This window comes from Acinetobacter entericus, from assembly GCF_026168575.1.
Classification (GTDB): domain Bacteria; phylum Pseudomonadota; class Gammaproteobacteria; order Pseudomonadales; family Moraxellaceae; genus Acinetobacter; species Acinetobacter bouvetii.
Genome location: NZ_JAPEQW010000004.1, coordinates 1 through 57305, shown reverse-complemented (window position 1 = coordinate 57305; position 57305 = coordinate 1). Strand labels below are relative to the sequence as shown.

The 57305-nt window shown below is 47.3% G+C and carries 56 protein-coding genes (1 of these 56 running past the window's edge); 32 read left to right on the top strand and 24 right to left on the bottom strand.

What is annotated here, in order from left to right:
* The 4 genes from OKC24_RS04385 to OKC24_RS04370 all read right to left on the bottom strand — a co-directional run.
* Positions 1-513: the 5' portion of a sulfurtransferase gene (locus OKC24_RS04385; protein ID WP_130144523.1), read on the bottom strand. It extends 336 nt beyond the left edge of the window; only the first 513 of its 849 coding nucleotides appear in the window; its start codon is at positions 511-513; its stop codon lies off the left edge, out of view.
* Positions 514-660: 147 nt separating this feature from the next.
* Positions 661-1869 (bottom strand): nicotinate phosphoribosyltransferase, encoded by a 1209-nt coding sequence (gene pncB, locus OKC24_RS04380; RefSeq protein WP_005006638.1) that lies wholly within the window; start codon positions 1867-1869, stop codon positions 661-663.
* A 115-nt stretch (positions 1870-1984) separates the two neighbouring features.
* Complete coding sequence (locus OKC24_RS04375; RefSeq protein WP_131277591.1) at positions 1985-2515, bottom strand: ankyrin repeat domain-containing protein; 531 nt, start codon at positions 2513-2515, stop codon at positions 1985-1987.
* Between the two features lie 170 nt (positions 2516-2685).
* Positions 2686-4203 (bottom strand): catalase, encoded by a 1518-nt coding sequence (locus OKC24_RS04370; RefSeq protein ID WP_265464841.1) that lies wholly within the window; start codon positions 4201-4203, stop codon positions 2686-2688.
* 226 nt (positions 4204-4429) lie between these two features.
* Here OKC24_RS04370 and dtd point away from each other — a divergent pair, with 226 nt between their 5' ends.
* Positions 4430-4870, top strand: coding sequence for a D-aminoacyl-tRNA deacylase (dtd, locus tag OKC24_RS04365; protein ID WP_265464840.1), 441 nt, complete (start codon positions 4430-4432; stop codon positions 4868-4870).
* A 93-nt stretch (positions 4871-4963) separates the two neighbouring features.
* Here the strand turns inward: dtd and OKC24_RS04360 are convergent, their stop codons facing one another.
* The 3 genes from OKC24_RS04360 to serB all read right to left on the bottom strand — a co-directional run bounded on the left by OKC24_RS04360 (position 4964) and on the right by serB (position 7560).
* Positions 4964-5443 carry an SCP2 sterol-binding domain-containing protein gene (locus OKC24_RS04360; RefSeq protein ID WP_005006630.1) on the bottom strand — a complete coding sequence of 160 codons (480 nt, stop codon included), beginning with the start codon at positions 5441-5443 and terminating at the stop codon, positions 4964-4966.
* Positions 5444-5596: 153 nt separating this feature from the next.
* Complete coding sequence (gene aciT / locus OKC24_RS04355; protein ID WP_005006628.1) at positions 5597-5929, bottom strand: AciT family ciprofloxacin tolerance protein; 333 nt, start codon at positions 5927-5929, stop codon at positions 5597-5599.
* A 410-nt stretch (positions 5930-6339) separates the two neighbouring features.
* The gene (gene serB / locus OKC24_RS04350; RefSeq protein ID WP_130144316.1) at positions 6340-7560 is read right to left on the bottom strand and encodes a phosphoserine phosphatase SerB; all 1221 of its coding nucleotides are present in this window, start codon (positions 7558-7560) and stop codon (positions 6340-6342) included.
* Between the two features lie 77 nt (positions 7561-7637).
* Here serB and OKC24_RS04345 point away from each other — a divergent pair, with 77 nt between their 5' ends.
* On the top strand, positions 7638-8891 hold the full coding sequence (locus OKC24_RS04345) for a hypothetical protein (RefSeq protein WP_265464868.1): 1254 nt from the start codon (positions 7638-7640) through the stop codon (positions 8889-8891).
* A 73-nt stretch (positions 8892-8964) separates the two neighbouring features.
* Here OKC24_RS04345 and ppk1 read toward each other — a convergent pair whose 3' ends face one another.
* The 4 genes from ppk1 to mhpT all read right to left on the bottom strand — a co-directional run bounded on the left by ppk1 (position 8965) and on the right by mhpT (position 14320).
* Positions 8965-11028 carry a polyphosphate kinase 1 gene (gene ppk1 / locus OKC24_RS04340; RefSeq protein WP_265464839.1) on the bottom strand — a complete coding sequence of 688 codons (2064 nt, stop codon included), beginning with the start codon at positions 11026-11028 and terminating at the stop codon, positions 8965-8967.
* A gap of 145 nt (positions 11029-11173) precedes the next feature.
* Positions 11174-12154: a bile acid:sodium symporter family protein gene (locus OKC24_RS04335; protein ID WP_265464838.1), complete on the bottom strand. Its 981-nt coding sequence runs from the start codon at positions 12152-12154 to the stop codon at positions 11174-11176.
* A gap of 81 nt (positions 12155-12235) precedes the next feature.
* A complete protein-coding gene (pncA, locus tag OKC24_RS04330) occupies positions 12236-12874 on the bottom strand; it encodes a bifunctional nicotinamidase/pyrazinamidase (protein WP_130144313.1) in 639 nt (212 codons plus the stop codon).
* Positions 12875-13108: 234 nt separating this feature from the next.
* On the bottom strand, positions 13109-14320 hold the full coding sequence (mhpT, locus tag OKC24_RS04325) for a 3-(3-hydroxy-phenyl)propionate transporter MhpT (protein ID WP_130144312.1): 1212 nt from the start codon (positions 14318-14320) through the stop codon (positions 13109-13111).
* Between the two features lie 731 nt (positions 14321-15051).
* On the opposite strand from mhpT, the gene dapA reads away from it, so the two are divergent.
* From dapA to purC, 3 genes are read left to right on the top strand one after another with little or no spacing between them, the layout of a single operon-like run.
* Positions 15052-15951: a 4-hydroxy-tetrahydrodipicolinate synthase gene (gene dapA, locus OKC24_RS04320; protein WP_005006616.1), complete on the top strand. Its 900-nt coding sequence runs from the start codon at positions 15052-15054 to the stop codon at positions 15949-15951.
* Positions 15952-15964: 13 nt separating this feature from the next.
* Positions 15965-16573, top strand: coding sequence for a lipoprotein-34 precursor (NlpB) (locus tag OKC24_RS04315; protein ID WP_130144311.1), 609 nt, complete (start codon positions 15965-15967; stop codon positions 16571-16573).
* Positions 16574-16610: 37 nt separating this feature from the next.
* Positions 16611-17330: a phosphoribosylaminoimidazolesuccinocarboxamide synthase gene (gene purC, locus OKC24_RS04310; RefSeq protein WP_005006614.1), complete on the top strand. Its 720-nt coding sequence runs from the start codon at positions 16611-16613 to the stop codon at positions 17328-17330.
* A 147-nt stretch (positions 17331-17477) separates the two neighbouring features.
* Here the strand turns inward: purC and OKC24_RS04305 are convergent, their stop codons facing one another.
* Positions 17478-18755: a replication-associated recombination protein A gene (locus OKC24_RS04305; protein ID WP_131277805.1), complete on the bottom strand. Its 1278-nt coding sequence runs from the start codon at positions 18753-18755 to the stop codon at positions 17478-17480.
* A 265-nt stretch (positions 18756-19020) separates the two neighbouring features.
* Here OKC24_RS04305 and OKC24_RS04300 point away from each other — a divergent pair, with 265 nt between their 5' ends.
* Positions 19021-21159: an EAL domain-containing protein gene (locus tag OKC24_RS04300; RefSeq protein ID WP_130144309.1), complete on the top strand. Its 2139-nt coding sequence runs from the start codon at positions 19021-19023 to the stop codon at positions 21157-21159.
* 23 nt (positions 21160-21182) lie between these two features.
* Positions 21183-21674, top strand: a complete 492-nt coding sequence (locus OKC24_RS04295) for a 2-thiouracil desulfurase family protein (RefSeq protein ID WP_130144308.1) — start codon at positions 21183-21185, stop codon at positions 21672-21674.
* A 79-nt stretch (positions 21675-21753) separates the two neighbouring features.
* Here OKC24_RS04295 and OKC24_RS04290 read toward each other — a convergent pair whose 3' ends face one another.
* Positions 21754-22206, bottom strand: a complete 453-nt coding sequence (locus OKC24_RS04290) for a YcgN family cysteine cluster protein (RefSeq protein ID WP_130144307.1) — start codon at positions 22204-22206, stop codon at positions 21754-21756.
* 192 nt (positions 22207-22398) lie between these two features.
* Between OKC24_RS04290 and OKC24_RS04285 the strand changes: the two genes are divergently transcribed.
* The gene (locus OKC24_RS04285) at positions 22399-22557 is read left to right on the top strand and encodes a DUF1328 domain-containing protein (protein WP_005006601.1); all 159 of its coding nucleotides are present in this window, start codon (positions 22399-22401) and stop codon (positions 22555-22557) included.
* Between the two features lie 72 nt (positions 22558-22629).
* Here the strand turns inward: OKC24_RS04285 and murJ are convergent, their stop codons facing one another.
* Complete coding sequence (gene murJ / locus OKC24_RS04280) at positions 22630-24180, bottom strand: murein biosynthesis integral membrane protein MurJ (protein WP_171458893.1); 1551 nt, start codon at positions 24178-24180, stop codon at positions 22630-22632.
* A gap of 77 nt (positions 24181-24257) precedes the next feature.
* Complete coding sequence (gene ampD / locus OKC24_RS04275) at positions 24258-24830, bottom strand: 1,6-anhydro-N-acetylmuramyl-L-alanine amidase AmpD (protein ID WP_130144305.1); 573 nt, start codon at positions 24828-24830, stop codon at positions 24258-24260.
* Between the two features lie 178 nt (positions 24831-25008).
* On the opposite strand from ampD, the gene nadC reads away from it, so the two are divergent.
* Complete coding sequence (gene nadC / locus OKC24_RS04270) at positions 25009-25854, top strand: carboxylating nicotinate-nucleotide diphosphorylase (protein ID WP_265464837.1); 846 nt, start codon at positions 25009-25011, stop codon at positions 25852-25854.
* 63 nt (positions 25855-25917) lie between these two features.
* Here nadC and OKC24_RS04265 read toward each other — a convergent pair whose 3' ends face one another.
* Complete coding sequence (locus OKC24_RS04265) at positions 25918-28128, bottom strand: phosphocholine-specific phospholipase C (protein WP_130144303.1); 2211 nt, start codon at positions 28126-28128, stop codon at positions 25918-25920.
* A gap of 33 nt (positions 28129-28161) precedes the next feature.
* Between OKC24_RS04265 and OKC24_RS04260 the strand changes: the two genes are divergently transcribed.
* Positions 28162-28413 (top strand): hypothetical protein, encoded by a 252-nt coding sequence (locus OKC24_RS04260; protein WP_165499152.1) that lies wholly within the window; start codon positions 28162-28164, stop codon positions 28411-28413.
* A gap of 11 nt (positions 28414-28424) precedes the next feature.
* Here the strand turns inward: OKC24_RS04260 and rph are convergent, their stop codons facing one another.
* Positions 28425-29141, bottom strand: a complete 717-nt coding sequence (rph, locus tag OKC24_RS04255) for a ribonuclease PH (RefSeq protein ID WP_067670418.1) — start codon at positions 29139-29141, stop codon at positions 28425-28427.
* 183 nt (positions 29142-29324) lie between these two features.
* Here rph and OKC24_RS04250 point away from each other — a divergent pair, with 183 nt between their 5' ends.
* Positions 29325-30008, top strand: a complete 684-nt coding sequence (locus OKC24_RS04250; protein ID WP_265464836.1) for a TetR family transcriptional regulator — start codon at positions 29325-29327, stop codon at positions 30006-30008.
* 56 nt (positions 30009-30064) lie between these two features.
* Here OKC24_RS04250 and OKC24_RS04245 read toward each other — a convergent pair whose 3' ends face one another.
* Complete coding sequence (locus OKC24_RS04245; RefSeq protein ID WP_005006582.1) at positions 30065-30682, bottom strand: thiol:disulfide interchange protein DsbA/DsbL; 618 nt, start codon at positions 30680-30682, stop codon at positions 30065-30067.
* Positions 30683-30864: 182 nt separating this feature from the next.
* On the opposite strand from OKC24_RS04245, the gene ubiG reads away from it, so the two are divergent.
* The 14 genes from ubiG to OKC24_RS04175 all read left to right on the top strand — a co-directional run bounded on the left by ubiG (position 30865) and on the right by OKC24_RS04175 (position 42888).
* Complete coding sequence (ubiG, locus tag OKC24_RS04240; protein ID WP_265464835.1) at positions 30865-31581, top strand: bifunctional 2-polyprenyl-6-hydroxyphenol methylase/3-demethylubiquinol 3-O-methyltransferase UbiG; 717 nt, start codon at positions 30865-30867, stop codon at positions 31579-31581.
* Positions 31578-32285, top strand: a complete 708-nt coding sequence (locus tag OKC24_RS04235) for an HAD family hydrolase (RefSeq protein WP_265464834.1) — start codon at positions 31578-31580, stop codon at positions 32283-32285. The genes ubiG and OKC24_RS04235 overlap by 4 nt, the downstream gene beginning before the upstream one ends.
* A 49-nt stretch (positions 32286-32334) precedes the next feature.
* Positions 32335-33081, top strand: coding sequence for a YciK family oxidoreductase (locus OKC24_RS04230; protein WP_265464833.1), 747 nt, complete (start codon positions 32335-32337; stop codon positions 33079-33081).
* Positions 33082-33223: 142 nt separating this feature from the next.
* Positions 33224-33643, top strand: a complete 420-nt coding sequence (locus OKC24_RS04225) for a hypothetical protein (RefSeq protein WP_130144297.1) — start codon at positions 33224-33226, stop codon at positions 33641-33643.
* 190 nt (positions 33644-33833) lie between these two features.
* On the top strand, positions 33834-33989 hold the full coding sequence (locus tag OKC24_RS04220) for a hypothetical protein (protein WP_165381141.1): 156 nt from the start codon (positions 33834-33836) through the stop codon (positions 33987-33989).
* Between the two features lie 275 nt (positions 33990-34264).
* Complete coding sequence (locus OKC24_RS04215) at positions 34265-34666, top strand: RcnB family protein (RefSeq protein WP_130144296.1); 402 nt, start codon at positions 34265-34267, stop codon at positions 34664-34666.
* Positions 34667-34892: 226 nt separating this feature from the next.
* Positions 34893-35264 (top strand): RcnB family protein, encoded by a 372-nt coding sequence (locus tag OKC24_RS04210; RefSeq protein ID WP_130144295.1) that lies wholly within the window; start codon positions 34893-34895, stop codon positions 35262-35264.
* Between the two features lie 138 nt (positions 35265-35402).
* Positions 35403-36755, top strand: a complete 1353-nt coding sequence (gene argA, locus OKC24_RS04205; protein WP_130144294.1) for an amino-acid N-acetyltransferase — start codon at positions 35403-35405, stop codon at positions 36753-36755.
* Positions 36756-37084: 329 nt separating this feature from the next.
* Positions 37085-38032 carry a sulfonate ABC transporter substrate-binding protein gene (locus tag OKC24_RS04200; RefSeq protein ID WP_130144293.1) on the top strand — a complete coding sequence of 316 codons (948 nt, stop codon included), beginning with the start codon at positions 37085-37087 and terminating at the stop codon, positions 38030-38032.
* Positions 38033-38063: 31 nt separating this feature from the next.
* Positions 38064-39056, top strand: coding sequence for an aliphatic sulfonate ABC transporter substrate-binding protein (locus OKC24_RS04195; protein WP_130144292.1), 993 nt, complete (start codon positions 38064-38066; stop codon positions 39054-39056).
* A 37-nt stretch (positions 39057-39093) separates the two neighbouring features.
* Entirely contained in the window at positions 39094-40263 is a 1170-nt protein-coding gene (gene ssuD / locus OKC24_RS04190; protein WP_130144291.1) for an FMNH2-dependent alkanesulfonate monooxygenase, read from the top strand.
* Positions 40263-41078 carry an aliphatic sulfonate ABC transporter permease SsuC gene (ssuC, locus tag OKC24_RS04185; protein WP_130144290.1) on the top strand — a complete coding sequence of 272 codons (816 nt, stop codon included), beginning with the start codon at positions 40263-40265 and terminating at the stop codon, positions 41076-41078. The genes ssuD and ssuC overlap by 1 nt, the downstream gene beginning before the upstream one ends.
* Before the next feature lie 14 nt (positions 41079-41092).
* Positions 41093-41896 (top strand): ABC transporter ATP-binding protein, encoded by an 804-nt coding sequence (locus OKC24_RS04180; RefSeq protein WP_130144289.1) that lies wholly within the window; start codon positions 41093-41095, stop codon positions 41894-41896.
* A gap of 371 nt (positions 41897-42267) precedes the next feature.
* Entirely contained in the window at positions 42268-42888 is a 621-nt protein-coding gene (locus tag OKC24_RS04175) for a TetR family transcriptional regulator C-terminal domain-containing protein (RefSeq protein ID WP_130144288.1), read from the top strand.
* A gap of 74 nt (positions 42889-42962) precedes the next feature.
* Here OKC24_RS04175 and OKC24_RS04170 read toward each other — a convergent pair whose 3' ends face one another.
* A complete protein-coding gene (locus tag OKC24_RS04170; RefSeq protein WP_130144287.1) occupies positions 42963-43529 on the bottom strand; it encodes a 5'-methylthioadenosine/S-adenosylhomocysteine nucleosidase family protein in 567 nt (188 codons plus the stop codon).
* A gap of 167 nt (positions 43530-43696) precedes the next feature.
* Between OKC24_RS04170 and OKC24_RS04165 the strand changes: the two genes are divergently transcribed.
* On the top strand, positions 43697-43840 hold the full coding sequence (locus OKC24_RS04165; protein ID WP_171458874.1) for a hypothetical protein: 144 nt from the start codon (positions 43697-43699) through the stop codon (positions 43838-43840).
* A 300-nt stretch (positions 43841-44140) separates the two neighbouring features.
* Here the strand turns inward: OKC24_RS04165 and OKC24_RS04160 are convergent, their stop codons facing one another.
* Complete coding sequence (locus OKC24_RS04160; protein ID WP_130144286.1) at positions 44141-45271, bottom strand: TDT family transporter; 1131 nt, start codon at positions 45269-45271, stop codon at positions 44141-44143.
* 208 nt (positions 45272-45479) lie between these two features.
* On the opposite strand from OKC24_RS04160, the gene ribF reads away from it, so the two are divergent.
* From ribF to OKC24_RS04130, 6 genes are all read left to right on the top strand, one after another.
* Complete coding sequence (ribF, locus tag OKC24_RS04155) at positions 45480-46481, top strand: riboflavin biosynthesis protein RibF (protein WP_130144285.1); 1002 nt, start codon at positions 45480-45482, stop codon at positions 46479-46481.
* A 64-nt stretch (positions 46482-46545) separates the two neighbouring features.
* Positions 46546-49392 (top strand): isoleucine--tRNA ligase, encoded by a 2847-nt coding sequence (ileS, locus tag OKC24_RS04150; RefSeq protein WP_265464832.1) that lies wholly within the window; start codon positions 46546-46548, stop codon positions 49390-49392.
* Positions 49385-49927, top strand: coding sequence for a signal peptidase II (lspA, locus tag OKC24_RS04145; protein ID WP_130144283.1), 543 nt, complete (start codon positions 49385-49387; stop codon positions 49925-49927). Before ileS ends, lspA begins: the two co-directional genes overlap by 8 nt.
* Positions 49920-50402, top strand: coding sequence for an FKBP-type peptidyl-prolyl cis-trans isomerase (locus OKC24_RS04140; protein WP_265464831.1), 483 nt, complete (start codon positions 49920-49922; stop codon positions 50400-50402). The genes lspA and OKC24_RS04140 overlap by 8 nt, the downstream gene beginning before the upstream one ends.
* A 156-nt stretch (positions 50403-50558) precedes the next feature.
* The gene (locus tag OKC24_RS04135; RefSeq protein WP_265464830.1) at positions 50559-51098 is read left to right on the top strand and encodes an NADPH-dependent FMN reductase; all 540 of its coding nucleotides are present in this window, start codon (positions 50559-50561) and stop codon (positions 51096-51098) included.
* A gap of 989 nt (positions 51099-52087) precedes the next feature.
* Complete coding sequence (locus OKC24_RS04130; RefSeq protein ID WP_265464829.1) at positions 52088-53128, top strand: TauD/TfdA family dioxygenase; 1041 nt, start codon at positions 52088-52090, stop codon at positions 53126-53128.
* 271 nt (positions 53129-53399) lie between these two features.
* Here OKC24_RS04130 and OKC24_RS04125 read toward each other — a convergent pair whose 3' ends face one another.
* From OKC24_RS04125 to OKC24_RS04110, 4 genes are all read right to left on the bottom strand, one after another.
* Entirely contained in the window at positions 53400-53711 is a 312-nt protein-coding gene (locus OKC24_RS04125) for an ankyrin repeat domain-containing protein (RefSeq protein WP_265464828.1), read from the bottom strand.
* A 68-nt stretch (positions 53712-53779) separates the two neighbouring features.
* Positions 53780-54595, bottom strand: a complete 816-nt coding sequence (locus OKC24_RS04120) for a hypothetical protein (RefSeq protein WP_265464827.1) — start codon at positions 54593-54595, stop codon at positions 53780-53782.
* A gap of 97 nt (positions 54596-54692) precedes the next feature.
* Positions 54693-56042 (bottom strand): MFS transporter, encoded by a 1350-nt coding sequence (locus tag OKC24_RS04115; protein ID WP_265464826.1) that lies wholly within the window; start codon positions 56040-56042, stop codon positions 54693-54695.
* Between the two features lie 377 nt (positions 56043-56419).
* The gene (locus OKC24_RS04110; protein WP_265464825.1) at positions 56420-57133 is read right to left on the bottom strand and encodes a tetratricopeptide repeat protein; all 714 of its coding nucleotides are present in this window, start codon (positions 57131-57133) and stop codon (positions 56420-56422) included.
* Positions 57134-57305 lie beyond the last annotated feature (172 nt).

The window sequence follows — 57305 nt, the reverse complement described above, 5'->3', positions numbered from 1 at the left end:
CCAGACTTGCACCGCATTTTGGCTGACCTTTTCCAGAAGCTGATCATAGCTTGTATGATACTGATTCTTATATTTTAAGTTAACAGAAACCAGATTTTCTACAGGCGGCGCCGTTCCAGCATCAGAAGAAGTCGGCAGGCCTGCGCCCAGCCATGCATGAATGCCGCCATTCAGTAAACTGGTATTTTCAAAGCCTAAGCAATGCAAATTCCAAATCAGGCGCCCTGCCCATGCACCGCCTTCGTCGTCATAGGCCACGACATGATGATCTGGGCTGATGTTTAAATGGCGGATCAGCGCCTCCAAGCCCGCCTGATCCGGCAATAGGCCTGTCGCCTGCTCTTCCTGGCGCACCAGCAGACTGGGCTTGACATGAACGGCCTGCGGGATATGCAGCTGTTCATATACCGAACGGCGGCACAAATCGATGATCCTTAATTTTTCATGGCCCAAATAGGGCGCCAGCTCTTCTGCTTCAATGAGCAATCCTAAATTTAATACAGCATCAGCCATCGCGATTCGACTATTCATCCATCTACTGAGCTTCGATCTTAGCATAACTGCATTTCACTATTATTCTGAATTTTTGCATTCCTTTTGCAAAATTTCAGATATAAAAAAAGCCGAACCGCAGTTCAGCTTTTGCGGAAATTGCAGCGCTTAAGCCTGCTCTTCCTGAATATCAAAGACCTGGCGCAAATACGCCAGAAAGGTATCGTTATCGGTCATGGTTTTGCCTGGACTGTCCGAGATTTTAGCGACAGACTGGCCATTGCATTCCACCAGCTTCAATACGATATTCAGCGGGGTTTGCCCCATGTCATTGGTCAAATTGGTGCCGATGCCAAAGCTGACCTGAAAACGGCCTTTGAAATAGTGATGCAGATCCCAGGCTTTTTCCAGATTCAAGCCGTCACTGAACGTCAGCATTTTGGTTTTGCTATCAATTTTTAATTTTTTATAATGCGCATAGGCTTTATCGCCCCATTCATAGGGATCGCCGCTGTCATGGCGCAGGCCGTCAAACAGTTTGGCAAAATACAGGTCAAAATCGCGCAGGAACGCATCCATGCCGACCACATCCGTCAATGCAATGCCCAGATCGCCCCGGTATTCCTGCACCCAAGTTTCCAGCGCCGATTTTTGAAAATTGCGCAGCCGCACATCCAGCGCCTGGAAGGCTTGTAAAAATTCATGCGCCATGGTGCCGATCGGCGTAATGTTCAAATCTTTCGCAATCAAAACATTGCTGGTGCCGCGGAAAATATACGGCGAGGCTTGGTTAAATTCTTCAATCACATGCTTTTGCCACTCAAAACTATAGCGGCGGCGTGTTCCAAAATCAGACACTAAAAATGGCGGATCATTGGGGTTTTGTGCCGCTTCATATTGTTTCAGCAGCTCAATCTTGGCGGCAAGGCGGCGCTCGCCTTCAGCCAATACGCCCTCTGTACGGATGCGGCGGAAATACAGTTCATTGACGATCGCCAAAACAAAAATTTCAAACATCATGGCCTGCACCATTGGGCCTTCCACCCAGATGTCCAAACGCCCTTCGCTGTCTATGCCGGCTTTAATAAAGCGGCGCTTCAGCTGGAACAGTTCCAGATAATCGACAAAGTCGCTTTTAATAAAGCGCAGGCTGCGCAAATACAGCAGTTCATCTTCTTTAAATTTTAATTGGCACAGATGGTCCAGCTGTTCATTCAAATCATCCAGAATATCCGCCAGCGGATAAACGGTGTCTTCAAGGTTGCGGCAACGGAAATGATAAACACTGTGGGTTTGCGGAAATTTATGCAGCACCACCTGAAGCATGGTGAATTTGTACAAGTCAGTGTCTAGCAAGGATTGAATGATTGGAGCCATATCTCTGGAAATTTCGCTGTGCTTTTTGCATTAAAGCATACTTTGCCCGGCGATATTGCAAGTTTTACGTACAGCTAATTGAATTCTAGACCAAAGTTTCAGCGCGCCTGCAAGATCATTTCATGCCTTTCGCTGAATCTTTTTCCAGGGACGCAATAATTTGCCACAGCTGTTTTTCCTGTCCAATTACCTGCGCGAATTCAGCTGCGGTTTTCTGCCCGCTCTTTTGCGCATTGGCGTCACAGTCGACTTTGCGCAGCTGCTTGGCAATGGAAAATTCCATCTTGAATAAAGCGCCCATCAGTGCGGTATTGCCTTTGCTGTCTCGGGCGCAGCGGTCTGCGCCATGCGCCAATAGCGAGGTGACAGTACTCTGATGGCCATAATACGTCGCCATCATTAAGGGCGTGAACCCAGCAGCATTGCGCACATCAACAGGGAAACCATGCTTAAGGAACTCATTGATAACCTCTTGATTGCCTGTTTTGGCCGCGGCAAAGAAGATGTCAATCAATTCCTGTTGTGAGGTCATCTGATCGCTTGCAGCAGGTTTAGCGGGGGAGATATCTTCCGCGATTGCCACGTTTGCGAATGCGGAGCCAAACGCGAGAAGACTGGCTAAAGTCAAATGCTGCACAGCTTTCATGATGAACTCCAACAGAAATCAAATCTTAATTAAAAACTAGGCTCAAATGCAGTCAATCATATTGAGCGCCTGTAAAACTCCCCCTAGGGTGCAGGAAAGGTTTGGAGTTCTACAGGACTTTTCGGAGGTGATTGCGAGACCCTAGTCACCAATTCAAAGGCCGATCAGAATCAGTCTTGAAGTTTTGCCGCTTTGGCTTTAACCATGGCCATGTCGCCCTTCACCGCTTTAGTCATGCGCATGCCGTAGTCTGCGTCTGCTTTATAGAAATAAGACAGCATGATGTGCTTGGTTTCAGAATCTTTCACATTGCCCAGATCTGCAGCCAGGTTCATGATTAAATCGTCTTTTTCTTTGGCCGCGTATGAACGGTAAAGCTCGCCCGCTTGCTTGAAGTTTTGCTCTTTCGTGCCGATTTGCTGCACTGTGCCAGTCAATGGTGTTTGCACTGCACGCGCTTTCTCAGTTGCTGCTTTAGGCTCTTTATGGCTTGGCTCATAGTTCACATCAGAATCACGCATGCCAGTGTTCATATAGCCGTCCTGGTTGTTGTTGCTGACTGCAACTACTGGACGGTTTACAGGAATTTGCTGGTGGTTTGCGCCCAGACGGTACATTTGCGTATCTGAGTAAGAGAAGATGCGGCCTTGCAGCAATCGGTCCTCAGACGGTTCAATACCAGGAACCAAGTTGCCTGGCGCAAACGCAGACTGCTCGGTTTCTTGGAAAAAGTTCTTCGGCATGCGGTTCAGCGTCAAAGTACCGGCTTTCGTTTCAGGAACGATGTCAGTTGGCCAAATTTTGGTTGGATCCAGCGGATCAAAATCAAATTTCACGAAATCTTCCGGATCTAAAATCTGAACATACAGATCCCATTTCGGGAAGTTGCCTTTGTTGATATTGGCATACAGATCATTGGTTAAATGATTGAAATCTTTAGCTTGCTGCTCAGCAGCTTCTTTGACGTTCAGACCCTTCACGCCTTGCTGAGAACGGAAGTTGAATTTAACGTATTTGAATTCGCCTTTGCCGTTATACAGCTTGTAAGCATGCACGCCAAAGCCGTCTTGTTCGCGGTAGCTGGTTGGCACGCCTTGCTTGCCATACACATAAGTCAGCATATTGGTGGCCCATGGCTGGCTCGACAGGAAGTCAAATACGCGGTTTGCGTCTTGAACGTTGTTGATTGGGCTTGGCTTCATGGCATGGATGAAGTCAGGGAATTTGATCGCATCACGGATGAAGAAGACTGGCGTTTGGTTGCCCACTAAGTCCCAGTTGCCTTCTTGTGTATAGAACTTGATGGCAAAACCGTGCGGGTCACGTAAAGTCTCTGGTGAGCCCTTACCGTGAATTACAGTCGAGAAACGTAAGAATACTGGCGTTTTAGTGCCCGCTTTGAACAATGATGCCAGAGTAATGTCAGACAAATCTTTCGTCGCAACAAATTCACCATAAGCGCCTGTACCGCGCGCATGCACCACACGCTCAGGAATGCGTTCACGGCCAAAGCGCTGCAGCTTTTGCACCAATTGCACATTTTGAAGCATTGTGCCGCCCTGCGGGCCAGCAGTAATTGAATTTTGATTATCGCCTACCGGAGCGCCATTATCTTTGGTTAATGGCGCAGCTTGAGCCGCTGCTGTTGCTGATGTGAACATCGCAACCAATAAAGAACGCTTAAACATCGTCTTAATCTCTCTGTTAAATACCTTTCCTGCAGCGCAAAGATACTGATATTCAAAAAATAGATAAAACAGATTATTTTTATGAATTTAATCGTATTTTCAAATTGTTTAAAATTTTATCAGATAAAATCAGCAGTTTATCAAAGAATAAAAACCGCCCTCTTTCCTTAGCCTTGACTCTTTTTTGCTACAATGCCTGCGTTTTCCATCATCATTTGAGTCCAATATGCGTGCATTGCTTCAGCGTGTTCTAGAAGCCAAAGTGGTTGTAGACGGTGCGACTGCAGGAGAAATCCAACACGGAATTTTAGTTTTTCTAGGCATCGGAAAAGGCGATACTTTAGAAAAGGGCCAAAAGCTGATTGATAAGATTTTAAAATACCGCTTTTTTGATGATGAACAAGGCAAAATGGGCTGGAATGTCAGTCAAGCCGGCGGCGGACTGCTGTTGGTCTCGCAATTCACCCTGATGGCGCAAACCCAAAAAGGCCTGCGCCCTGATTTTGGCCCAGCCATGCCGCCCAGCGAAGCCAAAGCGCTGTACGAACAGTTGGTCGGCTATGCAAAAAGCCAATTTGAAAATGTGCAAACCGGTATTTTCGGCGCAGACATGAAAGTACATTTGGTCAATGACGGCCCCGTGACCTTCAATTTAGAAGTTGAATAAGCGCTAGACACAAAAAAGCCCTCCAGATGAGGGCTTTTTTTAATCCTTCTCTAACCCCTTCTTTAAAAAAGAAGGGGGTTAGGGAAGTAAAACTTACTTGCCGGTTTTTTCTTTAATAAAACGGCGGGCAATTTTAATTTTTTCTTTCACCGGTTTCGGCAATTTAGGCGGGATCAGTTTCGCCACTTTGTTAAACCACACCAATAAGCCAAAGTCGCCTTCCATTTTAATGCTGCCGTTTTGCATGCCTGTCATGAATGCCGTTGGGTCACCTTTCATTAAGGTTTTAACGCCTTGCTCGCTGTCCGCAAACTGCAAGATAAAATCGGCTTTTTCAGCATCGCCTGATACTGTGTCAATTTGTCCATTATTTACAATAATCTGGCGCGCAACACCTAAGTCTGTGCCAATCTGGATACGGAACTGGCGCTCATGAACCAATTCAATAAATTTAGGGCTGGTGCGCGCAAGCTGCTTCATGCGCAGCGCTAAACCAGCAACCAGCAAATCCAGCGGATCCGTGCTGACATCAACCAGCGGCAGCTTTACGACAGGGATTGACGATAGTTTCATGACTTTGAGCCTATTGTAATTGTTGGAAAATTGACTGCCTCATCCTACCATAACTTCTAATTTCAGGCGTATGGCTTTGTACAATAATTATCGAGGCGCAATAGATAAAAAATGCGCCCCAAGGCGCATTTCTTAACAAACTGTTTTTAGGACTTAACGGCTAGAGCACCGCTGCTCATCTTCATACACAGGGGTATGCTCTATATAGCGGCGGTTGGCTACAGCGCGCTCTGCACGGCGGTCTTCGCGCAGTAAAACTAAACTAAACACCACCATCGCAGAAGCCATTGCGGTCAGATAGCTGTAGGCTATTGGCAATTCAAACACCGTTTGCGTGCCAAAACGAATGACTTCAATCAGTCCCCAAACCAGCATCCCAGCCAGCATAAAACTTAACCAGCGACGATAAGGCGAGAAGAAAACAGCAATCAACGCAGTGGCAATTAAACCCATGCCAATGATGGTTGCTAAATTCGCTGTTACCATAAAAACCTCCGTCATACGGCAGAACCTGCATGCATTTGCTTTGCCCTTCTGCCGAAAAATACCGTTAAATGAATCAATGGAATATTGTCGATCTCAATCTCTATGCATGCATTATGAGGAGTTTTTTGCATAAAAAAAGTCTTGTATTTTGAGTAAGCGACATAGCTTGTCGTAATATTATTTTGTCATTACATTTTTCCGTTTTCCGCTTTTTCTGGAACAATGATTCCATCCCGCTTGGCGTGTCATTACAAAATAAACACGGCTTTTATGCATTAAAAAATTATTTTTTCAGATGAGCTTAACCGTTGTTTTTCTCAGCTATTTTCAATTACCGCTGGTCGGCTTTCACTGCAAATGGACAAAAAAAATGCGGCGCCAGCGCCGCATTTTCATCACCCTGTCATTTTCTATGCACGGTTTAAATCTTTATCGTGTACACCCAATAAGTACAGCACACCATCTAATCCCACACTGGAAATCGCCTGATTGGCATTCTGGCGTACCAGCGGCTTCGCACGGAAAGCCACGCCCAAGCCTGCAATCGACAGCATCGGCAGGTCATTCGCGCCATCACCCACAGCAATCGCCTGCTCTACAGAAATGCCCATTTCTTTGGCAATATTGGTCAGCAGCAGGGCTTTGCGCGCGCCATCCACAATATGGCCTTTCACCTCGCCAGTGACAACGCCATCCTGCACATCCAAAACATTGGCATGCACTTCATCCAGCCCTAATTTTTCCTGCAGATACTCAGCGAAATACTGGAAACCGCCAGATAAAATAGCGGTACGGTAGCCCAATGCTTTCAGGGTTGAAATCAGGCGTTCGGCACCCTCTGTAATGGTCAGGCGTTCGGCGATTTTCGGCAGCACAGACGCATCCATGCCTTTCAGCAGCGCAACGCGCGCGCGGAAACTTTGCTGAAAATCCAGCTCGCCCTGCATCGCGCGTTCTGTAATTTCCGCCACTTGCGCCCCGACACCCGCCTCTATCGCCAGCTCGTCAATCACTTCCTGCTCAATCAGGGTCGAATCCATATCAAAGCAGACCAAACGGCGGTTGCGGCGGTAAGCATTGTCTTCCTGCACCGCAACATCAACACTCAACTCTGCAGACAGGCGCAGGCAAGCTGCGCGCATCGCCGCGGCATCCAGCATTTGCCCTTTCAGGCCAAATTGAACGCAGGCGCGTTTCGGGCCATTCTGCTGTCCATTCAGCTCGGGACGGTCGGATAAACGGGTCACGGTTTCAATATTGAAGCCTTGATTAGAGACGATTTTTGTAACCGCCTGTAAGTGCGAAGCCGTCAGTTCTGGCGCCAAAGCCGTCACGATATAGCGTGTACGCCCTCCCTCACTCACCCATTGGTCATATTCTGCTGCAGAGATCGGTTTAAAGCGCACAGTTAAGCCGATATCATGTGCTAGAATCAGTATTTCCTTCATGGCTAATGCTGTCGCAGTTTGATCATCAGACGATACAACAATACCTAAAGTCAGCTGGTTATGGATGACGGCTTGGCCAACATCTAGAATTTGTAAGGAATGAACGGAAAGAACCTGCATTAATCGTGTGAATTGATTAGGCTGGTCAGGTCCTAAAAATGAAATAAGAATGATTTCTCGCATGAAGTGACTCGGGTCTGAGCTGCAACTATTGTGAGAATCATAATCGAAAATGAACTGAATTGCCTTGGAAGTTTACGTTGAATGCGCCTAGACAAGGGCTATTTGCTAGCCTACTGATTATAAGTTTTGCTTTTCATACCTTTTTACTGGTACTGGCAACAACTCACCAGCTGAATGAAAACCGCGCCAGTCAGGGCCAGCTCATGACCAGCCAGCTGGTCACGGACAGCATTTCTGAAATGGAGCCCGCGAATACCGTCTCTCTGGCGCTGCTGGCAGACCGCTATGCCACCAACCCGAGCGTGGCTTCTATCCGTATTTTAAATGCGGATAATCAAGTGCTGGCAACCGGCGGTTTAACCAAAACCCGCGCTGGCGAGGTCTTTGTCCGCGATGCGCTGCAAAATGAAAAGAAAGTCGGCACTGTGGAAATCACCTTAATTAAACCCAGCATTGGCGAAATTCTGCGGACACAGTGGCTGGCGATTCTGGCATCGCTGTTTGTTCACGGCTTGCTTTGGCTGGCTTACCGCGCGATTGCCCGTCCAAGCCGAAGCGAATATTTGGCGCGCATCAACAATGAATCCCGCCTGAAGCATGAAATTCAAACGCTGACCCAAGCGCTGGAGCAGGAAAAGCATAACGCGGCTGTCGCGATTGCGCAGGCGCAGCAGAATGCGCAGCACAAAGCCAAGATCAAAGAAAGCAAGCCTGCAGTGGTCGACAGCAATGATTTAGCGCTGAACATTCAGTTCTACGATCCTAAACAGCTGCTGGATACGGTCAACACGACCGTTTCTGTGCCGTATTTTAATTTATGCCAGATTTTCCTGAATAAAACGGCTGAACTGTGCGTACAGCATTACAAGCTGAACAGTTCCGATATTTGCACGGTGCATAAATTTGATGATCAGGGCGCAACCATCAGCATTGCAGCCGATAAGCCCAATGCCCTGCAGTGCTTAGCCATGATCGGCGCAGTCTTCCAGTTGCTGTCTGATGTGCTGTACAAGCGCTACCGAGAAGAAAAACGCTTTGTGCTGCAAACCCGCAGCGCGGTATCCAGCGCCGTGGAAGCGATGCAGCTGTCAGCAGTGCAAGCCGCTGAACGCCTGGTGCAGCAGCTGTCGGCCAAAGAAAGCGCCGTGCACGTGCCCAATGAACTGCTGAAGGAAATTTCAGAACACTTCCAGCTGGTCAGCCTGCCAAATCCAACCAACGTGCTGACCCGCCATGCCTTTATGGTCAATGGCATGGACAGCGATGCGGCCGAGCTGGCGCAAAGCTTCCGCACCGAAATTTTAAAATCCAAGCAGTCTAAAGCCTCTTAAACTGCGATAAGACATAAAAAAAGCCTGACACTGTTCAGGCTTTTTTTATGGAGATAAGACAGCGGAACCGGCCTTAGACTTTCAGCAGTTTTTGCTCCATCAGCAGGCGCTGCGCGCTATGCGCCTGAGCAGGATCAGTGCAGGCTGCTTTTTTCCAATGGCCGTCCGCCTGCAGCTCCCATGCATTTTGATTGTCCTGCAGATAATTGATCAAGCCGTCTTTGAAAATACGCTTTTTCAGGCGGGCATCTAGAATCGGGAAACAGGTTTCCACCCGGGAGAATAAATTGCGGCCCATCCAGTCCGCACTGGCGCAGTACAGTTTTTTCTCGCCGCCATGCTCAAAATAGTACACGCGGGTATGTTCTAAAAAGCGCCCGACGATGGAACGTACATGGATGTTGTCCGACATGCCCTTAACTTGCGGAATCAGGCAGCAGATGGAACGGATAATCAGGTCAACTTTGACGCCGGCTTCTGAAGCGCGGTACAGCGCCGCAATCAGCTGCGGCTCCGTCAGCGCATTGGCTTTAATGATGATGCGGGCTGTTTTACCCGCCTGCGCAAATGCAATTTCCTGATCAATCAGCCGCAGCAGTTCACTATGCAAGGTAAACGGCGCATGCAGCAAGGCTTTTAATTTGGCCATTTTACCCATGCCTGTCAATTCCTGAAACATGCGGTGCACATCTTCACACACTTCAGGCTGTGTGGTCATTAGGCCGTAATCGGTATACATGCGGGCATTGCCCGCATGGTAATTGCCGGTACCCAAATGCACATAGCGCCTGAGCTGACCGCTTTCGCGGCGCACAATCAAAATCATTTTGGCATGGGTTTTATAGCCGACAATGCCGTACACCACGACGGCGCCCGCTTCCTGCAGAATATTCGCCACCATAATATTGGACTCTTCATCAAAGCGCGCGCGCAGCTCAATCACTGCTGTCACTTCTTTGCCGTTGCGGGCGGCCTCCGCCAGCACCTGCACAATTTCAGAATCCGGCCCGCTGCGGTACAGGGTTTGCTTCATCGCCAGCACTTTGGGATCTTTGGCGGCTTCTTTCAGCAAGCTGATCACCGGCTGGAACGAATCAAAAGGATGATGCAGCAGCACATCCTGCGCCTTTAAAATGTCAAACATGCTCTGCTGCTTGCGGAAGATTTTTGGAATAATCGGCGTGAACAGCGGATACTTCAGCTCAGGGCGGTCAAAACTGGAGCTTAAGCGCGATAGATTGATCGGGCCATGAATGCGGTACAGCTCCTGTTCGCTCAGATCAAATTCATCCAGCAGATACTGAATAATGCCGGCAGGGCAATCCTCTTCTATTTCCAAACGCACTGCGCGTCCAAAACGGCGCGATGACAATTCATCTTTCAATGCCACAGCCAAGTCATCGACATCCTCTGACAGAATCAAATCTGCATTGCGGGTGACGCGGAAGGCATAACAGCCGGTCGCCCGCATGCCGGGAAATAAGTCACTGATATGCTGCTGAATAATAGCCGTTAAAAAAATTTGCGCGTCAGCACTTCCGGCAACTTCAGCAGGCAGATGAATCAGGCGCGGCAAGGAGCGCGGCGCAGGCACAATCGCCATGGCAATTTCACGGCCGAAAGCATCTTTGCCTTCCAGGCTGACAATAAAATTCAGGCTTTTATTCACCAGGCGCGGAAAAGGATGTGAAGGGTCTAAACTGATTGGCGTTAATACCGGCTGTACGTCTTTGGCAAAAAAATTGGCAATCCATGGCTTGTGCTTTTCTTCAATATCCTGATATTGAATAAATTGAATGCCTTGATTCTGCAGCGCCGGCAAAATCGCCTGATTTAAGATGCCATACTGCGTTTTAACGGACTCATGCACCGCTTGAGACAGCGCCTGCAGCACAACCTCAGTGGGCAATGCATCGGGCGTACGGGCAATTGCATTCAAATCCAGCTGCTTCATTAAGCCCGCGATGCGGATTTCAAAGAACTCATCCAGATTCCGCGCAAAAATAATCAGGAAGTTTAAGCGTTCCAATAAAGGCAGGCGGGAATCCTGCGCCTGCGCAAGCACGCGGCGGTTAAATTCAAAAAGCGATAATTCGCGGTTGAAATAAGTCTCCGATGAATGCTGAAAATTTTGCATACCCTCTCAATGCTGTTTTGCAACAGTCTGTTATAAAGCTTACGGGAAGGCATGTTAGGCAGACTTTATGACAAACATGTTACAGCTGTTCGAAACGGGCGGATTTCAGCAGGAAAGCCGTCATTTTTCTGTAATAAAAACAGCGCTAAGGCGCTTCCGATGAAGATGCATCCTGCAGGGCTTTCTGCTGTGCGGGTTCTGTTTTACTGGCCCAATAGCTGGCCAAAGCAGGCCCTGAAATATTATGCCATAAGCTGAAAATAGCGCTGGGCACTGCCGTCACAGGTGAGGCTGCGAAATGCGCTGCCGCCAGCGCAACCCCTAAGCCGGAATTCTGCATCCCCACTTCAATGGCAACCGCTTTGCAGTCAGCGTAAGGCAAATGCAGCAGCCTGCTGGCCCAGAAACCCAGCAGATAGCCCAAACCGTTATGTAGCATCACCACACACAAAATCAACAGGCCAGACTCTAAAATCTGCGCTTTGCTGCCAGCAATAATCGCCGCCACAATCGCGACAATCCCCAATACCGAGATCAGCGGCATCACTTGGATATAAGATTCAACCTGACGCTTAAACAGGCTGCGCGCAATCAAGCCCAGCAAAATCGGAAACAGCACCACCTGCAAAATAGACAGCAGCATAGAAACTGCATTGATCTCGAGCCATTGGCTGGCTAATAAATAAAAAATGGCAGGCGTTAAAATCGGCGCCAAAATCGTTGAGACCGAAGTGCATGCCACAGATAAAGCCGTATTGCCTTTGGCCATATAAGTGATGACATTGGAAGCAGTCCCGCCAGGGCAGCAGCCGACCAAAATCACGCCTACGGCAATTTCTGCAGGTAGAGCAAAAGCTTTGCACAATACATAAGCTAATCCAGGCATAACAATAAACTGCGCAGCCACGCCAATCAGTACCGCTTTAGGGCTTTGCAGCACGCCTTTAAAATCGGCGGCGGTCATGGTCATTCCCATGCCAAACATAATGATGCCCAGCACCCACGGAATATAGGCTTTCAGCCAAATGAACAGTTCAGGCATCCACAGCGCAATGCCAGAAAGCAGCACGACCCATAACGCAAAAGTTTTCTGTATCCACTGATTAAAGCTCAAAAAAGCGGCCATGCGCTCCCCTCCTGCAGGCAGATGAAAAAGGCATCCTGCAAGATACCTACATTCATCTGTCATATTCTATTGGAGCTGAAACTATACCGTTTCATGCAAACTGACAATATCTTTTGTATAGATGCGCTTCACGCCTTGCGCCAGCATCTCTTGCCACGCATGCTGCAAAGATCCATTCAAATCAATGCCTTTGCAGGCATCTGCTATGACAAAAGAACGGAATCCCAGCTTGCAGGCATCCATCGCCGTCCACGCGACACAAAAATCGGTTGCAATGCCCGCCACAAAGACCGTATCAATCCCGCGCTCTTTCAAATATCCGGCAAGTCCGGTAGAGGTGCGGTGATCCGCTTCCATAAAGGCAGAATAGCTGTCGATGCCTGTATGAAAACCCTTGCGGATCACCAGCTGCGCATGCGGCACATTCAAGTCCTGATGCAGTGCTGCATCATGTGTTCCCTGCACGCAATGCGCAGGCCATAAAACCTGCGCGCCATAAGGCAGCTGAATTGTATCAAAAGGCTGATGGCCTGCATGATTTTCGGCAAAGGAAATATGATCGGCAGGATGCCAGTCTTGAGTCAGCACCACATTGTCAAAATACTGCGCCAGCTGGTTGATCGCTGGAATAATTTGGTCTGCATGGGCGACTGCTAAATTGCCGCCAGGGGTAAATCCATGCTGCACATCGACAATAATCAGTGCGCTATTGTTTTGCATAATGCTCTTTCCATTTTCTTATTCATTGCTGACTGCTTCTCAGCATAGCTGAAAAGCCTTAAGTATTCAGGCTTCCTCCGTAAAATGGAATGACCGTTTTTCTGCTTTGCTGACTGTTCAGGGCAAATCCGGCATGTGTTCACTTGCGCATGCGTTTAGCTGCAGGTGAACCTCCGCAAACAAAAAAGCCCGCATCAGCGGGCCTTGTCAAAAATCTTTACAGCCTTGCTGCTTTTACTGCGGTACGCGGCGTACCAGCAGCAGCATAACGATTGCAGAGATAATAATGCATGGAATCGCCGCAGAAATGACTCCCGCTGCGCCAAAGCCTGCAGCCAGCAGCTGGCCTGCAATAGCCGGCCCAAGCATCGCTCCGATACGGCCAACCGCTGAACCGACGCCGACACCTGTGCCACGCACTTCAGTCGGATACACAATACCGCCAAACGCATACAGCACGCCTTGACAGCCAATCACAAATGCGCCAACCAAAGCGGAAGCCATGTACATTTGCGTTAATGAACCCGCGCCATTGAGGGCAAATAGGCCAGCCAAAATACCGCCGTACATCAAAACAATCACGTAGGCTTTTTTCCAACGGTCCGTCAGCATGCCTAAAATGATCGTACCGATTGTTGCACTCACCATGAAGTAGAACTGTGCTGTTGCACCGTCTTTACGTGTAAAGCCAAGTTCTGTGAATAGAGATGGCAACCAGCTCAGCATGATGTATACCACCATCAGCGTGAAGAAGTAGCTTACCCAAATACAGAAAGTACGCGTGCGGTTTTCAGTATTGAATAGATCTTTGAAAGAACCTTGAGGTGTAGCTTCTGCAGCAGTTGCATTTTCAGCCAGTTCTTTGGTCTTCAAATATTCTTTCGATTCAGGAAGCAGCCACATCATTAGTGGAATCACAATGATTGGCAATAAGCCGCCTAAATAGAATACGTTTTTCCAGTTTGCGCCAAAGTCCGTCGTCGCAATGAGTGACAGAATGGCTGCGCCGACCGGCATGCCGCAGTACATCAAGCCCACTGCGCGGCCGCGGTTTTGCGGCGTGACCGCTTCAGACGCCAGCGTAATCAGAATCGGCATGGCTGCGCCAAGGCCAGCGCCAGCGAGAAAACGTACCGCCAATAAGCTGTGGAAACTGTTGACCCATGCTGTGAATAGCGTAAATAAAGCAAACACTGCCGTAGAGCAGATCAGGACTTTCTTGCGTCCAATCCGGTCTGCAACACGGCCACCAACCAGTGCGCCAGGCAATAAGCCTAGAATCCCTGCACTAAAAAACACACCCAACTGCGATTTGTCCAAACCAAAGTCCTCACGGATACCTGCAGCGGCAATGCCGGCCGCCTGAATATCCAGGCCTTCAATGACCGCAATCAGGAAACAGATGGCTACCGTGACAATAGCGTGTTTATTGTCTGATTTTTCCATTGTAGAATCCTTGTTCAATCAGTGTTCAAATTAGAATTCCATCATCTATGAGCGTGCTGTATAAAATAACTATCAATAAGTTGAACCTTTTACTCAGGTTTAACTTTAAATAATGGATTTTTTAGCGTTTTTTTACGGATCGAATAAAGTCATAAAAACAATAACTGAACTCTAGGCTGAAGCCGGAGTTTTAGCCGCTCATCGTTTCAAATCAGCGCTGAAATGCCAAAGCCGGCACATTAGCAGAGCGAGTGCTTTATATTTTAAATAGATTATTAAGGTAGTTTTTATTGATCATTTTAATGATGGAACATTCAAAATTGGATAGCTTTCAGATCTATCTTCATCCTTTTTTCCTCTTAAAACTTGAGTAAAAAGCACGGATTTCCAGTTTTTCATCGCTTCGGCACCATTACAGCAGTTCACTTCAGGCAGCACGCCGCAACTGAGTACGCTCAAATGGACTGCCTGCCGCGTTTTCTTTGATCACCCCGCCTTTGTGTAAATTTCACAGAATATCCGCTTGCTTGTTTTAAATAGGCTTTGTATAAAGAATTTTATGGCTTTGACTAAAGCATATTGTTCTTATGCTTACGATCAGTCATAATTTGCATAAGCATTATTCAGCCGCCATGAAGCGCATTGATTTTGCTATAAATCAAAATACGAACCCATCCAAATTCATGTTTCCCAAACTTCACTTCGGATGGACAAATAGGATTTTTTTCAAAATGACTCAGCAAGCACAGACCATTCAAGGCTCAATTGTCGCAATCGTCACCCCCATGTTTGAAGATGGAAGCGTAGATTGGAAGGGTCTAGAGAAGCTGGTTGAGTGGCATATCGCCCAAGGCACCAACAGCATTGTTGCCGTCGGCACCACAGGCGAAGCATCAACGCTAAGCATGGCTGAACATACGCAAGTGATCAAAGAAATCATCCGTGTGGCCAACAAGCGCATTCCGATTATTGCCGGCACTGGCGCAAACTCTACCCATGAAGCGATTGAGCTGACCAAAGAAGCTAAAGAGCTGGGGGCGGACGCTGCCCTGCTGGTAACGCCGTACTATAACAAACCGACGCAGGAAGGCTTGTTCCAGCACTATAAAGCCATTGCTGAAGCGGCTGACATGCCGATGATTCTTTATAACGTCCCTGGCCGTACAGGCGTCGACATGGAAAACGAAACCGTGATCCGCCTGGCTGACATTGCGCAAATTGTCGGCATTAAAGATGCCACCGGCGATGTGCCGCGCGGTCAAGCCCTGATTGAAGGCTTAAAAGGCAAAGACATGACTGTTTATTCAGGCGATGATGCAACTGCTTACCAATTGATGGGCTTAGGCGCGCAGGGCAATATTTCTGTAACAGCCAATGTTGCGCCAAAAGCAATGAGCGAAGTCTGCGCAGCTGCGATTGCCGGCGATGCGGCTGGCGCTGAACTGCTGAATGCCAAAGTTGCAAATTTACACAATATTCTATTTTGCGAATCCAACCCGATTCCTGTGAAATGGGCACTTCATGACATGGGCTTAATCGGCGCAGGCATCCGCTTGCCGTTAACTCCGCTAGCAGAACAATACCGCGCACCGCTTCATGAAGCATTAGCCGATGCGGGCGTTATTCAATAAAGAGCAAAATATTATGCAATTACGTTTAGGATTAACCCTTGCGCTTTCTGTATTCAGTTTAGCCGGCTGCAGTTCCCTCGCCTTTAACAATGGCACCTTGGACTACAAAGACACGACCGAGCTTAATCCGCTGCAATATCCTGAAGGCTCCATGGTTCGTCCTGCAACGCCGCTGTATCCTGCTCCAACGGTTGATCAGCTTGCTATTGAGCATGCCCCTAAACTGGAAAATCAGAAAGGCAACCGTTTTTCCCTGCCGCGTCCTGATGAAAATCAGGAACACGCCATCTCTGATGCCGGCCAGGCCGAAGAAGCTGCTATCGGCCGTCCTCAGCTGGTCACAGACGGAAATCAGAATCCATTGCTCAAAATCGATGGGAATTCTGCTACAATTTGGCAATACACGCTTGCTACCCTCAGCAGCCTTAATCATACCGTCGTTGCTCAAAGCAAAAACCGTTACGAAGTAACTGTTAAAGTCGATCAGCAAACCTATATTTTAAGACTTTCATCTGCTGGGTCCAGCAACAGCCTTGCTGTGTTCAATGCCGATAACAGTTTTGCAGACAAACAAACCGCTGCAGACCTGTTAACTCAGATTTACCAAAATTGGCCAGCCTAGACACTTCTAGGCATTTTTTTTGAAAAAGGTTCCCTCCATGTTAAAACAAACCTTGCTCTATACTGGTAAAGCGAAATCTGTTTATGAAACAGACAGCGCAGATCACCTCATCCTAGTCTTCCGTGATGATGCATCCGCATTCAACGGCGAGAAAATCGAACAGCTGGATCGTAAAGGTAAGGTGAACAACCGTTTTAACGCCTTTATCATGGAAAAATTGGCTGCTGCCGGCATTGAAACGCACTTTGAAAAGCTTCTTTCTCCGACTGAAGTTTTAGTCAAAAAATTGAAAATGATTCCTGTTGAATGTGTCGTACGCAACTACGCAGCGGGCTCATTATGCCGCCGCCTGGGTGTTGAAGAAGGCAAAGAACTGGTTCCGCCTACGTTTGAACTGTTCTTTAAAGATGACGCGCTGGGCGATCCAATGGTCAACGAATCTCAGGCGATTTCTTTAGGCTGGGCTACTGCTGAACAGCTGGCTCAAATGAAAGAGCTGACTTATAAAGTAAACGTCGTGCTTAAAGAATTATTTGCTGCTGGCGGCATGCTGCTGGTGGACTTTAAACTTGAATTCGGCGTGTTCCATGACCGTATCGTTTTAGGTGATGAATTCTCTCCAGACGGCTGCCGCCTGTGGGATAAAGACACCAAGAAAAAACTGGATAAAGACCGTTTCCGCCAAGGCTTAGGCGGTGTAGTTGAAGCGTATGAAGAAGTCGCTGCCCGTATCGGCATCGATCTTTCAGACATCTAATGCATGTCTAAGCTTTAAAGCAAAAAGCCGGGCATTCAGCCCGGCTTTTTTGACGGAAAATAAACTGCAGGGCTTTGCCAGCCCGCCGCGCTCTAGAATGCGTCTCTCAGGGACATTCTTTTTGCCCAGCCCCAAAGCCGGGCTTTTTTACTGCTGTTGCTGCTGTTCCTGCATCCAGCGGCGCTGCTGCAGGCGCTCACCTTCCACTTCGCGTTTATTGCGTGCAGATTCATATAGTTTGGTGCCCTTAAGTTCCGGCGGCAAATATTCCTGCAGCACAAAATGCTCTGGATAATTGTGCGGATACAGATAGTCCACTCCATAGCCCTGTTCTTTCATCAGTTTGGTTGGCGCATTGCGCAAATGCAGCGGTACAGGCAAATTCGCAGTCTTTTCCGCAAGGCTCATGGCCTGATTAATGGCTAAATAGGTGCTATTGCTTTTGGCGCTGGTGGCTAAATACACGGCGCACTGCCCAAGGATAATCCGCGCTTCAGGCATGCCTAGGGCCTGTACAGAGCGGAAGCATTCTCCCGCCAGCAGCAGCGCATTCGGGTTGGAGTTGCCGATATCTTCAGAAGACAAAATCAGCATGCGCCGCGCAATAAATACCGGGTCTTCCCCGCCTTTCAGCATGCGCGCGAGCCAATACAAGGCAGCATCAGGATCACTGCCGCGGATGGACTTGATCATGGCTGAAACCAGATCATAGTGCTGTTCGCCAGACTTGTCATAACGGGCAATATTCTGCTGCGCGACTTTCACTACCACCGCATTGGTGATGATGTTTTCCTGATCCGGTTCGAAGGTGCTGGCGATTAAATCCAGCATATTCAGCGCCTTGCGCGCGTCTCCAGCGGCAAACTGCACCAGCGCTTCAAATTCTTCAATTTGGATATAACGCTCTTTGAGAAAACTGTCTGTACGCAGCGCATGCGCCAGCAGGGTTTGAATGGATTCGGCATCCAGCGCATTCAGGGTATACACTTGGCAGCGCGACAGCAATGCGCTATTGACTTCAAAAGACGGATTTTCTGTTGTTGCGCCAATCAGCGTGATCTTGCCTTTTTCGACCGCATTCAGCAGCGCATCCTGCTGTGATTTGTTAAAACGGTGAATCTCATCAATAAACACCACAGGGGGCAATAAGTCACCGCCATCCGCAATCACTTCACGCAGTTCCTTGACCCCCGTATTCAGCGCCGATAAGCTGACAAATGGCCGATCGACCGCCTGCGCCAGCAGCAGCGCGACGGTGGTTTTCCCAACGCCTGGCGGCCCCCAGAAAATAATGGACGGCAAATGCCCCTGATCAATCATCTGGCGCAGCGGCGCCTGATCTCCCAGCAAGTGATCCTGTCCAATAATTTCGGAAAGGTCTCGGGGTCTAATACGTTCGGGTAGCGGAATATTGCTGTCTGACATCTTCTGATTTCACGGCTGCTAAAAACACGTCGGAAGCCATTCTAACACTAGGATTTTAAATCCATGAGCATTATTCATGCAGCCTCCGCCTATATGCTGAAAATTACTCATTGATTAGTTAGTCGAAATGCTCTATGCAAAGCCGAATAAATATGTTTAATTCATTGAGGATTATTAAAATATTTTTATCGAAGAATCAATTTTCCACACTATAAAATGTGATTAATGTCATAATTTGAAACGCAATCATTAAATGGTGGACGTAATGAAGTCGTCATTGAAAAGCAAAGCGCATGCATCCAGGCCGATTAAATCAGAAATTGCAGCCCAATTTCAGCCTCCTGCTATGTTTACAATGCCGGCACTCACCAATCCCCTGCCCCATTCTTTAATGAATGATCTGCATTTGCCGATTTGGATCAAAACGCAGCACAGCTCCCCCTATTTCAACAGCGCAATGGCGCAATTTATTGGCCTTGAACAAAAACCGGTTAATGACGAACAATGGCTTCAGTACATCCATCCTGAAGATTTAGAACACTTGATTATCCTTTGGCGCACAGCCAATTTGACCTCCAAAAGCTTTCATAAAGACTGCCGCGTTAAACACGCTAAACTGGGTTACCGCATGTGCAGCCTGCAGATTAAGTTTCCCGCAGCCGAACAGCCCTTATACCAATGGCTGCTCAGCATCACCGATATCCATGAAGAATATGAAAAGCAGCTGCTGCTCAGCCAGCAGATTTTCCGGCAAAATAAAATGCTGGATGCCAGTGTAGACTGCATTAAAATCTTAACGCCAGATGGCAAAGTGATGCATATGAACCGCTCAGGCTGTTTAGCGCTGGGAATCTCCGCTGATGAAAAAAATTTCGGCATGCCTTGGCTGAATTTATTGCCCAACGATGCCCGCACGGCGGGTGAAAAAGCCCTGCATTTGGCGGCCTCAGGTCAAAATGCGCGCTTTGCAGCAAAAAGCCTGACGTCTGGGCAGGAAGTGCAGCATTGGGATAATATTTTAACGCCCATCATCGATGAAAACGGCGCCACGCATCAAATTTTGTGCGTATCCCGGAATATCAGCCCGCAAATGATGGCCGAAGAAAAATTGCAGCATGTCATTGAAGAAGATCAATTAACTGGCCTGCTGAACCGCCGGGCATTCAATAAATTATTCAAAATGACCTTGCAGGATGCACAAAACCGCCAGCAGCAAGTCGGCCTGCTACTCATCGATTTGGATTATTTCAAGCACGTCAATGACACGCTGGGGCATACTGCAGGCGACCACCTGCTGGTGACTTTAGGACAGCGCTTCCAAAACTGTTTTGATGAGCATATTACCGTAGCGCGTTTAGGCGGTGATGAATTTGCAATTTTAGTGCCTCATCTGAAAAGCCAAGAGCAGCTGCTGAGCATCGCGCATCAGGCCTGGATGCAAATGGAATTGCCGATCAGCTATACAGGGCAATTCATTAATGGCGGCATGAGTATCGGCTGCTCAATTTATCCAGGCAATGCGCAAAATGCATCAAATTTATTGAAATGTGCTGATATTGCCTTAAACGATTTAAAGTCCAGCGGCCGCGGCGGCATCCGCATGTTTACTCAATCCATGTTTGAAGCGCTGAAAGTGACAACCCAACAGCTGACCTTAGCCCGCAGCATTTTAAAATCAGACAGCATTGAGCCGTATTATCAGCCGAAAGTGCTGCTGCAGGATGGCCGCGTCATTGGATTTGAAGCGCTGCTGCGCTGGCATAACCAGGAAGGGCAATTACAGCTGCCTTGCAATATTTTCGCGGCTTTTCATGATTATGAACTCGCCTCTGGCATCAGCGACACCATGCACCGTAAAATTTTTAAAGACATTCGGCAATGGATGGCGGATGGAATGGAGGTTATGCCGATTTCTATTAATGCCGCCCCTGTTGAATTTTTGCGAGATGATTATGCTGAAAAACTGCTGAAGCGCATGCATACATATAGCATTCCGCATCATCTGATTGAAATTGAAATTACCGAACAAAGCCTCTCCGAGCACGGCGCCGACTATGTAATACGCGCGCTGAACCTGCTGAAAGCAGCCGGCATTCAAATTTCTCTGGACGATTTTGGCACAGGGCATTCCTCATTAACCCGCTTAAAGGACTACCCGATTGACTGCATTAAAATTGATAAAAATTTTGTCGAACACATGACCAATGACCAGTCTGCTTTAGCCATCGTTAAAACCATCAGCCAGCTGGGCAGCAGCATTGCGCTGGACATTTTAGTCGAAGGCATCGAAACAACTGAACAGCTGGAAATTTTAAAAGCCTGCAACTGCAACAAGGGTCAAGGCTTCTATTTTTATACCCCCATGAACAGCACAGATGCTGAACAGCTGTTATCAACACGATAAACACCGCTTCGCATAAAGACAAAATGAAACCACCCGTATATTTAATCAGTGCCTGCCTAGCAGGACAGCCTGTGCGCTATGATGGCAAAGCCTATCAACATCAAGCCATTCAACAGCTGATTCAGCAGAATAGGGCGATTACTGCCTGTCCAGAAATGCTTGGCGGCTTGAGCTGCCCGCGTGAACCTGCAGAAATCAGAGGCGGCACTGCAGAAGATGTTTTGGCAGGTCGTGCTCAAATTATGACGGCTCAAAATTTAGATCTAAGCCAAGCATTCATTGATGGTGCTTATAAAACCTTGGCCTTAGCACAGAAAAATCATATCAAAATTGCTGTTTTAAAAGAAAATAGCCCGTCATGCGGACGCAACTTGATTTACGACGGCAGCTTCAGCAGCAGAAAGATAGCTGGTTCAGGCATTACAGCGGCCTTGCTGCAGCTGCATGGCTTTCAGGTCATCTCGGAACTGGAGTTCTTTGAATATTTAAATCAGCGCAGCGCTCATTTCAAATAATGTTGCGGCCTGCATTGCAAATGCATCCCCAATCAGGATGAAAAAAGCATAATTGAGACCTTCAAACCGCAGTGCATGCTTAGCGCACCCAGCGCACGATATAGTCGTCAATTTCATCTTCATCCACCTCTTTTTCGCTGATGCAGCGCCCTGCGGTAGATTTTCTCGCTTGAATAATGCTGTCACGGCTGCCGGTGTTTAAATAATGCCATGCAGGCAAACTTTTGCCTTCATTCAGGCGGCGGTAGGCGCAGCTCGCCGGCAGCCAGTAAATTTTCTGCAGCTTTTCAGGGGTCAGCTGAATACAGTCTGGAACAAACTGCAGGCGGTCTGCATAATTTGAACAATGCCCTGTAGCGCAGTCCAGCAATTGGCAAGCCACTTTGGTATACGCGACTTCCTGTGTTTCTTCGTCTTCCAGTTTGATTAGGCAGCACTTGCCGCAGCCATCGCACAGCGCTTCCCATTCGGCATGGGTCAGCTCAGATAAAGCGTAATTTTTCCAAAATTGCGGGCGAATGGCATCCGTCATGGTCTAAAATTCAGTCTAGGTCATCAGCGCAATTATAACAGCCTCCTCTCACTTTGGATTGCAGCTGCGCAATAGATACTTTTTCAATCAGCCGTCACAATCTATTCAAAAGTTCCCAACAAAAGCATAACAATGTGCAAAATTCAATCAACCTATACTGAAGATCAGAATAAAAACACATGGAGAAGTACGATGTTTCGTTGGGCTATTATATTTGCAGTGATCGCATTAATTGCGAGCCTGCTCGGATTTGGCGGCGTTGCAGGGCTATCTAAAGATTTTGCAGTGATCCTGCTGGTGATTGCGGTGATTCTTGCGATTGTTGGTTTCCTGTCACGCGGAAAGGTATAGCGTACTTCTGCAGTCACTATCAAAAAAATAAGCGCCGAATTCGGCGCTTATTTTCAGGATTGTCTCTGCTTTTTATGGGCGCAAATGGCGCGGCCTGAAGCCGGATGCAATTAATGCAATGCCATATGCAGCGATGCCAACAACACATAATCCAATCACTTCAGCGACGCGGATCCACTGCGACACTTCACCGTTATACCAAGTTAACCCGTACCAAAGCGTAGCAATCATGGCAATATTGGCCAAAGCAAACTGCAGCGCCAGTTTTTTCCAATGCGCGCCAAAACGGAAAATATTGCGTTTATGCAAATAGAAGTACAGCATGCCCGCATTCACCAGCGCAGAACCTGAAGACGCCAATGCCAGCGCCATATGCTCTGCATGCCAGTCAATCAGCTTAAAGAAGCCAATAAACACCACGTTTAAAATAGCATTGGCCGCTACTGCCATCAGGCCGACGCGTACCGGTGTTTTGGTGTCCTGCTGTGCATAAAAACCGGGCGCAAAGACTTTAATCAGCATGAATGAAATCACGCCTGCGCTCATGCACTGCAGCGCCAAAGCTGTCATTTGCGTATCTTCCAGAGTAAATTCACCGCGCTGGAACAGCGCCTGAATAATGGGCGTTGACAGCATAAATAAGGCGATGCTCGCTGGAATTCCGACTAACATAATCACGCGGGCCGCCCAGTCAATCATGCCGCGGAATTTGGCTTGATCCTGCTCTGCATGACGCGCCGACAGCGACGGCAAAATTACCGTGCCGATTGCGACCCCAATCAGGCCCAGCGGAAGTTCCGTCATGCGCTCGGCACTGTACAGCCAAGACACTGAGCCATCCTGCATAAACGATGCCCAAATGGTGTTCAGCAGCAGATTGATCTGAGTCACCGAAACACCGAACAGCGCCGGAAGCATCAGTTTCATGATGCGCTCTACGCCTTCATGCTTGAAATCCACTTTAGGCGGGATCAGCAGTTTTTTATTCCACAGTTCCGGAATCTGAATGGCCAGCTGTAAAATACCGGCGATCAGCACCGCCCAGCCCAAAGCCATAATCGGTTCGGCCATATACGGCGTCAGCCACACGGCTCCTGCAATCATCGCCAAATTCAGCAGAACTGGGGAGAAAGCCGGTGAAGTAAAGGAGCCATAGCTATTTAAAATACTGCTGGCAAAAGCTGTCAGCGACATAAACAGCAGATAGGGAATCGTCAGGCGGAACATGTCTGTCGCCAGCGCAAACTTCTCCGGATCATCATGGAAGCCTGGCGCATAGATATAGATGATCGCCGGCGCCGCCACCATCGCCACAAAGGTCAAAGCGCTCATAAAGGTGGTGAGGCAGCCGAATACCCGGCTGATCAGAATCTGCACTTCCGCATGGGTGCGGCCCGTTTTATATTCGGTCAGAACCGGAATAAAGGCCTGAGAAAATGCGCCTTCGGCAAACAGCCGCCGAAAGAAGTTCGGAATACGGAAAGCGACCACAAAGGTATCGAAATCTTTGCCTGCGCCAAATACATTCAGCAGCACAATATCGCGGACTAATCCCAAAATTCGGGACAGCATGGTCATTGCACTGACAATGACGGTCGATCGCCATAATGCCATCGTATTCACCTAATATTTTAATTGCCGCTATTGTAATGAAACTCTGGCTTAATTTTCATTGGTTAATTTAGAGCTAATGTTGTTATTTATTTATTTTTAAAATGGTGCAATTCCGCTCTGAACTTGGGCCAGTCGAAAAATGGGCCAGGATCCGTCTTGCGACCCGGCGCAATATCGGAATGTCCTGCCAAATGCTGCTGAATTTTTGGATAAGCCTGCTGCAGGCAGGCCGTAACCGCCGCTAGCGCCTGATACTGCGCCTCATCAAAGGGCAAGTCATCGCTGCCTTCCAGTTCAATGCCAATCGAATAGTCATTGCATTCTTTTTGTCCCAAATAACTGGAACGCCCTGCATGCCATGCGCGGTCTTTAAAATTGACAAACTGCAATACTTCACCGCTGCGTAAAATCAGCAAATGCGCAGAAACTTGCATGCCTTCAATGCTTTGAAAATATGGATGCTGTGACCAATCCAGCTGATTCTGAAAAAACTGCTCAATATAGCCGCCGCCAAATTGAGACGGCGGCAGGCTGATGTTATGCACCACCAGCAGCTGAATTTCGGTGTGTTCAGGGCGCTGATTATAATTTGGCGACGGCACTTGGCGCGCGCCGTCCAGTATGCCGTCACGCACCTGAAAGCTGGTTGTTTCGGACATAAATCCATCCTAATACGCTTCAAATAATGCTGGAAGCCAGCAAAGAGATGGTTCCCATGCTAAAACTTTCCTTGGCAAATCTCAATTCAACATTTCTGCTGTATGAAAGATCGCTCATTTTTCAGGAACAATGCTAATATAACGCGCAAATTTCTTGGGTTAATAGAGACGGAACTTTATGAGCATCTCTCAATCTTTGCTGGAACAATCCATTCAAATCAATATTCAGCAGGCGCTGCAGGAAGATATTGGCGATGGAGACATCACTGCCCTATTAACCCCTGAGGATGAGCAGGCTTCCGCCACAATCATCAGCCGTGAAGGCATGGTTCTTGCTGGCCAGCCATGGGTCAATGCCTTGATTCAGGCCTATGATCCATCTGTGCAGGTGACTTGGCTGAAAAATGACGGCGACCGCGTTGCACCGGATGAAGCGTTTCTGAAGCTGGCGGGTTCCGCGCGCAGCCTGCTGACCGTGGAGCGTTCTGCGCTGAACTTTGTGCAGACGCTGTCCGCTGTCGCAACCAAAACAGCGGATTATGTCAAACAGCTGGATGGCTTAAATACCAAACTGCTGGACACCCGAAAAACCTTGCCGGGCCTGCGTATTGCGCAAAAATATGCAGTTGCGGTCGGCGGCGGGCAAAACCACCGTTTGGGCCTATTTGATGCCTTTTTAATTAAAGAAAACCACATTATGGCAGCTGGCGGCATAGCTCAGGCCATTGCCAAAGCGCATAGCATTGCGCCGGGCAAACCCGTTGAAGTTGAAGTTGAAACTTGGGATGAGCTGAATCAAGCACTTGAAGCTCAAGCCGATATTGTCATGCTGGACAATTTTAGCCAGCAGCAAATGATTGATGCCGTAAAGCACGTTGCTGGGCGCTGTAAACTGGAAGCTTCAGGCAACATTACCATTGAAAACTTGCGTGAAGTGGCAAGCACTGGCGTAGACTATATTTCAATGGGTGTGCTGACCAAAGATGTAAAAGCAGTCGATTTATCCATGCGTTTTAATGGCTAAACCCCAAACAGAAATAAAAAAAGCGCCACTAAAGGCGCTTTTTTTAGGGCGCATCTCTGCCCTTTATTCAGCCCCCATAAAAGGATCTGAATAGCCATGTTTGCCTGTTTCAATCCGTCCCGCAAAACGGCGCTCAAAACTGCTGTCATTGTTCAGCGTCACGCTAAAATCATACCAGCCATGCACGCTTTGCATATCCAGCACCACTTCGCTTTCATTGGCAGCGCTTTGTATAGACCATGTTTTGCCATCTAAATAGGCATTGGCTTTTACCGTAATATCTGCACCCTGCTGCCCATCATGGCGAACTTTCAAAAAAATCCTCGGTGCGCATTCTTCCATACAGACTCGAATTTCTGGCAGCACCTGCAGCTGCGCTTTCTCATTCAAGTCGCCTTTGAATGCACGGTGAAAACCATTCGGCCCCAAAACCCATAAATCATACTGGCCGTTTTTCAGCGCCCAGTCATCTTCCAGCTGCTTGCCCGCTTGCACCATATAGCGGCGCGGCACAGCGCCTAAATCCAGCTGGTCATAGACATGAAACACGCCTGCCTGCCCGCCGGTATTCGAGAACAGCAGCTTCACCGCGCCTGCGCCTGCATTCACTTTCGCGCTGGCATGCAGCATATACGGCAGCGCACGTGATGGACGCAAGCCCGTTTCCTGTTTCGGTTTGGCCTGCAGCGCCGGCACCTGCACCTGACTGAGCTTTTCCTGATTGCTGCGGATGATATCCGCCTGTTCCTTGCTTTTGCTGCCGTCCAAGCTCGGCAGTGTGCCGGTATTTGGCGTTTTAAAATCAAAAGCAGACAGCAAATCACCGCAAACCGCACGGCGGTACGGGCTGATATTCGGTTCATTCACCCCAAAGCGCTGCTCTAAAAACTGGATAATTGAGGTATGGTCAAACACTTGTGAATTGACCCAGCCACCGCGGCTCCACGGCGAGATCACATACATCGGCACCCGCACACCCGGTCCATATACCCCATGCCAGAAATTCACATTTTCACCGTTTATAAATTCACGGCGCGGCTGCGCGGTCGAGCCTGCCACAGGCGGATGATTAAAATATTCATAAGACAGCTGTTCATCGCTCAGCGTGGTTTTGCCATGCACTTTCAGCACTTCACCGCTGGCGTTGATTTCCCGCGATGGCGCAGAAGGAGACGGCATATGGTCAAAAAAGCCGTCATTTTCATCAAAGTTCACCAGCAGCACGGTTTGGCTCCACAGTTCCGGCTGATCCGTCAATGCATTCAGCAGTTCCTGAATGTACCAAGCGCCCTGCACTGGGCTGGATGGCCCAGGATGCTCACTATAGGCTGCCGGCGCCACAATCCAGCTGACCTGCGGCAATTTGCCCGCAGCTAAATCCTGCTTAAACTGCCCCAGCAAACCGCCGTCGTTCGGCATGGTATTGGCAATGCCTTTGTACAGCGGCTCTTTGGCATCGAACGCTTCATCATACGCAGGGCAAATCGGTGCATCATGGCTGACTGGCTGGCCTGAACGCTCATTGGCGGCGCGGTACTGCTGAAAGCCCGCCAGCGGATTATCGGTAAAATTGTCCGGCATGTTTTGATAGACCTTCCAGCTGACGCCGGCCTGCTGCAAGCGCTCTGGATAGGTCGTCCAGTCATAGCCCACGGCAGAGCTGCCGATGCCGTCAAATTCATTCACCACGCTGGCTGTGCCTGAACCAGTCGGGCCGTTGGTTCCCGTCCAAATAAATTTGCGGTTTGGATTGGTGCCGGCGTGCATCGCGCAATGATAGGCATCGCATAGCGTAAAGGCATCGGCCAAAGCATACTGAAATTCAACTTCAGCTTTTTTGTAATAGCCCATTGACTGCGGATTTTTATGTTCAACCCAATTGCCCATGCGCCCGCAGTTCCATGCCGCCTGCCCGTCTTTCCAAGAATGCGGCGTGCCGCTGACGCGCTGCGCATTGCCCAAACGGCTGTCTAGATGATAGGGATAATACAGCTGATTATTTTTGCCATACTGCTGCCAGACTTTGCGCCCACCCGCCAGCGGAATGCCGAAGCGGTCGCCAAAGCCGCGCACGCCTTTCAGCATGCCGAAATAATTGTCAAAAGAGCGGTTTTCCTGCGTCAAAATCACCACATGCTTCACATCCTGCAAAGTCCCCGTTTCAACTTTGGCATCAATCGCCAAGGCTTTTTGAATGCTGAGCGGAAAACTGGCAAATGCGGCAGAGCCGAATAATGTTTTGGTCGAATTTATTAAAAAGTCACGGCGGTTCATTGTTCTATCCTGCTGTTTTTATTATGGGGCGCAATGCATTTTGCAATTGGGCTTCGGCGGCGTTGGCTGCCCGCTGGACACATCCTCATCATCGCCATTGCAGGCGCTCAGCAAAACAGCAGAACTCATGATGAGCAGCATCAAAAAAACGCGCATTTGTTAGATTCCTTAGAGTTGTATGCGCACATAGAAATAAAGCAGCAAAATGACAGGGCGGTGATGGTTTTATTTCAGCCCGGTGAAAAACAAAAAACGCACCCGAAGGTGCGTCTTTTTATTGAATAAAATCAGCAGGGTTACCAGCCTAAAGCATCCTGCTGTTTTTTGATGAGTTCCTGTATGCCTTTTTCAGCCAGTTCAAGCATTTCGTTGCATTGCGTACGGGTAAACGGCTTTTCTTCTGCTGTGCCTTGCACTTCAATAAATTCGCCCGCTTGCGTCATCACCACGTTTAAATCAGTCTGGCAGTTTGAATCTTCTTCATAGCACAGATCCAGCAGCGCTTCATCTTTAAAAATGCCGACAGACACTGCTGCCACTAAGCCTTTTAATGGGTCATGCTTAATTTTTTTCTTTTCCAGCAGCACATTCATGGCATCAATTAACGCCACCGCAGCGCCGGTAATCGATGCAGTACGGGTGCCGCCATCCGCTTGAATGACATCACAGTCAATGGTGATGGTGTTTTCACCCAGCTTTTTCAAATCGACCATCGCGCGCAGGCTGCGGCCAATCAGGCGCTGAATTTCCTGTGTGCGTCCGCTTTGCTTGCCGCGGGCAGCTTCACGGTCAGAGCGGGTATGCGTAGAGCGCGGCAGCATGCCGTATTCTGCAGTTACCCAGCCTTGGCCCTGGCCTTTTAAGAAACGCGGCACTGAATTTTCAATGCTGGCAGTGCAAAGAACTTTGGTATGACCGAATTCAACCAATACTGAGCCTTCCGCATAACGGGTGTAATTGCGGGTAATTTTTACTTCACGTAATTGATCTAAAGCACGCTGGTCGATACGCATGTTGAGCCCTTCTTCTGTCAAAAATTTATTGCGCCTAAGTATAGCAGAAGCTGCCTGAAAGATTGACGCGGCATTTACGGATTTACACCTCAGCCACGGCTGCCGGCCTGGCCGGCCCATGAGCGGCATCGTTTAAGGGCCTATTTTTTGCTAGACTGGCTGCATTCAGGAAAAGGTGCTTTTATGTCTTTACGCGATGAACGCAAGCAGCAAAGCCGTCAGGCCTTATTGGATGCCGCGCTCCTGCTCAGTGCATCTGGACGGGCGTTCAGCAGCATGAGCCTGCGTGAAATGACCCGCCATGCCGGCTTGGTGCCAGCCGCGTTTTACCGTCATTTTTCCAACATGGATCAGCTGGGGCTGGAACTGATTGATCAGGCGGCCCTGCATTTAAAAGGTGTGCTGCATCAGCTGGGGCAGGCCTATCTGTATCAGCCGAATGCCAAAACCAAAGTCAGCCTGGATATTTTTTTTCAAGCCGTTGCGCATCACCCCGAACCTTGGATTTTTTTAATTTCAGAGCGCTGGGGCGGTTCCGCGGCGCTGCGCCTAGCCATTGACCGAGAGATTCAGTATCTAATTGATGATTTAGCCAATGATCTGGGACGGATTAACACCATGCAGCAGATACAGCAGGCGCAAGACCGGCGCATGCTGGCGCAATTTCTCATTCAGCTGGCGTTGGATTGGGCCATGGGCTGGATTGAAATCAGCCGGCGCATTGAACCCGGCCAGCAGGCCGAACAGCGCGAAAATTTTAAAAGCCAAGCCCTGTTTCAAGTGCAGCTGCTGTTCCGCGGCATCTTAAATTGGGAAAGCGCGTCATCTGCTGAACATTTTCCCGCGCATCCAATCGATCAAGCCTAAAAAAACCCGCATGTATTGCGGGTTTTTCATTCAGCAGAAATTCATCATCAGGATGCTTATTTCGCTTTGCGTTCCTGTTCAATCAAATAGTTCAACACTTGTGTCACTTTTTGATCTTCACCCTGAATCACATATTTGCCATTTACTGTCACTGCCGGCACGCCAGTCAGCTGATAGCGCTTGGCTAAATCCTGCGCCTGAGCAATTTTAGAGGTGATTGGGAAGGACTTATAGGTGCTGTTGAATTTCGCTTCTGGAATGCCGAACTGAGTAAAGAACTTGGCGAAAGCAGGCTGTTCTAAAATATTTTGGCCATTGGCTTGAATTTCATGGAACAAAGTCAAATGCGTTTTTGGACGCACGCCCAAAGCTTCAGATACATAATAGGCGCGCGCGCCCTGCTCCCACAGCGGATTCATCGCTGCCGGCGTACGCACAAAACGCACATCTTTCGGCATTTGCTTCAGCCAGGCCTGCATATGCGGCTCCAGCTTGAAACAGTGCGGACAGCCGTACCAGAAGAACTCACGCACTTCAATTTTACCCGGCTTTTCAACAGCAACAGGAGTGGGAAGAACTGTGTAGTCTTTGCCTGCAACAAATTGCGCGGCCATGGCGCTGCCTGAAAAAGCAAAAAGAGCAGCGGCTGCACTGCTGAAAAGGAATTTTTTCATGAAGCTTATAATCCTCTGGAATCATTATGATTAGCTTATGCTCACACTATAAATCAAAACGGCCGGATTTCGTTTTCATTCTGTGAACTTTTTTATGGCTTTTATCGCTTTTTCCAGAATAAACGCTACACTAGCTTCCCATAGACTTTTTAAAATATAACGGCCTGCTTGAGGTGACTCTGATGTCTCAATTGAATGTTGACCCGCAAGAAATTGCCAAATTTGAAGCATTTGCTGCCATCTGGTGGGATCAGCATTCTGAGTTCCGCCCGCTGCACATGATTAACCCGCTGCGCCTCAACTGGATTGATGAGCATTCTGGCGGCATCAGCGGGAAAAAAGTGCTGGATGTCGGCTGCGGCGGCGGCATTTTAGCGGAAAGCATGGCGCGCCGCGGCGCAGATGTGCTGGGCATTGACATGGGTTTAGCGCCTTTGAATGTCGCGCGCCTGCATGCCGAGCAGGAAAATGTGCAAAACATTGAATACCGTCAAGTTCCTGTAGAACAATTAGCTGAAGAACAGGCGGGGCAGTATGACGTGGTGACCTGCATGGAAATGCTGGAACATGTGCCTGATCCGGCATCGATTATCCAAGCCTGCCAAAAACTGGTGAAACCGGGCGGCCATGTGTTTTTCTCGACTATTAACCGCAACCCTAAAGCCTATTTATTTGCCATTATCGGTGCGGAATATGTGCTGCGCATGCTGGCCAAAGGCACGCATGACTATCACAAATTCATTAAGCCTTCAGAACTGGCGCATGACATCCGCAGCGCCAATCTAAAACTCAAAGACATGACCGGCCTGCATTACAATCCGCTGACCAAGCGCTACTGGCTGGCGCCAAATGTCGATGTGAACTACATGGTGCACACCGTGAATGAAGGTGCCGAATGAAAGCGGTCCTGTTTGATTTAGACGGCACACTGATTGATACCGCAGCGGATTTTATCCGCATTCTGCAGGACATGTGCCGCAAAAAAGGCTGCGCCGTGGTGGATGCCGACCTTATCCGCACCCAAGTCTCGGAAGGCGCCCGCGCCATGGTCCAGCTGGTTTATCCTGAACTGGATGCCGAAGACCCGGTCTTTTTGGCGCACCGCCAGCGCTTTTTAGATTTATATGGCGCCGATATTGCGGTTGATACCGACCTGTTTGACGGCATGTATCCGCTGCTGGAAGAACTGGAAAGCCATCAGGTTCCTTGGGGTATTGTCACCAATAAACCGCGCTGGCTCAGTGAATCGCTGCTGCAGGCGCTGAATTTAACAGCGCGCTGTTCGGTTTTGGTTTGCCCTGAAGATGTCAGTAAAACCAAGCCTGACCCGGAACCGATGTATCTGGCCGCAAAAGCCATCAATCTGGATGCTAGAGACTGCATTTATGTCGGCGACCATCCGCGTGACATTGATGCGGGACGCCATGCGGATATGTATACCATTTTGGCAGCCTACGGCTATTTACCGCTGCAGTACAAAGATGACTTAACAGCGTGGCGCGCAGATTGTATAGTGAATAATGTAGAACAATTGCATCAGGCGGTTCGCCAGCTGGTGATTGCGCCGCTCAAAGCAAAAATGCTGACTTCCGAACAGCTATAACAACAGCACAAAACCATCGTGCAAGCACAATAAAACGAGGAGGCTTAACATGAAATACTCAGAATATCAGCCTCGCCCAGATCTGCTGAAAGATCGCATCATCCTGATTACCGGTGCGGGCGACGGTATTGGCCGCGCAGCGGCCATCAGTTATGCGCTGCATGGCGCAACAGTGGTATTGCATGGGCGTACATTGAATAAGCTGGAAGTAATTTATGATGAAATTGAAGGCTTGGGCGCTCCACAGCCAGCAATTTTGCCATTGCAGCTGTCCAGCGCCTCTTCTCGCGATTATGAATTGCTGGTCGATACCCTAGAACGCCAATTTGGCCGTTTGGACGGTATTTTGCACAATGCTGGCATATTAGGAGAACGCACTGAGCTTGCTCATTATCCTGTCGATGTTTGGGATGATGTGATGGCGGTGAATTTGCGTGCGCCTTTTATTTTGACGCAAGAATTAATGCCGCTGCTGCAAAAATCACAGAATGCTTCTGTTGTTTTTGCAAGCTCAGGTGTTGGGCGTGAAGCGCGCGAGCGCTGGGGCGCTTACTCTGTGTCTAAAATTGCCATTGAAGCCGTCAGTACGCTGTTTGCTAAAGAAAACACCCATCCGAATATCCGCTACAACTGCATTAATCCAGGCGCCACCCGTACCGCCATGCGCGCCAAAGCCTATCCGGACGAAGATCCAAAAACCTTGCGGACACCAGAGCAAATCATGCCCGCCTACTTATATTTGATGGGTGATGACAGCCTGCAGATGAATGGTCAAAGCATCGATGCGCAAGACTAAAAAACAGATGTGAAACGATTAAAAAAGGAGGCGCTGGCTTCCTTTTTTATTGCGGGCATTTTCCCTCATGCCAAAGCGGCCTTGAAATTCTATGCAATATGCGGATACTTAGTGCCAAATATTTTGAAGCATTGAGAGCGTCATGTCTGACTTGAGCAATATTACCGTAACCCCGACTGAAGACGGCATGATCAGCCTGCTGATTGACGGCCAGCCGCTGTCTGAAAAATACGGTATGAAGTTTGACCCCAGCATTGCAGAAGAATTGAAGGCGCTCAGTACCGGCCAAAGTGTCAAACTGTTTGAACAATTTATCTTTTCGCATACAGACCTCAACTTTGAACATGCCTACAGCTACACCTTAGGCATCATCAAAGATGCTGAAGGCTACAAAGCAGCTAAAAACTTTGTCTATAAAATTACTGCTTCTGGCCAGCAGCCCATGGAACACATCATTAGCAAACAAGGCGAACCAATGAGCGCGGATGATGTGCGTGAATTTATTCAAGCACATTTGGCTAAATCACTCAGCGACTACACCGACCTCAACTACGCTTATTAAGCGCTGGGCTGTACCGCCACAGATGATTCAAAGGCTTATTTCGATAAGCCTTTGCTTTTTATGCAATAGGCATTTAAATGCATAAATCGTTATTTTAGATTATTTTTATAAAATTATTCGGTTTTATAGATTTAAAATTCTCTTTTATGCTTTCCTCGAACAAACAGCAAAGCTGCACAGGGAGACTAAAATGGCTGATCTGCACCGTAAACACGAAACTATCCGTTCAATTGAATCATTACAGCTAACGCATAATTTAATTGACGCTCTGGACAATGCCGCAGAAGCAGAATCTGTAGCTGCCGCAGTCTGCTCTTTAATTCGTTTGACTGAGCAGTGGAATTAAAAACAAACCCTGCCGTGAAGCTTCTAATCAACATAGCGCACAGCAATGCGCTGTTCATAAGGCCCGATCCACAATAAAATTCTACACAGCGCTTGCATCTGACTAAACTTTGCCGAAAAATAAGCAGCTGAACGATAAAACTGCAACATTGAAAATATAATATTCGTATTTTCTGCATTTTATTTAAAAAATTCGCCAACTATCTTCACAGTTTCTCTGCATTTTTTGCGTACAGTAGCTGTAATGAAAATAAATTGTTCCTATGAGGATTCAACATGAAAAAGATTTGGGCTGTACTAGCTATTTCTTTCAGTGCTTTGATGACCAGCAGTCTAAGCATTGCTGCGCCTCACTTTGATCAAGACCGCGGTTACGACCATCCACGGAATTTTAATCAAGGCAAACCAGGCCGTGACTTTCGTGGCGATGATGATGATGACCGTATGCAAAATAACCGCCGCATGCGTGAAGAGCGCGGTGTACAGCGCCTGCAGCAGCACAAATGGCAAACGGGTTATGTCATGCCGCAGCATTACCGCGGAGACGGCTATAAAGTCGATTACCGCGACTATGACTTGCCAAAACCAAGCCGCAACCAGCAATGGTATAAAATCAATAATGACTATATTTTGATTAACTCTGAAAACAACAGCATTCAGCGTATTCTCGGTTTATAAATACCGTTTAAATGTCTGTTTATCAGCCCAGATTGATCTGGGCTTTTTTATGCCTTTGATTTCTTCAAATCCGTAGTATAAAAAGCATTCAGCCCAGTTACACGGCTTCGCTTTTTCTCCATAAAGTACACAATTCCACTCAATTGCCCTCACGCTTTCTCTGCTCTTTCCCGTTAATTTGAAGACATCGAAACAAAGATGCTTCAGCAGAATTAAGGTAACCGCAATGAAAAAAGTTCTTACTGCAACCGTATTGGCTTTAACTGGATTAATTGCAGCTTCCGCAATGGCCGCGCCAGACTACCGCAATGATGACCGCCGCTATTCATACGCTTACGGCCAAAATCATCAAGATCAGCGTTTTGATCATAACCGCTATGACCAGCAGCGCTGGAATGACAGCCGTGTAAACCCGAGCCGCCAATGGCGTGTCGGCCAAACCCTGCCGCACAGCTTTGACTCATCACGCTACAAAGTCAGTGACCGTGAAGCGCGCCGCTTGCCTAATACAGGACGCTATCAGCAATGGTACAAAGTAAATGGTGACTATGTGCTGGTGAATGAACGCTCTAACCGCATTCTGCGCATTCTGGGATAATCGCGCTGTAAATAAATCCCTTCCTGCAAACACCTGAAGCCCCCGTTCAGGTGTTTTTTTTTATCTAAAACATAATTCTTCTGTCAGCCTGCCGATTTTTGATTAGAATCTAAAAGACATTTCGATTTTGAGATCAGCATGCAGATGAATCCGATAGAACCAACAGACAGCACAACTTTGCAATATGTGCACTGGTTTCGGCATTCTGCACCCTATATCAATGCCCACCGCGGTAAAACTTTTGTCCTCATGTTTGACGGCGAAGCGGTGCAGCATGAAAACTTTCAGCATATTATTCATGATATTGCGCTGCTGCATTCTTTAGGCATCCGGCTGATTCTGGTGCATGGCGCACGTCCGCAGATTAATCAGAACTTAAAAGCCAGCCAGCTGCAGACGCCGTTCCACAATCACCGCCGCATCACCACACGTGAATCCTTAGGCGCGGTCATGAGCGCTTCCGGCTCGATCCGCCTGCAAATTGAAGCCCTGCTCTCTATGGGACTGGCCAATTCCCCCATGTACGGCGCGCGCATTGATGTCGTTTCGGGCAACCTGATTACCGCCAAACCCTATGGCATTCGCGACGGCATTGATTTTCAGCTGTCCGGCGAAGTCCGTTCAGTGGATACCGATGCCATTCAGCGCCATTTAAACAGTCAAAATATTGTATTGCTTGGCCCAACAGGCTATTCCACAACTGGCGAAGTATTTAATCTGCTGGCTGAAGAAGTCGCCACCAAAACAGCCATCAGCCTGAAAGCGGACAAATTAATTTTTTTAGGCAAGCAGCATGGCCTGCTGAATGAGCATGGGCAATTGCAGCGTGAAGTCGCGCCGCATCAGCTGGACCGTCATATTCTGCAGTATCAGGATTCCAATCCGGATATTGCGCTGCATCTGCAGGGCGCAAAGACTGCCTCGCTGCAGGGTGTGCACCGTGTGCATCTGATTTCTTATGCTTACGACGGCGCGCTGGTCGAAGAGCTGTTTACCCGCGATGGTTCCGGCACCATGATCACCGATGCGCACTATGAAGAAGTGCGCACGGCCAACATTCAGGATGTCGGCGGCCTGATCAGCCTGCTGCGCCCGCTGGAAGAAGAAGGCATTTTGGTCTACCGCTCACGGGAGCGCTTGGAAAATGAAATCGATCAATTTGCAGTGATTGAACGCGACGGCACCATTTTAGCCTGTGCGGCCCTATACCCGATTCCAACCGCTGAAGGCGAATTGCGTTCCGCAGAAATTGCCTGCGTTGCTGTGCATCCGAGTTACCGAAAATCCAACCGCGGCAGCCAGATTCTGCATTACTTAGAAGAAAAAGCCCGCACTCTGGGCATTCAGCAGCTGTTTATTTTGACGACACGGACCGCACACTGGTTCTTAGAGCAGGGCTTTGAACAGGCCAGCGTCGATGAACTGCCCAATGCAAGGCAAGCGCTGTACAATTATCAGCGCAGCTCTATGGTGTGCAAGAAACCGCTTTAATGCGGTTTTTTAATGCCTGCATAGCTAAATTTTAAATATGCTTATGCTAAAAAATTCAGCAAGAAAAAAAAATCATATCCGCCCTCGGCTGACTCTCGCGGTTTCTATTTATGATTTTAAGAATTTATATATATTTTTCATTAATTTATAAATTCATATCCATCTCAGTTCCCAGCTTGATAATGCTTAAAAACACATAAGCTTTGCACTTTTTGATTTATCTTTTTTATTCATGATAAATGAATTTTTTCTTATTTTTTCCGAAAAAGAAAAATCATTACCGTATTCCCTGTCAAATCATGAATATTTTCAGTCAGGAATACACCGCCATGAGCATTTACCGCACAAAATTTTGGGTTCTGTCTTCAGTTGCGGCTGTGATGATGCTCACTGGCTGCTCCAAACAAGAAGCCGAACAAGCCGTGACCTTAAATATCGGCTATCAAAAATATGGCATGCTGCCAATTTTAAAAGAGCGCGGCGTATTGGAAAAAGCGCTGAAAAAACAAAATGTCAGCGTGAAATGGGTCGAGTTCCCTGCCGGCCCGCAGCTGCTGGAAGGCTTAAATGTCGGCAGCGTGGTCTTTGGTGAATCAGGTGAAGCGCCGCCGATTTTTGCACAGGCCGCCAATTCAAATTTAGTCTATGTGGCGAATCAGCCGGCGGCGCCCAAAGCTGAAGCGCTGATTGTGCAGAAAGATTCCAAGATTCAGTCCGTAGCCGATTTAAAAGGTAAGCGTGTGGTCCTGAATAAAGGCTCAAATGTGCATTATCTGCTGCTGAAAGTACTGGAAGCCCACGGTTTAAAACTCAGCGATATTGAAGTGGTTTATCTTCCGCCTTCTGATGCCCGCGCCGCCTTTGAAAAAGGCGCAGTGGATGCATGGGTGATTTGGGATCCGTTCCTGTCTGCGGCAGAACATCAAATTGGCGCCCGGGTGCTTGCCGATGGTGAGAAGCTGGTTAACAACTACCAATTCTATCTGGCAGACCGCAAATTTGCCGAAGCGCATCCGCAAGTGATTCAAGCCGTGGTCAACGAACTGAACCTTTCAACGCAATGGGTGGAAGCACATCAGGACGAAGCGGCCCAATTGCTGGAAAAGCCAACAGGGCTGGATTTTAAAGTACTGAAAACTTCAATTTCACGCATGGGCTTTGGCGTCACCCCTTTAGCGCCAGAAATCATCAAGCATCAGCAGCAAGTGGCTGACGCTTTCTTCGAACAAAAATTAATTCCGCAAAAGCTCAATATAGATGCGGCCATTATTAAATAACGATCTATTTATAAAATAAGCAGGCATTACGATGAAGCGCATTCAAACAATAACCTCCGTTGGACTTGTCGCGCTGAGCCTTGCGCTCAGCGCCTGCCAAAAAGAGCAAGCTGTGCAAAAACCGGATACCGAAACAGCTTCTCAAGATGAAATCAAAAAAGTTTCGATAGGCTTTCAAAAGTCCTCTCTGACGCTGCTGGTGGCGCGTGACGAAAAATTCATTGAACAGCAATTCCCGCATGCTGAAGTAGAGTGGAAAGAGTTTCCTGCCGGCCCGCAGCTGCTGGAAGCGCTGGCTGTCGGCGCTGTTGATTATGGCGCTGTCGGCAATACCCCGCCTATTTTTGCGCAAGCGGCAGGCAAAGACCTGAATTATGCGGGCTATGAAGTCTATGGCGATCAAAGCTTGGCGCTGGTGGTTCCGCCTCAAAGCCCCATTCAAAACATCAGCCAGTTAAAAGGCAAACGCATTGCCCTGCAAAAAGGCTCCAATGCGCATGAATTCCTCTCCAAAATTTTAGCTAAAGCAGGCTTAAAGTGGACAGATATTCAGCCCATTTGGCTGCCGCCTGCCGATGCCCGCGCAGCCTTTGATAAAAAGTCCGTGGACGCGTGGGCGATTTGGGACCCATTCCTTGCAGCGGCAGAGGTTCAAGGCCATGCCCGCGTGATTACCCAAACCGGTGATTTTGACAAGACCTATGCCTTTTATGTCGCCAATCCTAAATTTATCTCAGCGCATCCAAATGCCGCATCACGCATTTTAAAAGCCCTGAATCAATCGGATCAGTGGATTGTCAGCCATCAGCAAGTGGCGCTGGGCATCTACCAGAAAAACACAGGCTTAGCGCCTGAAGTCGCAAAAAAAGCCTTTGAACGCCGCGTTAAGCCCGCACCGATTAATCCATTAAGCCCTGAAGTCATTCAGGCGCAGCAAAACATTGCCGATGAGTTTCAGAAACTGGGACTGATCCCCGGCAAACTTGAAATCCAGCTGATTGTCTGGACACCTCCTACACATTGATCACCGAGCAAGATCATTTTAATTTAAGGAACTTCACATGAAAATTTTCTGGTTTATCCCGACACATGGCGACAGCCGCTACTTAGGCACAAGCAAAGGCGCTCGCACAGTTGATCACGCCTATATGAAGCAGATTGCAGTTGCCGTTGATAACCTGGGCTATGAAGGCGTGCTGATTCCAACGGGACGTTCATGTGAAGATCCTTGGCTGACCGCGGCCAGCCTGATTGATGCAACCAAACGCTTAAAATTCTTAGTTGCGCTGCGCCCTGGCGTGACCACTCCAGCTTTAGCTGCACGCATGGCGGCAACCTTTGACCGCCTATCCAACGGCCGCGTACTGCTGAATTTAGTCACCGGCGGCGATGAAAAAGAACTGCAGGGTGACGGGGTTTATGAAGACCATGCAACCCGTTATAAAACAGCCAATGAATACGTCAAAATCTGGCGTGAAATTTTAAGCCGTTCGCATACTGGGGAAAGCTTTACTTTTCATGGCGAACGCTTAAGCGTCGATGATGCAAAACTATTGTACCCGCCTATTCAGCAGCCGTATCCGCCGCTATGGTTCGGCGGTTCATCTGATGACGCCATTGAGCTGGCCACTTCGCAGGTCGACACCTACCTGACTTGGGGCGAGCCGCCAGCAGCAGTCAAGGAAAAAATTGCGGCGGTGAAAGCCAAAGCCGAAGCCAAAGGCCGTGAACTGAATTACGGTATCCGCCTACACGTGATTGTGCGTGAAACCACTGAAGAAGCATGGCAAGCGGCAGATGAGCTGATCCAATATGTGGATGATGCGACCATTGCAGCGGCACAAGCCAAATTCAAAACCATGGACTCCGTTGGGCAGCGCCGCATGGCCGAACTGCATAATGGCGACCGCAGCAAACTCGAAGTATCACCAAATCTTTGGGCGGGCGTAGGCCTTGTCCGCGGCGGTGCAGGCACGGCATTAGTCGGCGACCCAGAAACTGTTGCGGCCCGCATTCAGGAATATGCAGATTTAGGCATCAGCACCTTTATTTTCTCAGGCTATCCGCATTTGGAAGAATCGATCCGCTTTGCAGAGCTGGTCTTCCCGCTGCTGCCGCTGGAAACACAGAAGAAACTGGCGCAGCCAAACCTGACTGGCCCATTCGGCGAGATTGTCGCCAACAACTACACGCCGGATGAAAACAAGAAGAAAATTAAGGAGCCGGCTTAATGTCCAAAACAGTTTCGGCTGAAACCCTGCAGGAAAAGCGGGTTTCACGTGGAACACAGTTCGGGCAGCGCTTGCTGCCTTGGCTGTTTCCAATTGCACTCATCTTGATCTGGCAAATTGCCTCTGCCACAGGCCTACTGCAAAGCCGGATCCTGCCTGCACCCAGCGCTGTGGTCACTGCATTTTGGCATTTGCTCGTCAGCGGCGAGCTTTGGCGCCATGTCAAAGTCAGCGCCGGACGCGCCTTAATGGGCTTATTGGTTGGCGGCGGCTTAGGCCTGTTTCTTGGCCTGCTGAATGGCTCTTCCAAAATTGCCTCCAATTTGCTGGATACTACCCTGCAGATGATCCGCAACATCCCAGCGCTGGCGCTGATTCCACTGGTCATTTTATGGTTTGGCATTGATGAAAGCGCCAAGCTGTTTTTGGTCGCAATCGGCGTTTTCTTTCCCATTTACATCAATACCTACCATGGCATCCGCTCAGTCGATCCGCAGCTGATTGAAATGGGCAAAAGCTATGGCTTAAACCGCTGGCAGCTGTATAAAGAAATTATTCTGCCTGGCGCTATGCCTTCCATCCTGGTCGGCCTGCGTTTTTCACTGGGCTTGGTTTGGGTGCTGTTGATTGTGGCTGAAACGATTTCAGCACAGGCGGGTATCGGCTATATGACCATGAATGCCCGTGAATTTCTGCAGACGGACATCGTTCTTGTCGGCATTCTGCTGTACGCCCTGCTGGGCAAACTGGCGGACGTGCTGGCAGTCGCTTTAGAAAGATACCTGCTGCGCTGGCATTCAGGCTATCAAAAGTAATCAAGGAGCATGAAATGACTGATTTAAGCCTAGGCCGTCATGCCGGCGGCAATACGGCGCCAATCGCCCCTGCAGCAGATATCAACCCGCACGCGGTGCTGGGCGCTGAAATTATTATCGAACAGCTGCATAAATTTTACGGCAGCGTCAAAGTACTGGAAGATTTAGACCTGCACATTCAGCCAGGCGAGTTTTTAGCGATTGTCGGCCGCAGCGGCTGCGGAAAAAGCACCCTGCTCCGCCTCATTGCGGACTTGGAAAAACAAAGCTACGGTGAAATTAAGTTCAAATCAGCACGGCATATCCGCGAAGGCATCAGCGCTGACGACATCCGCGTAATGTTTCAGGATCCGCGCCTGCTGCCATGGCGCAGCATTGAGCAGAATGTGCAGTTAGGCTTGCCAAAGGATGCGCATAGCAATGCTTCCGCCATGCTGGAAAAAGTCGGCTTGAAAGAAAAAGCTGGCCTGTGGCCATCTCAGCTCTCTGGCGGTCAGCGCCAGCGGACGGCGCTGGCCCGCGCCCTTTCGCATAAGCCGCGCATTTTGCTGCTGGACGAGCCGCTCGGCGCACTGGATGCGCTGACCCGTTTAGACATGCAAAATCTGATTGAAAAGCTGTGGACGGAGCAAGGCTTTACCGCCATTTTGGTGACACATGATGTCAGTGAAGCGGTACAGCTTGCAGACCGAATTATCTTGCTGGATAAAGGCCATATCGCTTCGCAATTCGACGTTAAGCTTCCACGTCCACGCAAAAAAAATATCGACTTTTCAGAACTTGAACAGCGAGTCTTAAATGCCGTTTTAGCCACCTAAAATTGGCCCAGCCTAAAAAATGCATGATCAATGGTTCGTGCATTTTTTCAAATCAATGGATCTCAAATCCATTATGCCGACGGATAACCTTTGAATCAGAGAAATGACTATGAATACAGGCTATCCGCACGTTTAAAGTGCTTGAGAATCTCAGTTTTCTTATCTGATTATTTTTAAATCCACAGAATACATCTCAATTTTCAATCTACATTTTCTAATTTGATTTAATTCCAAATATCATCATGATTTTAAATGGCAATCTAAAAAATAAATCACCATAAGTCATAAAATTACAAGCTTTGGTTATGCACAAATCTGATGATTTGCCGTACAATTGCCTATTCCCCTTTTTTTCATGTTTTAGAGTGCTAATGGAACAAAAAAAGAGTACACAAAAACGGCATCAGCTGTTAAATGCTGCGCTGGACGTTTTTTCCCTATACGGTTTTAATGGCGCCAGCCTAGACGAAATCGCGCAAATTGCAGAAATGCATAAATCCAATATTTTCTATTATTATGAAAATAAAGAAGCGCTGTACGTTGAGGTTTTGACGACAGTGCTGCAAAAATGGCTTGCGCCGCTGCAAACACTGGAAGCCGAATTAGAACCCGAAGAGGCCATCACCAACTATTTGATGCAGAAGATTGAAGTTTCGCGTACACAGCCTAAAGCTTCCCGTTTATTTGCACTGGAAGTCATTCAAGGCGCGCCGCATATTCTTGAAATTCTAAAAGGGCCGTTAAAGAAATTAGTCAAGCGTAAAGCCAAAGTCATTGCGATGTGGCAAGAGCAAGGCAAAATTTCAAAAGAAATTGACCCGGAATTGTTTATTCTGAATATTTGGGCCATTACCCAAAACTATGCAGATTTTGCAACGCAAATGGAAATGGTGACCGGCAAAACCTTGCGTAACCGCAGCATGGTGCAGCGCGTAATTCAGCATACAGTGCATATGATGCTTTACGGCGCAATTCCTCGCAGCGAAAAATAATTTCTGCCCCATGCAGAAATTTGGCATACGGCCATAGTTGATCTATGGCCGCCGAATTCTTTTTTATTAAGCTTTTATTTTACCATCTGATAAAGTTCAAGCAATTTTCTGGCGCCCAGCAGCAAATTTTCTTCCCAATCTAAATGCGCAGTCTCATTCGCGCCATCGGTAATATATTTTACGGATACCAAGCGCACTCCAAGCTTCTTGCAGACCTTGGCAATCGCATAGCCTTCCATATCCACTAAATTGCACGGCACTTTGGGCTGGCCAATTTCAAAACTGTCCCCTGTCCCGCAAATGCCTGCCGGCAAATGCTGAAAATAGCTGTCTAAGCGGATTTCTGCAGGATGATCATCATCCATCGGCGTCACGCCAACAGCAAAACCCAGCGGCGACACATCCATATCGCGCTGCACAAACTGTGTAACTTCGACCAGCGCATGTGCATCAAAGTGCGAACTGCCTGCCGTGCCTAGATTAAGCAAGACCTTGCAGCCGGTTTTTTGGATCACCTCAAAGGCTTTAAAGGCCGCATTCACTTTACCGATACCGCTGTAATGCACCTCAATGCCTGCCTGTTCAAATAAACCTTTAGACTCATTGGGCAGCGCCATCATTAAGGCAAATTCCTGGGTCATATGCATCTCCGCTTCTGTATTGCATGCGTATAGCATAAATACGTAAAGCCTGCCTTAATTGATTCACTCTTTATCATTCGGCGAGATTTTAAATTGCATAGGGCGCTTGCCCAAAATCGATGCCGTCACAGGCTGATCATTGCGCAGCGATTGAATGATTTTTTCCAGTGCAATTTCTCCATATCACCGCGCATATTCTGCTGATCTGTGATTGGCATGCCTTCCAAACCTTTGCGGCAGGCCACAGCGCCTTTAACATCAAGCGCGGAATCGGAAATTTGCAGCTGCAGGCATATACCCGCGACTCATAAGCGCCTGCTGACGTAATCAAACTGTTAAATACCATGCCGGACGGGTCGCCCCCATGATATTTGACCGAGGTGATACTCGGCGCAATATAACTGTCATTTGATGCGGTAAAGCTTCAGTAGTGGCATCGACCTGTTTGCCCAGCTCTGAACGGAACCAGCCCTCATGCACAAAAGAGTGTGCGTTACATGCATAATATTTTGCGCTGCCGCGCCCATCTCTCCCTCATAATAGCAGCCAACCATATTATAGCTGGCCAGATTGGGCCAGCTATAAAAAGGCTTACAGGCTGAGCTCTGCGCTTAATGGCCTTCTAAATAGGCTTTGAGGCACGGAGAGAAGAATAAATGGCCCTGATAGCAGCCGCGCAGGGTTTTGCTGCATACCAGCATCCACAGCAGCGCCAGCGCCGCGGCCAGAACATAGCCGCCAGTTGCAATGAACTGCACACCTGTTTGCGCTGCAAGATTCATCACGCTCAGGCTAAAAACGCCCAAGGGAAAGGTCATCCCCCACCAGCCCAAATTAAATGGCAAACCATCCCGCGCATGTTTGAGTGTGGTGAATACAGCAATGCCTAGCCACCACAGTCCAAAGCCGATCAATATCACAGCCCCCATGATGCCTGCCTGCTGCAGCAGTACGCCTAAAGCGTTTAACTCCACAGCTTGCAGCAGCCGCTGCGCTTGCTGTCCGAGCAGCAGCAGCGCTAATGCTCCAGTACCAATTGGCCCCAGCGCCAGCCAGCTGCTGATCGCCATATCCTTGCTTGGCAGCTGATGCAGCGCTAAACGCAGCACCAAAATGCTCAGTACGGCAAAAGCTGGCAATACAGACATGCCCCACAGCACATAGCTTCCAAATAAAATGCTGACTGCATGGCTTTGCACAGGCAAATGTTCCAGCAGGACGGCGCCAGATACTGCCGCCACTTCACAGGCGACAATTGGCAGCAGCCATACAGCGGTCATGCTTTTCAGCTCATGCTGTTGACGGCTGAACATGCAAAAAGGCACCAGCCATGCGGTGGCTACAGCCAAAATCACATCGGCATACCACAGCATTTCTGCCAGCGGGATCACAGCAGGCCCATACAGCACCGTGCCGAATTTCAGCAGGCCATTCATTAAAGTGGCCAGCGCCATCGGAATGGCGCCTAAGAACAGGCTCATGACAGGATGCCGGAAAATTTGACAGGCTTCTTCTGTATAAAACAGCCAGCGGCTGGCGTATAAAAGGCCAAATAATAGAAAGATCAAAATGTTGATTTGCCATAAGGCGGCGCCAAGCTGCCACATAAATGCTTGAGCAAAGGGGGATTCAGGTAAAATCAGCGCTAAGACGCCGGTGCCCATAATGACGGTGAACCAGTTTGGAGTAAAATTCCGGATTAAGTCACGCTTCTGCTGTAATTGATAAAATGGCTTTTTCATTGCATGCTGCTCTTCAAATCCTATAATCGCTAATTTAAAAGGTTTTTATAATAAGAAAAATTGATTATTTTTAATTTTTAAAATAAGAATTACTGATATACATCCCCTCATCTTAGAAAAATATTGAGTAAAAACACAACAGCAAGACGAAACTGTGAGAATATGGCAATATATAGTCCTTACAAATTTTTGATGTATTGATTCGCCCATGAAGCTGCTCCGCCTGAATGCTTTAGCGTCCGATTTCCAACTTCCCAAAACTGCCGTGACCATTGGCAATTTTGATGGCGTGCATTTGGGTCATCAAGCCATGATCAGCCAGCTTCAGGCGCTTGCGCAGCAGCAGAATTTAAAAACAGCGGTCATGATTTTCGAACCGCAGCCGCTAGAATATTTCAAAGGTTACGAAGCACCGCCGCGCATTACGTCACTGCGCGAAAAAGTCGAATATCTGACAGAGCTGGGTGTGGACTACATTGTGGTGGCCAAATTTGATAATGCCTTCCGCAATCTCAGCGCTGAAGAATTTGCCGAAATTTTAAAAACAAAACTCAATACGCAAAGCCTAGTGCTCGGTGAAGACCATCATTTTGGCAAAAACCGCCAAGGCAACAGTGAATTTTTACGGCGCTACGGCTTCCATGTCAGTGATCTGCAGAATATTGAAGTGAACGGTGAGCGTGTCAGTTCCACATTAATCCGCCAAACACTGCAAGACGGCGATTTAGCCCACGCCGCGAAATTGCTCGGCCGCCCATACAGCATTACCGGCCGTGTGCAATACGGCGATCAAATTGGCCGCACCATCAACTTCCCAACTATCAATGTGCGCTTAAACCGCCACAAGCCTTGCCTGCATGGCATTTATGGCGTGGAAGTAGTGTGCGAAACTGAATCTTTAAAAGATAAAGTTAAATCTGCATGTCCAGATAAAACCGGCATTGCCGGCTATGAACCCAGCGCCTTATTTGGCGCAGGCCATGCCGGCACCCGTCCAGCCATTCAGCAGGAACATCCTGAATGGCGATTAGAAGTACATTTTCCTGATGTTTCTGCTAATCTGTATGGCCTGTTAATGCGGGTGACGTTCTTAAACTATTTACATGGCGAAAAGAACTACCCTTCGCTTGAAGCCTTAAAAGCCGGAATTGATGATGATGTGGAAAAGCTGCTTGAGTTCCGCCAAAACCATCCCCAATTCCCCTTTTAATATCCCAAATTATTTATGTAGAACGCGTCAGCCAAACAGCTGATTAAATTGGAAGACAACTTGCATGAGCGATAAGCAAACTCCTGAAAATGCAGTGGATTATAAAGCCACGCTAAACCTCCCAGGTACTGAATTTGCAATGAAAGCAAATCTCGCAGTACGTGAAGCGAAATGGTTGGAAGAGTGGTATGCCGACAACATTTATCAGCAGATTCGCGCGTCGCGTATTGGCAAGAAAAAATATGTGCTTCATGACGGCCCTCCTTACGCCAATGGCCAAATTCATTTAGGTCACGCGGTTAACAAAGTTTTAAAAGACATCATCATCAAAAGCCGTGTGATGGATGGTTTTGATGCGCCATACGTTCCAGGCTGGGACTGCCATGGCCTGCCGATTGAACTGAAAGTTGAAGAAAAAGTCGGCAAAGTCGGCGTAAAAGTCGATGCATCGGCATTCCGTAAAGCCTGCCGCGAATATGCCTACACTCAAGTCGAATTACAGAAAAAAGACTTCGTGCGCATGGGCGTGTTCGGGGATTGGGACAAGCCTTACCTGACCATGAACTTTAAGCAGGAAGCGGACATTGTGCGCTCTCTTGGCGCGATCGCTAAAGCGGGCCATATCGAACCGGGCCTGAAGCCCGTGAACTGGTGTTTGGACTGCGGTTCAGCATTGGCAGAAGCTGAAGTCGAATATGAAGACAAAAAATCAGATGCGATTGACGTTGGCTTCACTGTTGTAGACCTTGCAGATTTATCCGCGCGCGTAGGCGTGCAAGTTGCCGATTCGACGGATGTCGTGATCTGGACAACCACGCCTTGGACGCTGCCGGCCAACCAAGCCGTGGCGCTGCATGCAGATATTGAGTATCAATTGGTCAAAGCGCGCGGTGACGAAAAAGCAGCGCAAAATTTTATCTTGGCGAAAGATTTAGTTGAATCTGCGACTGAACGTTATGGCTTCACGTCGGTAGAAGTTCTTGCAGACTTCACAGGCAGCAAACTTGAAAACTTAGTGCTGCAGCATCCGTTAATCAATGACCGCCAAGTGCCAGTGATTTTAGGCGAGCACGTGATTGCCACCAGCGGTACCGGCGCAGTGCATACGGCGCCTGGCCATGGTGTGGACGACTACAAAGTGGGCCTGCTGTACAACTTGAAAGTGGATAATCCTGTGGGCGGCAATGGCGTATATTTGCCGACGGCGCCAATTTTTGCCGGCGAACACATTTATAAAGCCAATCCAAAAATTATCGCAGCCTTGTCTGAAAGCAATAAGCTTTGGGCGCATGTGCCAATCAAACACAGCTACCCGCATTGCTGGCGCCATAAAACGCCGATTATCTTCCGTGCGACACCGCAATGGTTCATCAGCATGGATGCCAAAGGCTTGCGTCAAAATGCACTCAATGCCATCGAAAATGACATCAGCTTTGTGCCGGATTGGGGCAAAAACCGTATTCAGTCCATGATTGAAGGCCGTCCAGACTGGTGCATTTCACGCCAGCGTACATGGGGCGTGCCAATTCCATTCTTCGTGCATAAAGACACCAATGAACTGCATCCGCGTACCCCAGAACTGATTGAAGAAGTGGCAAAACTGATTGAACAGGAAGGCATTGACGGCTGGTATAACCGCGATGCTGCGGAATTTATCGGCGCAGACGCTGAACAGTACAATGCCGTTCGTGACACTTTAGATGTCTGGTTCGACTCTGGAACAACCCACTACGCGGTACTGCGTGAACGTGAAGAACTCACCGACCCTGCTGACCTTTATTTAGAAGGTTCTGACCAGCACCGCGGCTGGTTCCAGTCTTCGCTTTTAACTTCTATTGCGATTAATGAACGTGCGCCATACAAAGGCTTGTTAACGCATGGCTTCGTGGTGGATGAGAAAGGCCGCAAGATGTCGAAGTCTTTAGGTAACATCATTACCCCGCAAGACATCATTAAAGACATGGGTGCAGACGGCTTACGTTTCTGGATCGCATCTGCCGACTACCGTTATGAAATGACGGCAGGTAAAGAAATCTTCAGCCGCGCATCTGACGGTTACCGCCGCATCCGCAACACGCTTCGTTTCTTGCTGGCCAACTTAAATGGCTTCAAGCCATCAACAGACGCGCTTCCTGTAGATCAATTAATCGCGCTTGATCAATACATCCTGCAGCGCGCAGCAGACGTGCAGAAAACGGTTCAGCAAGCTTATGAAGATATGAACTTCCATATCGTCACCAATGCGCTGACCAATTTCTGTATCAATGACTTGGGCGGTTTCTATTTAGACATCATCAAAGACCGTCAGTACACCACCAAAGCGGATTCTGCGGCGCGCCACTCTGCGCAAACGGCGCTGTATCATTTGGTTCAGGCCTTTGTGCGCTGGATGGCGCCAATCTTGAGCTTCACAGCGCAAGAAGCTTGGCCGCTGATTCCTGAGCAGTCAGAGAAATATGTCTTTACCGCTGAATGGTATGACATTCCTGCTGCATCGGCTGCAAACGTGGTTTCTGAAGCAGAATGGCAAACCCTGATTGCTGTGAAATCTGCAGTGAACAAGCACATTGAAGCTGCGCGTAACGAGAAAACAGTCGGTTCCAACCTGTCTGCAAAAGTAGAACTTTGGGCATCTGAAGAACTCAAAACTGTTCTTGACCGCCTAGGCGATGAGCTTCGTTTCGTCCTCATTACCTCTCAAGTGCTGGTCAACACATTTGACGCAGCGCAAGGCAATGCATCTGACCTTGAAGGTTTACGCGTAAAAGTATCGGCTGCTGACGGTGAAAAATGCGCGCGCTGCTGGCATGTTCTGCTGGATGTGAATACACATCATGAACATCCAGGCCTTTGTTCTCGTTGTATTATTAACCTTCCTACAGGTCAAGGCGAAGAGAGAAAATATGCCTAATCCGCAAGAAAAAAAGGGCTTATTCCAATTCTACCCGCACAATTTAGTGTGGGTGGGCTTATCCATTGTTGCGATTATTTTGGATCAATGGACCAAGCATATTGCCAGCACGCATCTGAACTACGCAGATCCTGTGCCTGTACTGCCCTTTTTAAATTGGACATTACTGCATAACTATGGCGCAGCCTTTAGTTTCTTGTCTGATGCCGGCGGATGGCAGCGTTATTTCTTTACTTCACTGGCAGGTTTAGTGTCTGTAATTTTTGTATTTTGGCTGATGCGTATGCCAAAAACTGTGAAGATCCTCCCGATTGCGATTGCGCTGATTTTAGGCGGCGCAATCGGCAACCTGATTGACCGCATGTCATTGGGCTATGTCGTAGACTTTATTCACGTGTATTACAACAACAGCCACTTCCCTGCTTTCAATATTGCAGACAGTGCCATTACCCTTGGCACCATCTTATTGCTGATTGATACCTTCTTCCTAGAGAAGCAGCGTATTCAACGTGCGGAAGCGCAAAAAAATGACTGATTTTATTAATCCAAACGAAGAAACCCGTATTGAAGACGGCGCCAAAGTGGAGCTTCACTTTTCGGTTGCTATTGAAAACGGCGTAGAAATTGACAATACCCGCAGCCGCGAAGAACCTGTCAGCTTAGTGATCGGTGACGGCAGCTTATTGCCTGGCTTTGAAAAAGCCCTGTTTGGCCTGCGTGCCGGCGACCGCCGCACAGTCAGCCTGCCGCCGGAAGACGCTTTTGGCCCGTGGAATGCTGAAAATGTGCAAAAATTTGATACAGTCAAATTTGATCCTGCGCCTCTAGTTGGCCATATGATTGAGTTTGAAGATAAAGCCAAGCAAAGCCTGTTTGGCGTGATTAAAACGGTCGGTGAAGACATTACCGAAGTGGACTTTAATCATCCTTTAGCCGGTAAAAACATTACCTTTGAAGTGGAAATATTCAAAGTGACGCCTGCCGGCCAGCAAGGCGTAAAACTGATGTAAAACCGCTTACTCTAAAAAAAGCCCTGCCTGGGCTTTTTTTTATGCCCGAATTTCGAACTTCATCTATTGCAGATACAATTTGTTTATAGGCACGGCCTGATAAAAATCATACTTTAAATACAGGCTGATAGATAAAATACTGAACAAGGAAAACCGATGAAAATTTATATTATTGTGGGCAGTGTGCGAGAAGGCCGTACAGCAATTAAAGTCGCCAACTGGGTCAACAGCGCAATTAAGGGTTATGGCTACTCCACTATTCAAACAGAAATCGTCGATCTCAAAGAATGGAACCTGCCCTTCTTCGCAGGCGCCCATCCGCCAGCTACGGGTATTTATGACCAGCCGAAACAGCAGGAATGGGCGGATAAAATCTCTCAGGCAGATGCTGTGGTCTTCATCAGCCCTGAATATAACCACGGCTACAGCCCTGCACTGAAGAATGCGCTGGACTATATTGGCAAAGAATGGGCAGGCAAGCCTGCAGCCTATATCGGGTACGGCGCAACCAACGGATCTCGCTCAATTGATCAAATCCGCCAAGTGGCAACCCAGCTGGGCTTGATTGACAGCAATGCGGTGATTGAAATCCGCGACATTTTTTCACGCAACTCTGGCGACACCTTTGAACCGAATCCATTTGATGAAAAAAGCCTTAAGGCTGCCGTCGATAAGCTCATTCAATATGTGCAATAAGATGTAATCCAGAGCTTACATGGAATGGGGAAATCACCACTTTTCACACATTGAAATTCAGCTTACATTAAATATATACAGAGACAGGATGTCTCGAAAGCCTAAAACAACAATCATAAGCAGGATAGACGCTGGATGCGTACGGTACGACAGGAGTTATACTGCTGGAATGAATCTAAAAAAGCCTTGGCAGGATGCTAAGGCTTTTTTATTTCTAGTAACTAAAACTGTCTAATTAAACTGCATATTTCAACTAAAAGCGGTCTTTTAAAAACAGTATAAAATCTCGATTTTCAGGTCTGCGCGGCTTAAAAAGCTCATGTACGTTTTGGCTTACATCACCAGTGGGAAATAGATACTATTCACTTTATCTTTTTCCTTTTATATTTAACTCATACAAGACAGGATGTCTTAAGAAAATAACAATAAACAATGCAGCAGGATGCTGACAGGTACGACAGGAGTTTTACCTAGAATGAATACGGAAAAGCCTCAACAGGATGTTGAGGCTTTTTCTTTTCTGATGTGCGCATAACTGCCCTCGAATGCAATAACTTGGTTCTGCACCCCATCAACGTTTAAGCAGTTGTCCGCATTTACTTACAGCGTATGCTGTGAAAATCGACTATTTTTTATACTGAAATATTTCTATTGTTAAATCATAAAGACAGGACGTCTTTTAATAAAAAGAAAAAATGCAATCAGCGGGATGCTGCAGGCAGACTGAATAAATGCCTTCTGAATGAATTCGAAAAAGCCTTGGCTTCTTGCTAAGGCTTTTTTCTATACCGCGTTTTGCAAATAAAACCAGCTGCAGCTGGTCGTAAAAGTGGCAGTTCAGCAGCAAAATTTATACTGCGTGCGCAAAACTGTCCTTATAATTCAAACAGCTTTTACTAAAATAAAAACCGCAGGCCAAGTATTCTTGCAATTTGACCCGCACAGTTCCATGGAATTGGACAGACAATAAAAACAACGAGAGGAAAAATATGCAGCTGCTTCAGCAATTTTTGAATGAATACACCAAAGTGTTTGTCGCAAATGAAAGCCATGCTTCCTGTAGCGCCTTAGCGCAATATATTGGCTCACACCGCGAACTATTGATGCAGCAGCTGCATCAATACGGCATTTTGCTTTTCCGCGGCTTCCAGATTGACCAGCCCGAACAGTTCCACCAGCTGATAGAACAGTATTTTCAGCTGCAGCCATGGAACTCTTTCAATCCCAATATGCCCGGCTGGGCAGCTTCTTGGATGCGAAAATACAGCGAAGGCATACTCGGTGCAGGCGATTACCGCCGTTATATTGACCGCAATACGGTACAGCTGGGGCCTGTAGAAAATTCAGTGCAGGGCCCGCATGTAGAGGGCGGTGTCCGCTCAGAGCGTTCGCGGTATATCGCCTTGTTCTGCCAAGAGCCTTCCACCTATTTAGCAGAAACAGGATTCAATAATTTAGAGCAGATTTGGGATAACTTGCCCAAACCTGCTCAGGAAAAATACCTAGGCGCATGGAATCATTTTTCTTATGTCTCGGCACGTAAAATCAATGCCATCGACCAGCTGCTGCTGAAGAAAAGCCCGTTCAGCATTGAAATGCGCAAAGACCGCAAAGCCAAATTAACCCTGCAGCGCTCACCGCTGGTGATCCATCATCCTGAAACCAAAAAACTGGTGCTGCAGCCTTGGGCTTTTGCCAATAATACCAATTCATTTGCGTATCAGGCCGCTCAAAGCTGTTTCGAAAACCGGGGGGAAATTCAAATTGACTCTACCGCAGACGGCATGCAGCTGACATGGGAAATTTACAACCAGCAAGGCAGCCAAATTGAATGGACCGACAGCGAAAAGCAGCAGTTTTTTAATGCGCTTTATCAGGATGCCTTGCTGCTGCAGTGGCAAAAGGGCGATGTCGCCTTAGTGGATAATGTGAAAATTGCCCACTGGCGCATGAATGGTGAACAAGGAAAACGAAAACTGATTCAAATTCAAGCGAATGTATTTAATGCGGATGATCATTACGCGGCTTAAAAAACGGCCTGAAGCGATTTAAAAAGTGATGTAAGCTTTGGCTTACATCATCTGCTGAAATCGGCGTCTAGGCAGGCTGTGCAAATCAGCTTATTCTGCAGTTATCAGGAAACAGGATGTTTCCAAAACATAACAACAAGAAAAATAATGTTAAGCACTGGGACGTGAGGTACGACAGGAGTTATACCTAATACACGAAATACGAAGAAAACCCCAACAGGATGTTGGGGTTTTCTTTTTTCAGCAATGATTATTCTGCACATCACCGCTTTTATAAGCTTTTTAAATACGCTGCAACATCATCATTACCCGCCATTTCTGCAAGCTCTAATGCGGTGTATTGCGTTTTATGCTGCACATCTGCACCTTTCTCTACAAGCAGCTTCACAACGTCTAAATAGCCGTTTTCGGCAGCTGCATGCAGTGCGCTGTAGCCTTCTTCATCGGCAGAGTTTACGTCTGCGCCATTGGCTAATGATTTTTCGACTTCAGCCAATTCACCTAAAGATGACCAGTACACCAGTTCAGGCAGATGCAGTTCTTCATCGTCTTCAGGGATTGGGGAGATTGAGTTGAGTTTCATAGATTGTACATATCCCTAATATTTACTAAAATTATAAAATCAAATTTTCTCTTCAACTGTATCACTATCTATTTTTTTGATACTTGTAAAGAGGCATACACCCTTTTTTTATGTTTAGGAAACTCTGCAAACTGTAATAACTGATTAATAAAAAGGTCTTTTTTCCTATTACTCACATTACCTTTATTAAAAGAGTTATCAAAAATGAAGTCAAAAAAGCTTATCGCCATAAAGAAAGTATATTTTGTAATATAAAACAATCCGAAAAGAAAAAGGCTAATAATAAATATTATGACTAAAGATTCAACAATATGAATTAATTGAAAAATTGCAAAAATATAGTCCACATTTATACCAGCTGAAATCATCATTGCGGTAAATAAAGCAACTAATCCCATAAACATAGCTAGAACACGATTTTTAGAATCAATAGAGAAAATAAAATTATAAATTTTTTCTCTACTAATTCCTCTCCCTTCATACTTAGATTGAATAAAATAGTATTTCTCAATTTTCTCAATTAAATTTATATATTCATTATTAGGTATAGCTAATATTTCATGAAACCATCTTTTTTTAATTTGTTGTAACGACAACTGATCATTTTTATATAGTTTACGGAATTTAGCCTTCACAATTTCATTTCTTTGTTTTTCTATACAATGAAATAGATAGAAGGTAAAAACCTCTGCTAACCCCATAATCCATAAAATAATATTTTGAGTTTCTTTAGTTGTAGACTTTATAAAATAGAAGTAGCCAACTGAATTTGAAAAAAATATAAGCATAGAAATGATCAAGAAAAGAAATATCTTATTTTTAAATTTCCACACTGCATGGTATGACTCAAATTCTTGATAATACTTTGTAATTAAACTATTCAATAAGATACCTATAAATCATTATACTTATCATTGTTTTATCACACCTCGAAAAATCAAAAAAGCCCCCTTACGAAGGCTTCTTTTAAAGATTCAGCACTTAAGCTTTTGCTGCTGATGCTTCTTGAATCTCTATTTTATCGCTGTCATTGTCATGCATGATTAACGCAACCGCAATTGCCGTAATCAGCACAGGTAAACCTACAGCCATAAAATTGAAATGCGCAGGTAAGTTCATACCCAGCAAACCGCCAATCAAAATTGGCCCGACAATAGCGCCCATACGGCCAATCGCAGATGACCAGCCAATCCCTGTCGAACGTATTGCCAAAGGATAAAACTGAGCGACATAGCTATACAGCAGCATTTGCGAACCAATGGACGCCGCACCCGCCAAAAACACCAAAATATACAGCAAGAACTGATTCGACTGAAAGCCCATCAAGCTCATGACAATCGCGCCCATCATGCCCAAAACCATCAACACAGGTTTTAAATGGAAACGGTCCGCCAAAATACCGCCGCCGACAATACCCACCACAGCGCCTACGTTCATCACCATCATGAACATTAAGCTATTATCCATAGAATAACCTGCCGCCATCATCAATTTAGGAAGCCAGCTGCTCAGCGCATACATGGTGAGTAAGCACGTAAAGAACGCAAGCCAAAACAGAAGAGTATTTGTTGCGCGGCCGCGGCGGAATAAGCTCACGACATTTGCAGATTCAGGCACACTTTCCTGAGGCAAAGAGAACGTCGTTTGCCCAGTTACTGCAACATTTGGCGCCAATTTACTCACAATGCTGCGCGCCTTTTCCTGCTTATTTTCTTTCACAATAAATGCCAAAGATTCAGGCAAAAATTTCCAAATTACAGGCAATAAAAATACAGGAATGCCGGCAATAAAGAACATAATCTGCCAGCCGAAATCTGGCGTAAACCATGAACCTAATAGAGCAGCCATAACACCGCCAACAGCATAGCCGCTGAACATCGTCGTCACCAGCGTGCTGCGCATCTTCTGCGGTGCATATTCTGAAGTCAAAGCAACAAGGTTTGGCATTACACCGCCAATGCCTAGACCTGCCAGGAATCGCAAAATAGCGAATTCTGTTGGGTTTGATGCAAAACCGCCAGCAAAGGTTAATCCGCTGAAGAGCACGATGCAGATCATAATGACTTTTTTACGGCCAATTTTATCCGCCAATGAGCCGAAGAACATTGCTCCGAACATCATCCCTGCTAAAGCACAGCTTGCAAGCATACCCGCCTGCATCGCTGTTAAACCCCAGTCTTTCATTAACAACGGTAAAACAACGCCGTTAATTGCTAAATCGTAACCATCAAACAAAATAATCAATAAGCACCAAGCCACTACATTGAAGTGGAACGGGGTAAATTTCGCCTTATCGACTATAGAATTTATATCTAAGTTATCCGTCGTCATCGTTCTCATCTCCCATGAGTACTTGTCCAAATTTTTCACATGAATTTTTAAGCAAAACTCAATGTTGGCGCACTATACGCAGGCCAAAATTTATGGACAATTAGACAAATGGATAAATAAATAAAATATGCTTAAATTAATGATTTTAATAATAATTAAATATATTGTTTTTTTATCAAAATATGAGTTTCCGTGCTTATTTTTTAGTATTTAAAGTTTATATCAGACTTTAAATATCTTTAATTTATCTACATAAATTTAAAGGAGTTTTTAACAAAAATCTATTTAAAATCAGAGTAAACCACTTTAGCATCCAGAATTTGGTTTCAATTGAAACAATTTCACATACCCAATACATTGAAGCAAACCATAGGATTTTATTTGACTCTTTTTATGCTTTTTTCATATTGTGAAAGAATAGATTCTGCAACTTTTTTCCCTTCTTTTATCTGTGATTTATTTAAAATTCGATCAAAGTTCTTCAAATTTAACTTAGCCTCACTATCCCCTTTTTCCGCAGCCAGAAATATCCATGCATAGGCAATAATATAATCTGTTTCTACACCTTGCCCCTGTGCATATAAAAGGCCAATTTCATTATATGCAGGAACGTAAAATTGTTCTGCAGATTTTAAATACCATAAAAGTGCCTTTTCATAATGCTGTTGAACATATTCTCCTTGCCTATACATTTGGCCTAAGAGAAATTGAGATTGTGCATCACCAGCTTTAGCTGCCCTGCTTTGATATTCCAAAGCGCGATCCATATTTTGATGAACTCCATCTCCTTTAGCATACATAACTGCAAGATTTGCTAGAGATGGCGCATAGCCTTGATTTGCCGACTTTTCAAATAAAATGACAGCTTTATTGAAGTCTTTTGATGTTCCAAATCCTTGATAATACATACTTGCTAGATAATGCGTCGTTGCAAGATCCCCTTGACTTGATGACTCTTCAAACTCATTAAAAGCTTTTGTGTAGTCTTTTTTAGAATAAGCCATTAAACCATCATTAACATCAGCGAATACATATTGAATTCCAATGAATAGATTTAATACAAATACAATATAGCGTTTTTTGCTTATCATTTTTCTTATCGCTTACTCATTATAAAGATCAATATCAGGCTTCAGGCTTCGCTCAAGGCTCTCGTCGGGCAATTATTTCCTATTATTTCCCGCGCATAAAAAAACACCCCCAGCTTAGCAGGGGGTGTTTTCGAATAATGAGCTGGCGATGACTTACTCTCACATGGGTAAC

What these genes read in the sequence shown, in the direction of transcription:
- pncB (WP_005006638.1), bottom strand. Translation starts at nt 1,869, where the DNA reads ATGGCTCCAATCATTCAATCCTTGCTAGACACTGACTTGTACAAATTC.
- OKC24_RS04375 (WP_131277591.1), bottom strand. Translation starts at nt 2,515, where the DNA reads ATGAAAGCTGTGCAGCATTTGACTTTAGCCAGTCTTCTCGCGTTTGGC.
- OKC24_RS04370 (WP_265464841.1), bottom strand. Translation starts at nt 4,203, where the DNA reads ATGTTTAAGCGTTCTTTATTGGTTGCGATGTTCACATCAGCAACAGCA.
- dtd (WP_265464840.1), top strand. Translation starts at nt 4,430, where the DNA reads ATGCGTGCATTGCTTCAGCGTGTTCTAGAAGCCAAAGTGGTTGTAGAC.
- OKC24_RS04360 (WP_005006630.1), bottom strand. Translation starts at nt 5,443, where the DNA reads ATGAAACTATCGTCAATCCCTGTCGTAAAGCTGCCGCTGGTTGATGTC.
- aciT (WP_005006628.1), bottom strand. Translation starts at nt 5,929, where the DNA reads ATGGTAACAGCGAATTTAGCAACCATCATTGGCATGGGTTTAATTGCC.
- serB (WP_130144316.1), bottom strand. Translation starts at nt 7,560, where the DNA reads ATGCGAGAAATCATTCTTATTTCATTTTTAGGACCTGACCAGCCTAAT.
- ppk1 (WP_265464839.1), bottom strand. Translation starts at nt 11,028, where the DNA reads ATGCAAAATTTTCAGCATTCATCGGAGACTTATTTCAACCGCGAATTA.
- OKC24_RS04335 (WP_265464838.1), bottom strand. Translation starts at nt 12,154, where the DNA reads ATGGCCGCTTTTTTGAGCTTTAATCAGTGGATACAGAAAACTTTTGCG.
- pncA (WP_130144313.1), bottom strand. Translation starts at nt 12,874, where the DNA reads ATGCAAAACAATAGCGCACTGATTATTGTCGATGTGCAGCATGGATTT.
- mhpT (WP_130144312.1), bottom strand. Translation starts at nt 14,320, where the DNA reads ATGGAAAAATCAGACAATAAACACGCTATTGTCACGGTAGCCATCTGT.
- dapA (WP_005006616.1), top strand. Translation starts at nt 15,052, where the DNA reads ATGACTCAGCAAGCACAGACCATTCAAGGCTCAATTGTCGCAATCGTC.
- OKC24_RS04315 (WP_130144311.1), top strand. Translation starts at nt 15,965, where the DNA reads ATGCAATTACGTTTAGGATTAACCCTTGCGCTTTCTGTATTCAGTTTA.
- purC (WP_005006614.1), top strand. Translation starts at nt 16,611, where the DNA reads ATGTTAAAACAAACCTTGCTCTATACTGGTAAAGCGAAATCTGTTTAT.
- OKC24_RS04305 (WP_131277805.1), bottom strand. Translation starts at nt 18,755, where the DNA reads ATGTCAGACAGCAATATTCCGCTACCCGAACGTATTAGACCCCGAGAC.
- OKC24_RS04300 (WP_130144309.1), top strand. Translation starts at nt 19,021, where the DNA reads ATGAAGTCGTCATTGAAAAGCAAAGCGCATGCATCCAGGCCGATTAAA.
- OKC24_RS04295 (WP_130144308.1), top strand. Translation starts at nt 21,183, where the DNA reads ATGAAACCACCCGTATATTTAATCAGTGCCTGCCTAGCAGGACAGCCT.
- OKC24_RS04290 (WP_130144307.1), bottom strand. Translation starts at nt 22,206, where the DNA reads ATGACGGATGCCATTCGCCCGCAATTTTGGAAAAATTACGCTTTATCT.
- OKC24_RS04285 (WP_005006601.1), top strand. Translation starts at nt 22,399, where the DNA reads ATGTTTCGTTGGGCTATTATATTTGCAGTGATCGCATTAATTGCGAGC.
- ampD (WP_130144305.1), bottom strand. Translation starts at nt 24,830, where the DNA reads ATGTCCGAAACAACCAGCTTTCAGGTGCGTGACGGCATACTGGACGGC.
- nadC (WP_265464837.1), top strand. Translation starts at nt 25,009, where the DNA reads ATGAGCATCTCTCAATCTTTGCTGGAACAATCCATTCAAATCAATATT.
- OKC24_RS04265 (WP_130144303.1), bottom strand. Translation starts at nt 28,128, where the DNA reads ATGAACCGCCGTGACTTTTTAATAAATTCGACCAAAACATTATTCGGC.
- OKC24_RS04260 (WP_165499152.1), top strand. Translation starts at nt 28,162, where the DNA reads ATGCATTTTGCAATTGGGCTTCGGCGGCGTTGGCTGCCCGCTGGACAC.
- rph (WP_067670418.1), bottom strand. Translation starts at nt 29,141, where the DNA reads ATGCGTATCGACCAGCGTGCTTTAGATCAATTACGTGAAGTAAAAATT.
- OKC24_RS04250 (WP_265464836.1), top strand. Translation starts at nt 29,325, where the DNA reads ATGTCTTTACGCGATGAACGCAAGCAGCAAAGCCGTCAGGCCTTATTG.
- OKC24_RS04245 (WP_005006582.1), bottom strand. Translation starts at nt 30,682, where the DNA reads ATGAAAAAATTCCTTTTCAGCAGTGCAGCCGCTGCTCTTTTTGCTTTT.
- ubiG (WP_265464835.1), top strand. Translation starts at nt 30,865, where the DNA reads ATGTCTCAATTGAATGTTGACCCGCAAGAAATTGCCAAATTTGAAGCA.
- OKC24_RS04235 (WP_265464834.1), top strand. Translation starts at nt 31,578, where the DNA reads ATGAAAGCGGTCCTGTTTGATTTAGACGGCACACTGATTGATACCGCA.
- OKC24_RS04230 (WP_265464833.1), top strand. Translation starts at nt 32,335, where the DNA reads ATGAAATACTCAGAATATCAGCCTCGCCCAGATCTGCTGAAAGATCGC.
- OKC24_RS04225 (WP_130144297.1), top strand. Translation starts at nt 33,224, where the DNA reads ATGTCTGACTTGAGCAATATTACCGTAACCCCGACTGAAGACGGCATG.
- OKC24_RS04220 (WP_165381141.1), top strand. Translation starts at nt 33,834, where the DNA reads ATGGCTGATCTGCACCGTAAACACGAAACTATCCGTTCAATTGAATCA.
- OKC24_RS04215 (WP_130144296.1), top strand. Translation starts at nt 34,265, where the DNA reads ATGAAAAAGATTTGGGCTGTACTAGCTATTTCTTTCAGTGCTTTGATG.
- OKC24_RS04210 (WP_130144295.1), top strand. Translation starts at nt 34,893, where the DNA reads ATGAAAAAAGTTCTTACTGCAACCGTATTGGCTTTAACTGGATTAATT.
- argA (WP_130144294.1), top strand. Translation starts at nt 35,403, where the DNA reads ATGCAGATGAATCCGATAGAACCAACAGACAGCACAACTTTGCAATAT.
- OKC24_RS04200 (WP_130144293.1), top strand. Translation starts at nt 37,085, where the DNA reads ATGAGCATTTACCGCACAAAATTTTGGGTTCTGTCTTCAGTTGCGGCT.
- OKC24_RS04195 (WP_130144292.1), top strand. Translation starts at nt 38,064, where the DNA reads ATGAAGCGCATTCAAACAATAACCTCCGTTGGACTTGTCGCGCTGAGC.
- ssuD (WP_130144291.1), top strand. Translation starts at nt 39,094, where the DNA reads ATGAAAATTTTCTGGTTTATCCCGACACATGGCGACAGCCGCTACTTA.
- ssuC (WP_130144290.1), top strand. Translation starts at nt 40,263, where the DNA reads ATGTCCAAAACAGTTTCGGCTGAAACCCTGCAGGAAAAGCGGGTTTCA.
- OKC24_RS04180 (WP_130144289.1), top strand. Translation starts at nt 41,093, where the DNA reads ATGACTGATTTAAGCCTAGGCCGTCATGCCGGCGGCAATACGGCGCCA.
- OKC24_RS04175 (WP_130144288.1), top strand. Translation starts at nt 42,268, where the DNA reads ATGGAACAAAAAAAGAGTACACAAAAACGGCATCAGCTGTTAAATGCT.
- OKC24_RS04170 (WP_130144287.1), bottom strand. Translation starts at nt 43,529, where the DNA reads ATGACCCAGGAATTTGCCTTAATGATGGCGCTGCCCAATGAGTCTAAA.
- OKC24_RS04160 (WP_130144286.1), bottom strand. Translation starts at nt 45,271, where the DNA reads ATGAAAAAGCCATTTTATCAATTACAGCAGAAGCGTGACTTAATCCGG.
- ribF (WP_130144285.1), top strand. Translation starts at nt 45,480, where the DNA reads ATGAAGCTGCTCCGCCTGAATGCTTTAGCGTCCGATTTCCAACTTCCC.
- ileS (WP_265464832.1), top strand. Translation starts at nt 46,546, where the DNA reads ATGAGCGATAAGCAAACTCCTGAAAATGCAGTGGATTATAAAGCCACG.
- lspA (WP_130144283.1), top strand. Translation starts at nt 49,385, where the DNA reads ATGCCTAATCCGCAAGAAAAAAAGGGCTTATTCCAATTCTACCCGCAC.
- OKC24_RS04140 (WP_265464831.1), top strand. Translation starts at nt 49,920, where the DNA reads ATGACTGATTTTATTAATCCAAACGAAGAAACCCGTATTGAAGACGGC.
- OKC24_RS04135 (WP_265464830.1), top strand. Translation starts at nt 50,559, where the DNA reads ATGAAAATTTATATTATTGTGGGCAGTGTGCGAGAAGGCCGTACAGCA.
- OKC24_RS04130 (WP_265464829.1), top strand. Translation starts at nt 52,088, where the DNA reads ATGCAGCTGCTTCAGCAATTTTTGAATGAATACACCAAAGTGTTTGTC.
- OKC24_RS04125 (WP_265464828.1), bottom strand. Translation starts at nt 53,711, where the DNA reads ATGAAACTCAACTCAATCTCCCCAATCCCTGAAGACGATGAAGAACTG.
- OKC24_RS04115 (WP_265464826.1), bottom strand. Translation starts at nt 56,042, where the DNA reads ATGACGACGGATAACTTAGATATAAATTCTATAGTCGATAAGGCGAAA.
- OKC24_RS04110 (WP_265464825.1), bottom strand. Translation starts at nt 57,133, where the DNA reads ATGATAAGCAAAAAACGCTATATTGTATTTGTATTAAATCTATTCATT.